This is a genomic window from Klebsiella sp. 141203, assembly GCF_032601985.1.
GTDB lineage: Bacteria > Pseudomonadota > Gammaproteobacteria > Enterobacterales > Enterobacteriaceae > Klebsiella > Klebsiella aerogenes.
The window spans coordinates 1-56,200 of sequence record NZ_JAQIRL010000002.1; the positions used below are offsets into that span (position 1 = coordinate 1).

53 protein-coding genes, 1 other RNA gene and 1 other annotated feature (1 of these 55 cut by a window edge) are annotated in these 56,200 nt (G+C 56.0%); of the genes, 29 read left to right on the forward strand and 25 right to left on the reverse strand.

All coding sequences use genetic code 11. From position 1 onward, the window contains the following. Positions 1-268 precede the first annotated feature (268 nt). Positions 269-979, reverse strand: a complete 711-nt coding sequence (gene queC, locus PGR29_RS07665) for a 7-cyano-7-deazaguanine synthase QueC (RefSeq protein WP_316424349.1) — start codon at positions 977-979, stop codon at positions 269-271. Between the two features lie 66 nt (positions 980-1,045). Next, the gene (locus PGR29_RS07670; protein ID WP_308959033.1) at positions 1,046-2,746 is read right to left on the reverse strand and encodes an SgrR family transcriptional regulator; all 1,701 of its coding nucleotides are present in this window, start codon (positions 2,744-2,746) and stop codon (positions 1,046-1,048) included. Between the two features lie 107 nt (positions 2,747-2,853). Here PGR29_RS07670 and cof point away from each other — a divergent pair, with 107 nt between their 5' ends. Further along, entirely contained in the window at positions 2,854-3,672 is an 819-nt protein-coding gene (cof, locus tag PGR29_RS07675; protein WP_213317109.1) for an HMP-PP phosphatase, read from the forward strand. Positions 3,673-3,716: 44 nt separating this feature from the next. Here the strand turns inward: cof and PGR29_RS07680 are convergent, their stop codons facing one another. Next, complete coding sequence (locus tag PGR29_RS07680; RefSeq protein ID WP_316424351.1) at positions 3,717-4,769, reverse strand: PLP-dependent cysteine synthase family protein; 1,053 nt, start codon at positions 4,767-4,769, stop codon at positions 3,717-3,719. A gap of 115 nt (positions 4,770-4,884) precedes the next feature. Between PGR29_RS07680 and PGR29_RS07685 the strand changes: the two genes are divergently transcribed. From PGR29_RS07685 to amtB, 5 genes are all read left to right on the forward strand, one after another. Further along, a complete protein-coding gene (locus PGR29_RS07685; protein WP_015367940.1) occupies positions 4,885-5,343 on the forward strand; it encodes an Lrp/AsnC family transcriptional regulator in 459 nt (152 codons plus the stop codon). Positions 5,344-5,386: 43 nt separating this feature from the next. After that, positions 5,387-7,156, forward strand: coding sequence for a SmdA family multidrug ABC transporter permease/ATP-binding protein (locus tag PGR29_RS07690; protein ID WP_213317111.1), 1,770 nt, complete (start codon positions 5,387-5,389; stop codon positions 7,154-7,156). Further along, a complete protein-coding gene (locus PGR29_RS07695; protein WP_047076842.1) occupies positions 7,149-8,927 on the forward strand; it encodes a SmdB family multidrug efflux ABC transporter permease/ATP-binding protein in 1,779 nt (592 codons plus the stop codon). The genes PGR29_RS07690 and PGR29_RS07695 overlap by 8 nt, the downstream gene beginning before the upstream one ends. 241 nt (positions 8,928-9,168) lie before the next feature. Next, positions 9,169-9,507, forward strand: a complete 339-nt coding sequence (gene glnK, locus PGR29_RS07700; protein ID WP_015367937.1) for a P-II family nitrogen regulator — start codon at positions 9,169-9,171, stop codon at positions 9,505-9,507. A 32-nt stretch (positions 9,508-9,539) separates the two neighbouring features. Next, on the forward strand, positions 9,540-10,829 hold the full coding sequence (gene amtB, locus PGR29_RS07705; RefSeq protein ID WP_020079462.1) for an ammonium transporter AmtB: 1,290 nt from the start codon (positions 9,540-9,542) through the stop codon (positions 10,827-10,829). Between the two features lie 65 nt (positions 10,830-10,894). On the opposite strand, the gene PGR29_RS07710 is transcribed toward amtB, so the two are convergent. After that, on the reverse strand, positions 10,895-12,379 hold the full coding sequence (locus PGR29_RS07710; RefSeq protein WP_087860368.1) for a UbiD family decarboxylase: 1,485 nt from the start codon (positions 12,377-12,379) through the stop codon (positions 10,895-10,897). Positions 12,380-12,498: 119 nt separating this feature from the next. On the opposite strand from PGR29_RS07710, the gene PGR29_RS07715 reads away from it, so the two are divergent. Then, complete coding sequence (locus PGR29_RS07715) at positions 12,499-13,389, forward strand: LysR substrate-binding domain-containing protein (protein WP_087860367.1); 891 nt, start codon at positions 12,499-12,501, stop codon at positions 13,387-13,389. A 34-nt stretch (positions 13,390-13,423) separates the two neighbouring features. Here PGR29_RS07715 and tesB read toward each other — a convergent pair whose 3' ends face one another. Beyond that, positions 13,424-14,287 carry an acyl-CoA thioesterase II gene (gene tesB / locus PGR29_RS07720; RefSeq protein ID WP_045366568.1) on the reverse strand — a complete coding sequence of 288 codons (864 nt, stop codon included), beginning with the start codon at positions 14,285-14,287 and terminating at the stop codon, positions 13,424-13,426. Positions 14,288-14,507: 220 nt separating this feature from the next. On the opposite strand from tesB, the gene PGR29_RS07725 reads away from it, so the two are divergent. Next, positions 14,508-15,020, forward strand: a complete 513-nt coding sequence (locus tag PGR29_RS07725; protein ID WP_015367932.1) for a YbaY family lipoprotein — start codon at positions 14,508-14,510, stop codon at positions 15,018-15,020. Between the two features lie 38 nt (positions 15,021-15,058). Here PGR29_RS07725 and PGR29_RS07730 read toward each other — a convergent pair whose 3' ends face one another. Together PGR29_RS07730 and PGR29_RS07735 are read right to left on the reverse strand one after the other, a co-directional pair. Beyond that, on the reverse strand, positions 15,059-15,373 hold the full coding sequence (locus PGR29_RS07730) for an MGMT family protein (RefSeq protein ID WP_087860365.1): 315 nt from the start codon (positions 15,371-15,373) through the stop codon (positions 15,059-15,061). A gap of 60 nt (positions 15,374-15,433) precedes the next feature. Then, positions 15,434-15,832 carry a hypothetical protein gene (locus tag PGR29_RS07735; RefSeq protein WP_032705506.1) on the reverse strand — a complete coding sequence of 133 codons (399 nt, stop codon included), beginning with the start codon at positions 15,830-15,832 and terminating at the stop codon, positions 15,434-15,436. Positions 15,833-16,086: 254 nt separating this feature from the next. On the opposite strand from PGR29_RS07735, the gene ffs reads away from it, so the two are divergent. The 3 genes from ffs (at position 16,087) to PGR29_RS07750 (ending at position 16,966) form a co-directional block, all read left to right on the forward strand. Next, positions 16,087-16,183: signal recognition particle sRNA small type (gene ffs / locus PGR29_RS07740), an RNA gene on the forward strand. 313 nt (positions 16,184-16,496) lie between these two features. Further along, positions 16,497-16,754, forward strand: a complete 258-nt coding sequence (locus PGR29_RS07745) for a hypothetical protein (RefSeq protein ID WP_015367929.1) — start codon at positions 16,497-16,499, stop codon at positions 16,752-16,754. Continuing rightward, complete coding sequence (locus tag PGR29_RS07750) at positions 16,751-16,966, forward strand: hypothetical protein (RefSeq protein WP_015367928.1); 216 nt, start codon at positions 16,751-16,753, stop codon at positions 16,964-16,966. Before PGR29_RS07745 ends, PGR29_RS07750 begins: the two co-directional genes overlap by 4 nt. A 132-nt stretch (positions 16,967-17,098) precedes the next feature. On the opposite strand, the gene PGR29_RS07755 is transcribed toward PGR29_RS07750, so the two are convergent. After that, a complete protein-coding gene (locus tag PGR29_RS07755; RefSeq protein ID WP_316424352.1) occupies positions 17,099-18,526 on the reverse strand; it encodes a PLP-dependent aminotransferase family protein in 1,428 nt (475 codons plus the stop codon). An 87-nt stretch (positions 18,527-18,613) separates the two neighbouring features. Between PGR29_RS07755 and PGR29_RS07760 the strand changes: the two genes are divergently transcribed. Further along, positions 18,614-19,228: a YczE/YyaS/YitT family protein gene (locus PGR29_RS07760; RefSeq protein WP_087860363.1), complete on the forward strand. Its 615-nt coding sequence runs from the start codon at positions 18,614-18,616 to the stop codon at positions 19,226-19,228. A gap of 88 nt (positions 19,229-19,316) precedes the next feature. Then, a complete protein-coding gene (locus PGR29_RS07765) occupies positions 19,317-19,670 on the forward strand; it encodes a DUF1428 domain-containing protein (RefSeq protein ID WP_316424353.1) in 354 nt (117 codons plus the stop codon). 40 nt (positions 19,671-19,710) lie between these two features. Here the strand turns inward: PGR29_RS07765 and PGR29_RS07770 are convergent, their stop codons facing one another. Next, a complete protein-coding gene (locus PGR29_RS07770) occupies positions 19,711-21,270 on the reverse strand; it encodes an EAL domain-containing protein (RefSeq protein ID WP_316424354.1) in 1,560 nt (519 codons plus the stop codon). 222 nt (positions 21,271-21,492) lie between these two features. Between PGR29_RS07770 and PGR29_RS07775 the strand changes: the two genes are divergently transcribed. Together PGR29_RS07775 and ykgO are read left to right on the forward strand one after the other, a co-directional pair. Then, entirely contained in the window at positions 21,493-21,753 is a 261-nt protein-coding gene (locus PGR29_RS07775; RefSeq protein WP_015367923.1) for a type B 50S ribosomal protein L31, read from the forward strand. Positions 21,754-21,755: 2 nt separating this feature from the next. After that, positions 21,756-21,896, forward strand: coding sequence for a type B 50S ribosomal protein L36 (ykgO, locus tag PGR29_RS07780; RefSeq protein ID WP_003859006.1), 141 nt, complete (start codon positions 21,756-21,758; stop codon positions 21,894-21,896). On the opposite strand, the gene PGR29_RS07785 is transcribed toward ykgO, so the two are convergent. After that, the gene (locus tag PGR29_RS07785) at positions 21,893-22,603 is read right to left on the reverse strand and encodes a GNAT family N-acetyltransferase (protein WP_316424355.1); all 711 of its coding nucleotides are present in this window, start codon (positions 22,601-22,603) and stop codon (positions 21,893-21,895) included. The genes ykgO and PGR29_RS07785 overlap by 4 nt on opposite strands. A gap of 102 nt (positions 22,604-22,705) precedes the next feature. Here PGR29_RS07785 and PGR29_RS07790 point away from each other — a divergent pair, with 102 nt between their 5' ends. After that, complete coding sequence (locus tag PGR29_RS07790; protein ID WP_113373760.1) at positions 22,706-24,160, forward strand: PLP-dependent aminotransferase family protein; 1,455 nt, start codon at positions 22,706-22,708, stop codon at positions 24,158-24,160. On the opposite strand, the gene PGR29_RS07795 is transcribed toward PGR29_RS07790, so the two are convergent. The 6 genes from PGR29_RS07795 to acrA form a co-directional block, all read right to left on the reverse strand. Continuing rightward, positions 24,135-24,599: a YlaC family protein gene (locus PGR29_RS07795; protein ID WP_316424356.1), complete on the reverse strand. Its 465-nt coding sequence runs from the start codon at positions 24,597-24,599 to the stop codon at positions 24,135-24,137. The genes PGR29_RS07790 and PGR29_RS07795 overlap by 26 nt on opposite strands. A 128-nt stretch (positions 24,600-24,727) precedes the next feature. After that, positions 24,728-25,288: a maltose O-acetyltransferase gene (gene maa / locus PGR29_RS07800; protein ID WP_087860357.1), complete on the reverse strand. Its 561-nt coding sequence runs from the start codon at positions 25,286-25,288 to the stop codon at positions 24,728-24,730. Between the two features lie 131 nt (positions 25,289-25,419). After that, positions 25,420-25,638 carry an HHA domain-containing protein gene (locus tag PGR29_RS07805; RefSeq protein ID WP_015367918.1) on the reverse strand — a complete coding sequence of 73 codons (219 nt, stop codon included), beginning with the start codon at positions 25,636-25,638 and terminating at the stop codon, positions 25,420-25,422. A 26-nt stretch (positions 25,639-25,664) separates the two neighbouring features. Continuing rightward, the gene (gene tomB / locus PGR29_RS07810) at positions 25,665-26,039 is read right to left on the reverse strand and encodes an Hha toxicity modulator TomB (protein WP_015367917.1); all 375 of its coding nucleotides are present in this window, start codon (positions 26,037-26,039) and stop codon (positions 25,665-25,667) included. 472 nt (positions 26,040-26,511) lie between these two features. Beyond that, positions 26,512-29,658, reverse strand: a complete 3,147-nt coding sequence (acrB, locus tag PGR29_RS07815; protein ID WP_015704610.1) for a multidrug efflux RND transporter permease subunit AcrB — start codon at positions 29,656-29,658, stop codon at positions 26,512-26,514. 22 nt (positions 29,659-29,680) lie between these two features. Beyond that, positions 29,681-30,880, reverse strand: a complete 1,200-nt coding sequence (gene acrA / locus PGR29_RS07820) for a multidrug efflux RND transporter periplasmic adaptor subunit AcrA (RefSeq protein ID WP_087860356.1) — start codon at positions 30,878-30,880, stop codon at positions 29,681-29,683. A 141-nt stretch (positions 30,881-31,021) separates the two neighbouring features. Between acrA and acrR the strand changes: the two genes are divergently transcribed. Both acrR and mscK read left to right on the forward strand, forming a co-directional pair. Beyond that, a complete protein-coding gene (acrR, locus tag PGR29_RS07825) occupies positions 31,022-31,672 on the forward strand; it encodes a multidrug efflux transporter transcriptional repressor AcrR (protein WP_045393528.1) in 651 nt (216 codons plus the stop codon). 129 nt (positions 31,673-31,801) lie between these two features. Then, the gene (gene mscK, locus PGR29_RS07830; protein WP_316424357.1) at positions 31,802-35,146 is read left to right on the forward strand and encodes a mechanosensitive channel MscK; all 3,345 of its coding nucleotides are present in this window, start codon (positions 31,802-31,804) and stop codon (positions 35,144-35,146) included. 37 nt (positions 35,147-35,183) lie between these two features. Here the strand turns inward: mscK and rsmS are convergent, their stop codons facing one another. After that, the gene (gene rsmS / locus PGR29_RS07835; RefSeq protein WP_316424358.1) at positions 35,184-35,357 is read right to left on the reverse strand and encodes a pleiotropic regulatory protein RsmS; all 174 of its coding nucleotides are present in this window, start codon (positions 35,355-35,357) and stop codon (positions 35,184-35,186) included. 12 nt (positions 35,358-35,369) lie between these two features. After that, positions 35,370-35,897 (reverse strand): primosomal replication protein N'', encoded by a 528-nt coding sequence (gene priC, locus PGR29_RS07840; RefSeq protein ID WP_316424359.1) that lies wholly within the window; start codon positions 35,895-35,897, stop codon positions 35,370-35,372. Positions 35,898-35,966: 69 nt separating this feature from the next. On the opposite strand from priC, the gene PGR29_RS07845 reads away from it, so the two are divergent. From PGR29_RS07845 to PGR29_RS07885, 9 genes are all read left to right on the forward strand, one after another. Then, the gene (locus PGR29_RS07845) at positions 35,967-36,344 is read left to right on the forward strand and encodes a DUF454 family protein (RefSeq protein WP_015704615.1); all 378 of its coding nucleotides are present in this window, start codon (positions 35,967-35,969) and stop codon (positions 36,342-36,344) included. Positions 36,345-36,494: 150 nt separating this feature from the next. Beyond that, positions 36,495-37,046, forward strand: a complete 552-nt coding sequence (gene apt, locus PGR29_RS07850) for an adenine phosphoribosyltransferase (protein WP_047076200.1) — start codon at positions 36,495-36,497, stop codon at positions 37,044-37,046. 92 nt (positions 37,047-37,138) lie between these two features. Continuing rightward, on the forward strand, positions 37,139-39,049 hold the full coding sequence (gene dnaX / locus PGR29_RS07855; protein ID WP_213317120.1) for a DNA polymerase III subunit gamma/tau: 1,911 nt from the start codon (positions 37,139-37,141) through the stop codon (positions 39,047-39,049). Beyond that, positions 38,382-38,446 (forward strand) — a sequence feature (DnaX frameshifting element). Its footprint overlaps the gene before it by 65 nt. Positions 39,050-39,106: 57 nt before the next feature. Continuing rightward, entirely contained in the window at positions 39,107-39,439 is a 333-nt protein-coding gene (locus tag PGR29_RS07860; RefSeq protein ID WP_008805448.1) for a YbaB/EbfC family nucleoid-associated protein, read from the forward strand. After that, positions 39,439-40,044 carry a recombination mediator RecR gene (recR, locus tag PGR29_RS07865; protein ID WP_113373763.1) on the forward strand — a complete coding sequence of 202 codons (606 nt, stop codon included), beginning with the start codon at positions 39,439-39,441 and terminating at the stop codon, positions 40,042-40,044. Before PGR29_RS07860 ends, recR begins: the two co-directional genes overlap by 1 nt. A 114-nt stretch (positions 40,045-40,158) precedes the next feature. Continuing rightward, positions 40,159-42,033: a molecular chaperone HtpG gene (gene htpG / locus PGR29_RS07870; RefSeq protein ID WP_316424360.1), complete on the forward strand. Its 1,875-nt coding sequence runs from the start codon at positions 40,159-40,161 to the stop codon at positions 42,031-42,033. A 237-nt stretch (positions 42,034-42,270) separates the two neighbouring features. Continuing rightward, positions 42,271-42,915, forward strand: a complete 645-nt coding sequence (gene adk / locus PGR29_RS07875) for an adenylate kinase (protein ID WP_015367904.1) — start codon at positions 42,271-42,273, stop codon at positions 42,913-42,915. A gap of 128 nt (positions 42,916-43,043) precedes the next feature. Then, the gene (gene hemH / locus PGR29_RS07880; protein ID WP_087860353.1) at positions 43,044-44,006 is read left to right on the forward strand and encodes a ferrochelatase; all 963 of its coding nucleotides are present in this window, start codon (positions 43,044-43,046) and stop codon (positions 44,004-44,006) included. Between the two features lie 63 nt (positions 44,007-44,069). Further along, positions 44,070-45,374, forward strand: a complete 1,305-nt coding sequence (locus tag PGR29_RS07885) for an inosine/guanosine kinase (RefSeq protein WP_015367902.1) — start codon at positions 44,070-44,072, stop codon at positions 45,372-45,374. 40 nt (positions 45,375-45,414) lie between these two features. Here PGR29_RS07885 and ybaL read toward each other — a convergent pair whose 3' ends face one another. Both ybaL and PGR29_RS07895 read right to left on the reverse strand, forming a co-directional pair. Continuing rightward, a complete protein-coding gene (gene ybaL / locus PGR29_RS07890; protein WP_015367901.1) occupies positions 45,415-47,091 on the reverse strand; it encodes a YbaL family putative K(+) efflux transporter in 1,677 nt (558 codons plus the stop codon). A gap of 235 nt (positions 47,092-47,326) precedes the next feature. Next, positions 47,327-48,547, reverse strand: coding sequence for an MFS transporter (locus PGR29_RS07895; protein WP_045393513.1), 1,221 nt, complete (start codon positions 48,545-48,547; stop codon positions 47,327-47,329). Positions 48,548-48,842: 295 nt separating this feature from the next. On the opposite strand from PGR29_RS07895, the gene ushA reads away from it, so the two are divergent. After that, positions 48,843-50,495, forward strand: a complete 1,653-nt coding sequence (gene ushA, locus PGR29_RS07900) for a bifunctional UDP-sugar hydrolase/5'-nucleotidase UshA (protein WP_213794240.1) — start codon at positions 48,843-48,845, stop codon at positions 50,493-50,495. Positions 50,496-50,552: 57 nt separating this feature from the next. Here ushA and ybaK read toward each other — a convergent pair whose 3' ends face one another. From ybaK to copA, 3 genes are all read right to left on the reverse strand, one after another. Continuing rightward, a complete protein-coding gene (gene ybaK, locus PGR29_RS07905; protein WP_015367897.1) occupies positions 50,553-51,032 on the reverse strand; it encodes a Cys-tRNA(Pro)/Cys-tRNA(Cys) deacylase YbaK in 480 nt (159 codons plus the stop codon). 201 nt (positions 51,033-51,233) lie between these two features. Continuing rightward, positions 51,234-52,028 carry a TraB/GumN family protein gene (locus PGR29_RS07910; protein WP_087860350.1) on the reverse strand — a complete coding sequence of 265 codons (795 nt, stop codon included), beginning with the start codon at positions 52,026-52,028 and terminating at the stop codon, positions 51,234-51,236. Positions 52,029-52,161: 133 nt separating this feature from the next. Then, positions 52,162-54,663: a copper-exporting P-type ATPase CopA gene (gene copA, locus PGR29_RS07915; RefSeq protein ID WP_316424361.1), complete on the reverse strand. Its 2,502-nt coding sequence runs from the start codon at positions 54,661-54,663 to the stop codon at positions 52,162-52,164. A gap of 105 nt (positions 54,664-54,768) precedes the next feature. Here copA and cueR point away from each other — a divergent pair, with 105 nt between their 5' ends. After that, entirely contained in the window at positions 54,769-55,179 is a 411-nt protein-coding gene (gene cueR / locus PGR29_RS07920; protein WP_087860348.1) for a Cu(I)-responsive transcriptional regulator, read from the forward strand. Here cueR and PGR29_RS07925 read toward each other — a convergent pair. Beyond that, the gene (locus tag PGR29_RS07925) at positions 55,176-55,634 is read right to left on the reverse strand and encodes an NfeD family protein (protein WP_316424362.1); all 459 of its coding nucleotides are present in this window, start codon (positions 55,632-55,634) and stop codon (positions 55,176-55,178) included. The two genes, cueR and PGR29_RS07925, sit on opposite strands and share 4 nt — an antisense overlap. Continuing rightward, on the reverse strand, positions 55,631-56,200 hold the 3' portion of the coding sequence (locus PGR29_RS07930; protein WP_020079443.1) for an SPFH domain-containing protein. Its footprint extends 348 nt past the window's final position; 570 of the gene's 918 nt are visible here — the last part of the coding sequence; the start codon falls outside the window, past its right edge; it ends in the stop codon at positions 55,631-55,633. Before PGR29_RS07930 ends, PGR29_RS07925 begins: the two co-directional genes overlap by 4 nt.

Here is a 56,200-nt window from a genome sequence, read left to right on the forward strand (position 1 = left end):
GAAGCGCCACCGGGGACGTTGAACTGAAGCTTCGTGCTAATCGATTCCCGGAGGCGGCGCCTGACGCGCCTTTTCCGGGCTACCGGCTGGTGGGACGCTGTGAACCCGTAGCCCCGGTAAGCGAAGCGCCACCGGGGACGTTGAACTGAAGCTTCGTGCTAATCGATTCCCGGAGGCGGCGCCTGACGCGCCTTTTCCGGGCTACCGGCTGGTGGGATGCGGTGCACCCGTAGCCCCGGTAAGCGAAGTGCCACCGGGGACGTTGAACTCAGGCTTCGTTCCCCTGGCCCAGACCGGTTTTTTGCTTCATGACCGCCATCACGCCGGCCTTATCGCCCAGATACTGATTCAGGCCGTTGGCGCGCAGGTTGCAGGCCGCGCAATGGCCACAGCCGTCGCCCTTGATGCCGTTATAGCAGGTGAGCGTTTCGCGGCGAACCAGATCCAACTGGCCCCAATAATCGGCCAGCGCCCAGGTCTCGGCTTTGTTGAGCCACATCAGCGGCGTTTCAAAGCGAATGTCTTTCGCCATGCCAAGGCTAACCGCATGGTGCAGCGCTTTAACAAATTCGTCGCGGCAGTCCGGGTAACCAGAGAAGTCGGTCTCGCAAACGCCGGTAATAATTGCTTCGGCCTTAACCTGATAGGCGTAGATCGCCGTCAGGGTTAAAAACAGAATATTGCGACCTGGAACGAAGGTATTCGGAATACCATCGGCATCCGGCTCGTAATCCGGTACCGGGATGCTATCGCGCGTCAGGCTGCTCACCGCCAGTTCGTTAAGCAGGGTAACGTCCAGCACTTTATGCGCCACCGCGCCCAGTTTTAGCGCCAGCTCGCGAGCCACGTCAATCTCGGCGCGGTGGCGTTGGCCATAATCAAAAGTGACGCAATGCACTTCATCATACTGTTCCAGTGCCTGCACCAGGCAGGTTGTTGAGTCTTGTCCTCCGCTGAAGACAATTACGGCGCGTTTCATGGCAATTCCTGACTAAATAAGTGAGAGCCATATGGTACCGTCAGACGCTCGCGGCGACCAGCTCTCTCACGTCGACGATGCCGGTAGCCAGGCGCTGGTAAAGTCGAACCAACCTCTGGCATTAAGGCGCAGGCCGTTAACCCCCGGCGGCGCGCTGATGCGGTAATTGTATTTGAATAACGGCGTCATGATGGCGTCATCCATCAGCGTATTGAAGACGTTGCGCAGGGCATCGTTGCGGCTACGCGCTTCGGGCTGCGCCTGCACGGCATCTAACGTAGCCTGCAGGTGCGCATATTGCGCCCCGCTCAGCAAATGGGGCCACAGCGTGTCGCAGCGCAGCCACTGTTCAAGGGTATATTCCGGCGCTTCGCCAATCAGCCGGTCGCCCATCATCATATCGGCCTGCGCCAGGTATCGGCAGCCGTCCCAATTTTTGGCGTCGTGAAAAATGAGCGTCAGTTCGCAGCCGAGAGTGGCGAGGCGCTGTTTGAGCTGCTCAGCCATAGTGTGTAATTCGACCGGCAAATGATAGAGCAGGGTGAGCTGGGGCGGCAGCGGCACCTCATGGTTTTCCGGGCCCTGAGGAATGGACCAGCCGGGCAGCACCTCATGGCTCGGCGTGATCAGATCTTCATCCAGCGGTAGCGTTTCCAGCAACGACGAGCGGTGGATAATCGAAATCAGCCGCTGGGCCTGCGCTTTACTGAGACGTGGACTCTGACGCAGGGTCAAATAGCAGAAGCCGAGGCTGATGCTATTGCTCACCTGGCGCAAATTATTGAGCTCTTCTGGATCGCCGATGGTGATCTGTACTGGATGGCGACAGCTGGTGCCGAGATCGCTTTCGAATAGCTGCGGCGTGATCCAATATTCTACCGCCTGGATCAGCGGATGCTGTAAATGGTAGCGGGGATGGTTCTCCAGCCGGACCAGATCCGGGCCAAAAAGCTTTATTCGGAACGGACCGCTACCGAGCGCCGGATCGTCAGGATGCGCCAGCACGCTGCAGTAGCTGGCTAAACGGAACGGTAGCCAGTAGTCCGGGCGATGCAGCGTAATCGTCAAACATTGGGCGTGGGTGACATCGATGCGGCTAATGCTGGCAAAAAGGGTGCGGAGAGCCGGCAGTTCCAGTAGCAACAGTAGTCTTTGCCGCAGCTGTGAGGTTTCCACGGTATCGCCGTTATGCCAGCACAGGGTAGAGCGGATATAAAAGTGCCAGCGCAGTCCATCGGGTGATACCTGCCAGTGGTGCGCCAGATCGCCCACCGGCGTACTGTCGCTATCGTCAAAACGCGTCAGGCCGGAATAGATCTGCCCGGCCAAATGTTGTTCCGCACGCCCGGGGAGAAAACCGGGGCGCAGCGGTTCCAGTGGACGATAGTAGGGAATACGCAGTGTCGGGGTATTGTTTTGCCACTGTCCGCCGAGGAAGGGGTGCAACAACGCTTTCAGCTCAACCGGCGCCAGTTGCGCCAGCTCCAGCGCGTTTTGCTGCTGACCCTTATTCAGCGCCTGTTCCATCATTTCGTTACGCAGGCTTTCCGGGGTCTTGTGGAAACTGAGTTGCCCGCGCTTACCGCGCCCGGAGCTGGCCTGCCAGCTTAACCAACCGGCCTCCTGAGCCTGACGCAGCAGCGTACGGATATGACGCTCGCTGCAAAAGCAGCGTTCAGCCAACTCGCCCACGGTCACCTGCTGCGGTGCGCCGGACGACGGCAGCCATAGCCGCTGGTATTGATTTAATCGGTTTAATAATCTCATTTGCCGAAAACCCGGAACAATAAAAAATATCTATTCACTATTACTTCCGTATATCTCAGGCGATACTGCAACACAAGCGAAACCCATCACACATCGGGGAAAATACCATGGCAAAATTAGCGGCATTTGATATGGACGGCACCCTGCTGATGCCGGACCATCGTCTCGGAGAACAGACTCTGACGGCGCTGAGACGGCTGCGTGAACGCGATATCGCCCTGACCTTTGCCACCGGTCGCCATGCTCTGGAAATGCACCATGTGATCGGCGAGTTTTCCCTTGATGCTTTTCTGATTACCGGTAACGGCACGCGCATCCATTCACTGGAAGGTGAAGAGCTGTATCGCCAGGATCTAAATCCGGAAGTGGCGGAAGAGGTGCTGCACAGCGTGTGGGATACTCAGGCGAGTATGCACGTTTTCAATGATGGCGGCTGGTTTACCGGCCAGGCAAGGCCGGAACTGCTCCGGGCTCACGCCTTCAGCGGCTTTCATTATCAACTGCGCGATCCGAAACGGATGCCGGCGCATCACGTCACCAAGATCTGTTTCTGCGGCGATCATGACGATCTGCGCCGTCTGCGGATCCAGCTAAATGAAGCGCTAGGCGATCGCGCGTTTCTTTGTTTCTCGGCGATGGATTGTCTGGAGGTGCTGCCGGTCGGCTGTAATAAAGGGGCCGCGCTGGCGGTGCTGAGCCAGCACTTAGGTTTTACGTTGCAGGATTGCATGGCATTTGGTGATGCAATGAACGATCGCGAGATGCTCGGTAGCGTAGGGCGAGGGTTCATTATGGGCAACGCGATGCCGCAGCTCAAAGCTGAACTGCCGCATCTACCGATCATCGGCGACTGCCGTCATCAGGCTGTTTCTCATTTTTTAACACATTGGCTGGATAATCCTGATCTTCCTTATTCCCCCGAATAGAGAGACCCTACCAGCAAGCCGGATAGCGTTCTATCCGGCTTTTTTTATTGTGCGCCGCTCAGTTGCATAATCTGCGTCTGCCATGGGGTAATATCGCCGATATTCGCCGCGACCCACTGCGGGCTGTAATAGCTTTCGAGGTAACGTTCGCCGCTGTCGCACAACAGGGTAACGATGGAACCCTTGCGTCCTTCATCGCGCATCCGTGCGGCCAGCTGCAGTACGCCCCACATATTGGTACCGGTGGAGGCGCCGACTTTTCTTCCAAGCTGCGTTTCCAGCCACAAGGCGGTAGCGACGCTGGCGGCATCCGGAACGCGCAGCATCTCATCGACGACGTCGGGAATAAACGATGGCTCGACGCGCGGACGGCCAATCCCTTCGATCTTGCTGCCGACCGGGCTGCGCAGGCTGGCGTCGCGGCTTTGCCAGTAATCGAGGAACACCGAATTCTGCGGGTCGACGACCATCAGTTGCGTTTCGTAGCCCTGGCAGCGAATATAGCGGCCGATGGTCGCAGAAGTACCGCCGGTACCGGCGCTCATGACGATCCACGACGGCTGCGGGTAAGGCTCGTGGGTCATCTGGCGGAAAATGCTGTCGGCGATATTGTTATTGCCGCGCCAGTCGGTGGCGCGCTCGGCGAAGGTGAACTGATCCATATAGTGGCCATTCAACTCGCGCGCCAGCATTTCAGAAGCGGCGTAGATTTCGCAGGCGTTGTCGACGAAATGACAGCGTCCGCCATAAAATTCAATCTGTTCGATTTTACGTTTCGCCGTGCAGGAGGGCATCACGGCAATAAACGGCAGGCCCAGCAGGCGAGCAAAATAGGCTTCTGAGACCGCCGTCGAACCCGAAGACGATTCGATAATCGTGGTGCCTTCTTTGATCCATCCGTTGCACAGGCCATAGAGAAACAGCGAGCGCGCCAGACGGTGCTTAAGGCTACCGGTTGGATGCGTACTTTCATCCTTCAGATAAATAGGGATCCCCGGAAAACCAGGCAGCGCCAGGCGGATCAGGTGTGTATCGGCGGAACGCTGATAGTCGGCGTTAATTTCACTAATGGCATGTTTTACCCAGGCGCTGTTCATCTCGGATTCCTGTTTGTCATTTTGTGCCCAGCTTAGCGGATTGTGCGGGAAAAATTGTTGCTATTTGGCCTTTCAATTACAATTACGGGAGTAAATTATTCTCTCTGGTGGCCTTATGCTAGATAAAATTGACCGTAAGCTGCTCTCATTGCTGCAAACTGACTGCACCCTCTCTTTGCAGGCGCTGGCGGATGCCGTTAATCTGACCACCACGCCCTGCTGGAAACGGCTCAAGCGTCTTGAGGACGAAGGCATCCTGCGCGAGCGCGTGGCCATCCTGGATGCGGAAAAGCTGGGGCTCGGGTTAACCGCCTTTGTGTTGATAAAAACCCAGCACCACAGCAGTGACTGGTACTGCCGTTTTGTCAGCGAAGTGTCGCAAATGGCGGAAGTGCTGGGTTTCTGGCGTATGGCTGGAGAGTACGACTACCTGCTAAGGGTGCAGGTCGCGGATATGAAGCGCTATGACGACTTTTATAAACGTCTGGTGAACAGCGTGCCGGGGCTGTCGGATGTCACTTCGAGTTTTGCCATGGAACAGATAAAATACACCACGGCCTTGCCTATTGATTAACGGCTTTTTGCCGCCACGAATTATACATTCAGGATTTTACCGTTTGCGATTATTTGCTCAACTTAGCTGGTACTTTCGCCGGGAGTGGCGCCGCTATCTCGGCGCCGTCGCTCTGCTTGCCGTTATTGCCGTACTCCAGCTAATCCCGCCGAAAGTGGTGGGGATTGTGGTCGATGGCGTGACTAAAGAACATTACACCGCAGAGCAGGTGTGGATGTGGATCGGCGCGCTGGTGGTTATCGCGGTGATGATTTATCTACTGCGCTATGTCTGGCGCGTGCTGCTCTTCGGCGCCTCTTATCAATTGGCCGTTGAACTGCGTGAAGACTTCTACCGCCAGCTCAGCCGCCAGCATCCGGCCTTTTATCTGCGTCACCGTACCGGCGATCTCATTGCCCGCGCGACTAACGATGTTGACCGCGTCGTCTTCGCCGCCGGCGAGGGCGTCCTGACGCTGGTGGATTCATTGGTGATGGGCTGTGCGGTACTGATTGTGATGTCGACGCAAATCAGCTGGCAGTTAACGCTGCTGGCGCTGGTGCCGATGCCGTTTATGGCGCTGGCGATCAAGCGTAATGGCGATGCCCTGCATGAGCGTTTCCGCGTGGCGCAGGCGGCTTTTTCCAGCCTCAACGACCGCACGCAGGAAAGCCTGACCAGCATACGGATGATTAAAGCGTTCGGCCTTGAGGACCGCCAGTCGGCGCAGTTTGCCGCCGATGCGGCGGATACCGGAGCGAAGAACATGCGGGTCGCGCGTATTGATGCCCGTTTCGACCCGACAATTTATATTGCTATCGGTGCCGCTAACCTGCTGGCAATCGGCGGCGGTAGCTGGCTGGTGTTGCAGGGCGAGCTGACCCTTGGTCAGTTAACCAGTTTCGTCATGTACCTCGGGCTGATGATTTGGCCAATGCTGGCGCTGGCGTGGATGTTTAACATCGTTGAGCGCGGTAGCGCCGCCTATGGACGTATTCGTTCGATGCTGGAAGAAGCGCCGGTGGTCAACGATGGTAGCGAAACGGTGCCGGAGGGGCGCGGTTCGCTAAACGTGGCGGTGCGCGAATTCATCTATCCGCAGGCGACGAAAGCGTCGCTGGAGAAGGTTAACTTCACCCTGCAGCCGGGGCAAATGCTCGGTATCTGCGGCCCGACGGGAGCCGGGAAAAGTACCATTCTATCCCTTATTCAGCGCCATTTTGATGTTACCGAGGGTGAGATCCGTTTCCATGATATTCCGCTGTCCTGCCTGCAGCTTGATAGCTGGCGCGGGCGGCTGGCGGTGGTCAATCAAACCCCATTCCTGTTCTCCGATACCGTGGCCAATAACATTGCCTTGGGTAAACCGGACGCGACGCGGGAACAAATCGAGCACGTCGCGCGGCTGGCCAGCGTTCATGATGATATTCTGCGCCTGCCGCAGGGCTATGAAACGGAAGTCGGCGAGCGCGGCGTCATGCTCTCAGGCGGTCAGAAACAACGTATTTCTATTGCCCGAGCGCTGCTGCTGGAGGCGGAAATCCTGATCCTTGATGACGCGCTGTCGGCGGTTGATGGGCGGACGGAGCATGATATTTTGCATAACCTGCGGCAGTGGGGGGAAGGGCGGACGGTGATTATCAGCGCCCACCGCCTTTCAGCATTAACGGAAGCCAGTGAAATTTTGGTTCTGCAACACGGCCATATTGCCCAGCGCGGACGCCATGAGCAGCTTGCCGCCCAGTCGGGATGGTATCGCGACATGTACCGCTATCAGCAACTGGAAGCGGCGCTCGACGATGCGCCGCAGGATGAGGAGGCGACAGATGCGTAATTTCGCCGATCTCTGGCCGACCCTGAAACGTCTGCTGGCCTACGGTTCGCCGTGGCGTAAGCCGCTTATCATTGCGGTTATCATGATGTGGATAGCGGCGGCGGCGGAAGTCAGCGGCCCGCTGCTGATAAGCTATTTCATTGATAACATGGTGGCGAAACAGTCGCTACCGGTGAAGCTGGTCAGCGGCCTGGCGGCGGCCTATATCTGCCTGCAGATCCTTGCCGCTACGCTGCACTATAACCAGGCGCTGCTGTTTAACCGGGCGGCGGTCGGCGTGGTGCAGCAGTTGCGCAGCGATGTGATGGATGCCGCGCTGCGTCAGCCGTTAAGCGAGTTTGATACGCAACCCGTCGGCCAGTTGATATCACGCGTTACCAACGATACCGAAGTGATCCGCGACCTGTACGTGACGGTCGTGGCGACGGTGCTGCGCAGCGCGGCGCTGATTGGCGCGATGCTGGTGGCGATGTTTAGTCTCGACTGGCGAATGGCGCTGGTGGCGGTGGCTATCTTCCCGGCGGTGCTGATCGTGATGGCTATCTATCAGCGTTACAGCACGCCGATCGTGCGTCGCATGCGCGCATGGCTTGCCGATATCAATGATGGCTTCAACGAAGTGATCAACGGTATGGGCGTTATTCAGCAATTCCGCCAGCAGGCGCGATTCGGCGAGCGAATGCGTGAAGCCAGTTACGGCCACTATCTGGCGCGCATGCAGACGCTGCGTCTGGATGGTTTCCTGCTGCGCCCGCTGTTAAGTCTGTTTTCATCGCTGATCCTCTGCGGCCTGCTGATGCTGTTTGGTTTTAGCGCTTCCGGAAGTATCGAAGTCGGCGTGTTATATGCCTTTATTAGCTACCTCGGGCGGCTTAACGAACCGCTGATCGAACTCACCACTCAGCAGTCGATGCTGCAGCAAGCGGTGGTGGCGGGCGAACGCGTGTTTGAGCTGATGGACCGTCCACGCCAGAGCTGGGGTAACGATAGCGCGCCGTTACGCAGCGGCGCGGTGGCGATTGATAACGTCTCTTTTGCCTATCGCGACGATCGGCTGGTGCTGCAGGATATCAATCTGGATATTCCTTCGCGCGGTTTTGTGGCGCTGGTTGGCCATACCGGTAGCGGCAAGAGCACGCTGGCCAGCCTGATGATGGGCTACTACCCGTTGACTAAAGGCGAAATTCGCCTCGATGGTCGCCCGCTATCGTCGTTAAGCCACAGCGCTTTACGTCGGGGCGTCGCGATGGTGCAACAGGATCCGGTGGTATTAGCCGATACCTTCTATGCCAACGTGACGCTGGGCCGCGATATCAGCGAGCAGCAGGTCTGGGAAGCGCTGGAAGCGGTGCAGCTCGCTGACCTTGCCCGTGAAATGAGCGACGGAATTTATACCCAACTGGGCGAGCAGGGCAATAACCTATCGGTGGGACAGAAACAGCTGTTGGCGCTGGCCCGTGTGCTGGTCGAGACGCCGCAGGTGCTGATCCTCGATGAAGCGACAGCGAACATCGACTCCGGTACCGAGCAGGCTATCCAGCAGGCGCTGGCGAAAGTGCGCGAGCACACCACGCTGGTGGTCATCGCCCACCGTCTGTCGACTATCGTCGAGGCTGATACAATCCTGGTGTTGCATCGTGGCCAGGCCGTCGAACGCGGGAACCATCAGCAATTGCTGGCGGCGAAGGGCCGCTACTGGCAGATGTACCAGCTACAGCTGGCTGGCGAAGAGCTAGCCGCCAGCGTTGAGGAGGAGTCACTGAGCGCCTGATGCACCATCAGCAGGCATGGGGGCAGGGGTGACGTGAAGTGGTGCAACTTGCTCACTGAGTGTGCACCGTATTGGTGCATTTTTGCGCATTAGCGGCCATTTGCCGTCTTGCCAGTAACATCCTCGCGTTTTTTTCTCCATAAACGGGCCGATTCACGGCCCGTTTTCATTTTTGGCATATCCCTTGCTTTATCTCCTGTGTTAGCTGCGGCCACTATCAAATACTGACTGGAGGGGATTTATGAAGCTGGTTACCGTGGTAATCAAACCATTCAAACTGGAAGACGTTCGCGAAGCGTTGTCCTCCATCGGCATTCAGGGCCTGACGGTCACGGAAGTGAAAGGCTTCGGCCGCCAGAAAGGCCACGCCGAGCTCTATCGCGGCGCCGAATACAGCGTCAATTTCCTGCCAAAAGTAAAAATTGATATTGCGATTGCCGACGATCAGCTGGATGAGGTTGTCGAGGTGATAGGCAAGGCCGCCTGGACCGGAAAAATTGGCGACGGCAAAATTTTTGTCGCCGAACTGCAGCGCGTGATTCGTATTCGTACCGGCGAATCCGACGAAGCGGCACTGTAATTGCCTGACCACACAGCGATGGGGATGAAGAGATGATGAGAACGACGATGAAAACGGCTCTGGGAGCGCTGGCGCTGCTTCCGGGACTGGCGCTGGCGGCTGAACCGGCGGTGGCGGATAAAGCCGACAACGCTTTTATGATGATTTGCACCGCGCTGGTGCTGTTTATGACAATCCCCGGCATTGCGTTGTTCTACGGCGGCCTGATTCGCGGTAAAAACGTGCTCTCAATGCTCACTCAGGTCATTGTGACTTTTGGCCTGGTTTGCGTGCTGTGGGTTATCTATGGCTATACGCTTGCCTTCGGTAGCGGCGGTAGCTTCTTCGGCAGTTTCGACTGGGTGATGCTGAAGAATATTGAACTGAAAGCGCTGATGGGCTCGTTCTATCAATATATTCACGTCGCTTTCCAGGGCTCTTTCGCCTGTATCACCGTAGGCCTGATCGTCGGCGCGCTGGCGGAACGTATTCGTTTCTCCGCGGTACTGATTTTCGTGGTGGTATGGTTAACGCTTTCCTACGTACCGATTGCGCATATGGTGTGGGGCGGCGGTTTGCTGGCGACCCATGGCGCGCTGGACTTCGCCGGTGGTACCGTCGTACACATCAACGCCGCGGTGGCGGGGCTGGTGGGCGCGTATATGATGGGCAAACGCGTGGGCTTTGGCAAAGAAGCGTTTAAACCGCATAACCTGCCGATGGTCTTTACCGGTACGGCGATTCTGTATGTCGGCTGGTTCGGCTTTAACGCCGGTTCCGCAAGCGCGGCCAACGAAATTGCCGCCCTGGCCTTCGTTAATACCGTCGTGGCGACCGCTGGCGCGATTCTGGCCTGGACCTTCGGCGAATGGGCCACCCGCGGCAAACCCTCGCTGCTGGGCGCCTGCTCCGGCGCGATTGCCGGTCTGGTCGGCATTACTCCGGCGTGCGGTTATGTTGGCGTTGGCGGCTCGCTGATTATCGGTATCATCGCCGGACTGGCCGGGCTGTGGGGCGTCACGGTGCTGAAGCGCTGGCTGCGCGTCGATGACCCATGCGATGTGTTTGGCGTTCACGGCGTGTGCGGTATCATCGGTTGTATCCTGACCGGCATCTTCGCCTCTACCACCCTTGGCGGCGTCGGCTATGCGGAAGGCGTAACGATGGGGCATCAGTTGCTGGTACAGCTGGAAAGTATCGGTATTACCGTGGTGTGGTCCGCCGTCGTCGCCTGGATCGGCTTCAAAGTGGCGGCGATGACCGTCGGCCTGCGGGTACCGGAAGAGCAGGAGCGCGAAGGGCTGGACGTCAACAGCCACGGCGAAAACGCCTACAACGCCTGATGTATTGAGCAATCTCCATAAGCGTCAAAGCCTCCCGCATGGGAGGCTTTTTCTTTGCGTGGAATTTATTTCTTACTGAAGCCAGGGATAAAGCGGTCAACATCCACTTCCATAAACTGGCTGCGCTGGAAGTGGGCTTTCATATTCCACGGGACGGTGCAGTCGAAAATGGTTTTACAGGCAATACCGTTATCGCGAATCGATGGGCTGAAGGCCGGGTCGGATGACGGATCCAGCGGATGACAGCGCACGCCGGGGATAAACACGGTGCTGACATCGCCCTGATAGCGGGTGGTCATCGCCCACATCACGTCGTTGATGTCGAAAACGTCGACGTCTTCATCGACCAGCATCACGTGCTTCAGCTCCGAGAAAGCGGAAAACGCCAATAGCGCGGCCTGGCGCTGACGGCCCTCATCGCTGGGGGTGCGTTTCTTCACCTGCAGCACGGCGAGATATTTACCGGTGCCCGGAGAGGGGCAGTGGACGTTTTGCACAAAGCCTGGAAGTGCGCGCTCTACCATTTGCAGAATGCTGGCTTCGGTCGGGATCCCGGCAAGATTGGTATGCTCATCGCTCGGCCCGATACAGGTTTGCAGAATCGGGTGGCGGCGGTGGGTAATCGCTTTGACTTTAATCACCGGCACTTCCGCCTGAGCGCTACCGGTGTAGCCTGGGAACTCCGGCATCGCTTTCCCGCTGTTGGTATTCTGATCTTCGCGTACCCGCACGCCCGGCAGTAGTTCACCTTCAATAACGATTTCGGCATTGGCGATGGCGCGGGCGTTGACGCTCACGCATTCGCTGAGCTCGACGGCCTGATTACGCAGAGCGCCGGCGATGGAGAGCTCATCAAACCCGAGAGGAGTGGTCGGCGGCTCAAAGCAGGCGCCAATTTCAATCGCCGGATCCACGCCGATGCTAATCGAGATAGGCAACGCTTTCCCGGCCGCCTCGGCTTTTTGCCGGAAAGTATCGAGATGACGTCCTGGTACGAAATACATCGAGATTTCGTCTTTGCTCTGTACGCACAGGCGGTGGATGGTGACGTCATGATCGCCGGTTTCCGGATCCGCGGCGTAGCACATGCCGAGGGTAAAGTAGGGGCCGGCGTCTTCCGGGGTGTTGGTCGGCGCCGGCAAAATTTTGAGAATATCGAAATCAGGATCGCTTGCCAGATGTACCACCTCCTGGCAGGCCGCCTGGTCGCGAGGGATGGTGATTGGGGCGATAGGATTCGCCACGGAGTCTTTGAGCATAAACGCCAGATTTTCCGGCGTGGTGCCAAACAGACGAGCGACGCGCTGGCGTGAACACAGCAGGCCAATAAGCACTCTGACATCATCGTAGCCTTTGACCTTATTAAAGATCATCGCCGGGCCAACGCGGGTCGGGCGCTGTACGGTTCCGTGGGCGCCGACATAGCGGTACACCCCGGAGAGCTCGGCAATGGGGTCAACGGGTTCGTCGGTGTAGATAAGTTCATCATCGTACTGGCTTAGTAGCGCCAAAGCAGAACGCAGATCGGTTACTTTTTGTTGTTCAGACATCATACTTCCTTCAGGTTTCTGGCAATGGCTATTCATTCTCACCAGATACCGATAAGAGTCCAATCACATTTCCCCTTATTTTAATAAGAGATTATTATCAGTGTTTTCGGGAGGACGTGATGGATTATCGACAACTACAGGCATTTACGGTGCTGGCGGAAGAGTTGCACTTTGGCCGGGCGGCGCAGCGTCTGCATATCACGCAACCGGCGCTGACGCAGCAGATTAAAAGTTTTGAGAACGCGCTGGAATTGCGGCTATTTACCCGCGATCGACGCAACGTCGCGCTGACCGCCGAGGGGCAATTTTTGCTGGCCGAGGCGCGGATGATCCTCGGCCACTGCGATAAATTTCGCGAGAATGCGCGCAGTTTGCGGCAGGGGCGCAAAGGGCAGTTGAAAATTGGCTACGTTGGCTCTGCTATTTTCGACCCGGCGTTGAGCGTGTTAATTGGAAATTATCGTCAACGTAAACCCGAAGCCGATCTGCTGATTGAAGAGCATAACGTTAACGACCTGATAACCGGGCTCTTAAGCGAAACGGTCGACCTGGCGTTTATCCGCTCGCCAGGCGCGCAATATGATGAACTGGAGTCGCTGGATATTGCGACCCGGCCGCTGGTAGCGGTGGTGCCTCGCCATCATGCGCTCGCCAGCCGGCGCGCTATTCCACTTGCGGCGCTGGCGGAAGAGACGTTTTTCATTCAGCAGGATCCCAGCGGCGTCGGATTGGGGTGGTCAGCCATCAGCGCCTGTCGGCAGGCGGGTTTTACGCCCCGTAAGATTCAGTACACGCGCGATGTCTCCACGGCGATTGGCCAGGTATCGATGGGGATGGGGGTGACGTTGGTGCCCGAGACGCAAAGCGCCATGCTGGTGTCGGAAGTCAGTTATTGCCTGCTGGAAGAGACCTTTGCCGTAACGACGCTCACGTTGTGCTGGCGGCGGCAGAGTCGCAACGGACTTTTGGGGGATTTTATTGCCGATGTTCGCGAACTGCTTGGCCGTTAGGGGGCGAGCGGGCCCGCCGTGGGCCCGTCGCGAATTAGTTATTGCGGTTACGCATGACACCTTCCTGCACCGTCGAGGCGACCAGAATACCGTCCTGGGTATAGAATTCGCCGCGAACAAAGCCACGGGCGCTGGAGGCGGAAGTGCTTTCGACGCTGTACAGCAGCCATTCGTTGATGTTAAACGGGCGGTGGAACCACATTGAGTGGTCGATGGTGGCGACCTGCATACCAGGCTCAAGGAAGCCGACGCCGTGCGGCTGCAGCGCCACCGGCAGGAAATTAAAATCAGACGCGTAGCCCAGCAGCGACTGATGGACGCGAATATCATCCGGTACTACGCCGTTGGCGCGGATCCACACCTGGCGGGTGGGTTCGGCAACGTGGCCTTTTAGCGGGTTATGGAACTCAACCGGGCGAATTTCCAGCGGTTTGTCGCTGAGAAACTTCTCTTTCGCCTGTGGCGGCAGCAGATGCGCCAGCTTACGAGCGATATCGGTTTCAGAGGGCAGGCCTTCCGGTGAAGGCGCTGACGGCATTGCTTTTTGATGTTCGTAGCCCGGTTCCGGCGCCTGGAACGAGGCGGTCATGTAAAAGATGGGTTTACCGTGCTGGATAGCCGCCACCCGGCGAGCGCTGAAGCTGTTGCCGTCTCGTAGTACTTCAACATCATAAACGATAGGTTTCTGGCTATCGCCAGGACGCAGGAAGTAACTATGAAAGGAGTGAATCAGGCGTTCCTCAGGCACGGTTTCTTTGGCGGCATACAGCGCCTGACCGACCACCTGGCCGCCGAAGACCTGACGTAAGCCGAGGTCTTCGCTCTGCCCGCGAAACAGCCCTTCTTCAATTTTTTCCAGATTTAATAATGCCAGCAGATTGGTTAGAGCCTGACTCATAGTTACCCTCAATTAATGATAGCGGCGCTGACGCAGCGCGTATTGTGGGCAAGTATAACCTGGAATCTCAAGTGGTCCGATGGGTGTAATAATCTGAATAAATGCCCCTTTCCGGGAATTATTCTGAGATCTGTGCCACACTTATTCACGATACTAATGTCTTAGCCATCGTGATGGCAGGACGTACTCCTGTGACTAAAGGGATGAAAAGGAGAACATAATGAAATTTGCCTATATGTTAAGTGCTATCGCCGTTGCTGCGGCCTTATCCGCCTGTGCGAATAACCCGAACAGCAACGCCGCTCATCAGACGACGGCACCCGATCCTTACGGCATTGCCTCACTGAGCTCCTCGCAGCAACAGCCTAATGTTTCCGGGACTATCAATATTCGCCAACGCGTAGCGTTACCGCCGGATGCGGTACTGACCGTGACGCTGTCCGATGCGTCGCTTGCCGATGCGCCAGCGCGCGTATTGTCACAAAAAGCGGTCCGTACTGAAGGTAAGCAGGCGCCGTTCAACTTTGTGCTGCCTTACAACCAGGCGGATATCAAACCGAACGCGCGGATCCTGCTGAGTTCGGCGATTACCGTAAATGGCCAGTTGATGTTTATCACCGATACCGTGCAGACCGTGGTAACCCAGGGCGGTAATCGTGCCGATCTGGTGCTGGTGCCGGTGCAGCATGCGCCAGTGCCGGTGGCTAACGATATGGCGCCGATGGCGCAATAAACGTCTTCATGCCCCTGTTCAGGGGCATTTTTTTGCCCTTAATATACCCAGCGATAGCGTTGCAGGTCGATATGACCGCTGCCGGAGACCTGGACGCCTTCCGCCAGCAGCGCCTGGCGTTGGCGCTGAAGGTCGGGGCCGGTCAGCGAAATATCGCCGTGGCGATTCACCACCCGGTGCCATGGCAGGGTTGAGCCTTCCGGCAGGCGCTTTAACACGCCGCCCACCTGACGCGCCGCGCGCGGTGAACCCGCCAGCAGAGCGACATCGCCATAGGTGGTGACATACCCCTCTGGAATTGAGGCGACTATCTGCCAGACCCGCTGGGGAAAGCTGTCGTGGGCGTCCTCCATCATCACTCCTTCGCGCGAGAAAAGCCCAGAATAAGCGCTAGCCCGCGTGCTGTACAGCCGTCAAAGGACGGTGAATTCCAGCGCCAGCCCGAGGATCTGCATACCGTGAATATTGTCATGCGGGCTGGTAGCGATCAGGCTTTCAAGAAATTTCAGCCGCTGTGATTGCGCATTGATAATCAGTTTGCCGCGCAGCGTCGGGTATTTGAGTGATGAAATGGGATAAACCACCTTGCCTTTGACCTCAACGGGCAGCTTACGCAGCTCGACGTGTTGCAACACGCCCACCGTGGAAAAGAGCAGGGCGACGGGGGTCACTGATAACAACGGCGCGGGACTGACGCTGACGAAATCCAGCAGCAGCTCGGGGCGTAGAAAATTCATGCCGTGAAAGGGTACGGTTACGCCATCAATGGCGGGCATGGGCAAGGTGGTGGTGGGGCGTGGCGATTGAGTCATGCGATTACCGTAGCGGCTACACGTTGAAAAGATACAGGACGAATAAGTATGGCGGGTTGCGGTAAAGTGTGCCGCGATGGGGCTCGCAATCTTTTTCATTGCTGGGACGTATGGCCTTGTGAAGGCACTATTTGCTGTGAAATCCAACGTTTTGCGTAATAAACCAGCAGCTGGGCGCGAGTGGCTTGCAATTCAGGAGTGCTATAGGGATAATGCGCCAGCGCGTTGGTTATCAACGCTCTCAATGGGGGCTCTGTTGGTTCTCCCGCAACGCTACTCTGTTTACCAGGTCAGGTCCGGAAGGAAGCAGCCAGAGCAGACGACGTGTGTGCCGGGATGTAGCTGGCAGGGCCCCCACCCAATTCTGGCGGTCCTGATTTAATTTCCCTTCATTTGATGTGCTTTTATTCTCTGCTACCATTATAGGCAGCTTCACCTCATTTATTGTTTTACGTGATTAAAACGACTCTTTTTCATTCCTTAATTTTGCATTGTCATAAATGTGAAATAATAATGACATACTAATGTCATCTTCATGTCATATATAATGGGCAAATTATTTCCTGGAATTACCAGATATTATTAAGGATAAATAATATCTCTGGATCAAGATGTTAACTTCGTGTATTAATTATGATGATTTTATTGCACGGGAAGCGTGATCATGACCACAGTAGTTCTGAATGTGAAAATTGACGCAGAGTTAAAAGATAAACTGCGTCATTATGCGGAAGTGAATAACGAGAATTTAGGCACGGCTACGGAGAAGCTGCTGCAATTGGCGCTTGCGGCCATTGATTCAGCAGACGAGGCGGGGGTTTCGCATGAGGATATTGATAACCAGCATACCGAAGAGGAAGCGTCGCCGTTAACCCCTAAAGAAATCAAAGCATTACGAAAACTTCTGAAGAAGAAAAGATGAAACAACAATTCTCTACAGCCAGCAGTTACAGTGAAGCCTGTGATCTGCTGCGTTCCGGGTACGTTAAGCACGTGCGCCTGAACTGGAATATCGGTAGTGATGAGTTTTTTCGCATTGCTTCCGACTGGTGTGAAACCGGCGCAAAAATTAAAAAAGATGACGATGGCTTTATTATTTCGCTAAAAGGTTTTCCTATTCCGCGCCAGCATTAATGAAATCACTACACCGCTGTCATCGTAATGACATGCGGCGTGGGCAAGATGGAACTGCAATTTTATAAAACATCTCATATTCATCATGGATGGTGGTTTTTGACGGGCTGATCGCAGCCCGTCGATATTTTATTATATAATTTTACGTGTTCTCGCCATTTCTTTCTGTTGCGTAAGGGTCTGCCACAGCGGTTGTAAAATGCTGAAGGCGTTGCGCAATTCCGTATCTGGTAGCGTGAAAGGCAAACGTAAATAACGGTCGAAGGCACCTTCCAGACCGAATCGCGTACCGGTGCCGATATGAATGCCGGCATTCTCAGCGCGCACCGAGAACTGCGTTGCCAACATCTCCGGCAGCTCCACCCAAAACGATAGCCCGCCCTCGGGGACGGAAAAGCGCCAGTGGGGAAAATATTCCGCCATCAACACAGCGCACATATCACGACGCGCGGCCAGCATTGCCCGCCGTTGCGGCAACAGTGTTTGTTCGTTCTCAAGTAGCCAACAACAAGCCAGCTGTTCCAGCAGCGGCGAACCGAGATCGAGCGTATCCCGCGCCTGGATGAGCGAGGCAATAGTCCGCGCCGGGGCGCGGATCCAGCCAATTCGCAGTCCTCCCCAGAACGTTTTACCCGCTGAACCAATAGTGATTATTGGCGCTTCCGGATTGAAAGCCGCCAGCGGCGCCGGCGGTGGGGCGTTGTACCATAAATCGACCATCGTTTCGTCGGCGACCAGCGTCGTTCGCGTGCTGGCGGCCAAATCGGCGACGCGCTGCCGGGTTTCGCTATCCATGCAGCGACCGGTGGGATTATGAAAATCCGGCATCATAAAGGCCAGCCGCGGCGAAGTTTGCGCAATGGTCGCCGCCAGGCCGTCGCAGTCCCAGCCCTTTTCCGGTAACGCGACGCCTACCGGTCGGCAGGAGGCGCCGCGAATAGCGTTAATCGCCATCGGGTAAGAGGGCGCGTCAACCACCACCCGGTCGCCAGGCCCGGTTAACAGACGCAGTACCAGGGCAAATCCGCTCAGCGCGCCATTCACAATCATCACTTCATCCGCCTGCGTCGGCAGGCCGCGTTCGCTATAGCGGCGGGCAATGACTGCGCGCAAATCGACTAACCCCTGCTGATCGTACCCGGTATAGGACAAATACTGCGGCATCAGCGTCAGCGCGTGGCTGTAGGCTTGATGAATCTCCGGTCCGGCGCTGAGGGCGGCGGTGGCGAGATTGACCGATGGCGCCGAAAGCGTCTGCTCGCCGGGAAGTAGCGGACCGGCAGGTAGCGCAATGCGCGAACCACTCCCCTGGCGACTTTGCAGATAGCCTTCTTCTCGCAATAACCCCAGCGCGCTGGCGATAGTGGTGCGGCTAACATTTAGCGCCGTCGCCAGTTCTCGTTCGCCGGGCAGACGGGTCTCCAGCGCCAGCCGTCCATCGAGGATCAACAGACGCAGCGCTTCCGCCAACTGCCGCCACAGCGGCGCGCGCGAGGAAGGGGACTGCCAGTTGCCGAGCAGGCGTACCAGTGATTGTGTTCCAAAACGACGTACTGACATAGCGATCCACTTTTAAAAAACTGGCCATTAATTACCAATCCATTTTTGCTGATGATGGGGGTATTCGCAATACATACTGAGGTGTTTATGGTCCGTCGCTTGCTACAACTTTATATTGGTCTGGTTCTCTATGGCGTGTCGACGGCGTTATTCGTCCATGCCAACCTCGGGGCCGATCCGTGGGATGTGTTTCATCTGGGGGTGGCGAAACAGCTTAATATCAGTTTCGGCACGGTGATTATTGTGACCGGCGCCGCGGTGCTGCTGCTGTGGATCCCGCTGCGTCAGATGCCGGGTCTCGGCACCATTAGCAATGTCATCGTGCTTGGCCTTGCTGCCGATGCCACGCTCGCGGTACTTCCGCCGCTGGAATCGCTGCCCGCGCGTAGTCTGCTGCTAGCCGGCGCGGTAGTGATGAATGCGATAGCAACCGGGATGTATATCGGCGCCGGTTTTGGTCCCGGGCCGCGTGATGGCCTGATGACCGGATTGCATGCGCGAACCGGTTGGTCTTTGCGTGGTATCCGTACCGCCATCGAAGTCTCGGTACTGCTAATTGGCTGGCTGCTGGGCGGCAAAGTAGGGGTCGGTACTGTGGTTTACGCCTTTGCTATCGGCCCGCTGATCCAGCTGTTTTTACCCTGGTTCCGTCAACCGCGGCCAGTCAGCGCGGCGGTGAAAAGCCGGGAGCTGGCGTCCTGAAATCGCCGTTCGCGATAGCAGCGACTAAACTTATCACTCAGACGCCGACGGATATGCCGCCGGCGCTGTTCACTTCGGAGACTCACTCATGAAGTATGTTGATGGTTTTGTCGTTGCCGTCCCTGCGGAAAATAAGGAGGCATACCGCGAACTGGCAGCAAAATCGGCGCCGCTATTTAAAGAGTTTGGCGCCACGCGCGTGGTGGAGTGTTGGTCGGATGATGTCCCGGAAGGGAAGCTGACGGATTTCCGCATGTCGGTTAAAGCGCAGGCGGATGAGGAAGTGGTTTTCAGTTGGATCGAGTACCCGTCTAAGGAGATCAGGGATGCGGCCAATGCGAAAATGATGAGCGACCCGCGGATCAAAGCGCTTAGCGATAGCTTGCCTTTTGACGGCAAGCGTATGATCTTCGGTGGGTTTGCGCCGATTCTTGAGGAGTAAATCCGGCGGCGCGACTGGTTGCCAGCGCGCCGCACATGAATTAATGCGCTTTAATATTATGTTCCGCCCACTGAACAAATTCCTCTTTCGGTAGCGCCTTACAATACAGCCAGCCTTGCGCGTAATTGACGCCATGCGCGCGCAGCCAGTCGCGCTGAGCGGGCGTTTCCACCCCTTCGGCGACAATCGCCAGATTCAGCGCCTTCGCCATCTCAATGATATGCGGCGTCAGCGGCTTATATTCCAGCGTATCGACAAATGACTTGTCGATCTTCAGCGTATCCACATCCAGCGTCTGCAGGTAGCTGAGGCTGGAATAGCCGGTGCCGAAATCATCGATCGAGATCCGGTGTCCCGCCTGGCGATAGCCAATAATTACCGGCAGGGTGGTTTGCGGATCGACAAAACCGCGTTCGGTAAGCTCAAGAGGAATCTGTTCCGGATTGACTCCCCAGCGCGCCAGCTGCTCCTTGAGTAGCGTGGGTAACGTAGGCGAGCGCAGGTCATCAACCGACAGATTTATGGAGACATGCATCTGCGGATGTTGGCGCAGCCAGGGGCCAAGGTCGGCGAAGATTTTGCGCACAATATCTTCGGTCAACCGGGTGATAAGCCCGGTTTGCTCAGCCAGTGGGATAAAGATATCGGGTGATAAAAAAGTGCCATCCGGCTGCTGCCAGCGGGCCAGCGCTTCTGCGCCGGCGATTTTGCCATCTTCCAGCGAGACTATCGGCTGATAGTAAACCTGGATGGCATCGGATTGCAGCGCATCCAGCATGCCATAACGTGGCGAACGTAATCTGCGCAGCAGGCGTAGAAGTAAAAAAGAGGTCAACAGGCTGGTAAAGAGCCCTATCGGCAGCCATAACAGCAGCTGCTGGCGAAGGCGCGCATCCAGGGGCTGCGTGGACGACCAACTTGCGACGCCAAGACCCAGTTCCGGGATAATATGCACGCGATAGACGGTGTCATTCAGCGTTAGCGTCTCGCTATGGAGGTTTTTAATTCGCGCCCAAACCGCGGGATCGAGAGGTTGGCTGCTGATCACCACCTGATCGTGCTCAGTGCCGAATAATATCGTATGGATCTTTTCCTGGCCGCTGGCAATAACATCAATAAATGATATCGGGTCGATCATCACAATATGATTTTTGTTGCCGAAGGCGGTCATGCGATGTTGCAGGCCGAGGTCATTGATCGAGGTAAGCCAGGTACTGTAGCCGTCGGCGGTCACGTGATCGGGTTGTGGGAATGTCACTGAAACCCGATGATCTTCAAGTGATGAGCACATCGGTACCGAATTACGCAACCATAGTACCTCCTGCACGTAGCGATGGGTGTAGGCAATGCGGCGCATATTCAGCAAATGTTCTGGTGAACAGGCGGTGGCGCTGTGAGCATCGGCTTCTTGTAATGCTTCTTTGGCCTGAGTGGCGACCTGTTCCACGCGCATCACAATACGCTTTGAGTAGTGGTCGAGCTCGCTATAAAACTGCGCCTGCGCCTGACGCATTGCCAGCCAGATGCTTAGGGCGATGGGGAGTACGATAGCGAGAATAAGCACCCCTGTAACCAGACTCATTAAATGGCGAGTCGTCATGGGTATGTCCTTATTTTAACGGGGATTGCACAGAGTATACGCGAAAGCGGAAAAAAGACTCGGATCGCGAATACCGCGATTTGGAGGGGAGGGGGCCGCAAATCATCGTCCATTGAGGCTCCGCGTGGTGCTCGTTGAAGCCGCTAATTTCGTATGGTTGATCTTTAGCTATGAACGGTGTACCTTAATTGTTATGTTATAACATATTGATTGAGGTTCGCCATGAAAGCTAATATTCATCCGCACTACCGTACCGTCGTTTTCCACGATACGAGCGTGAACGAGTACTTCAAAGTGGGATCCACCATTAAAACCGAGCGTGAGATTGAACTGGATGGCGTGACCTATCCGTATGTCACCTTAGATGTTTCGTCTAAATCCCATCCGTATTACACCGGTAAGCAGAAAACGCATGCCACCGAAGGTAGCGCCGCCCGTTTCCGTCAGCGCTTCGGTGGTTTTATTGATGCCAAAAGGAGCTAAATATGCAGGTACTGAACTCATTGCGTAGCGCTAAACAGCGCCACCCGGATTGCCAGATAGTGAAACGCAAAGGGCGGCTGTACGTTATCTGCAAAAGTAACCCGCGCTTTAAAGCGGTGCAGGGGCGTAAAAAACGGCGTTAATTCGTAGGATTGCGAAAGCTCTCCAGCGTGCGATATTGCTGGCCGTTGGCATCAAAATTACCGGCGGCCAGCCACTGACGCATTGCGCTATCCACCTGCGGCCACTCGCTATCAATAATGGAAAACCAATCGGTATCGCGATTGTGGCCTTTTATCACCAGCGCTTGTCGAAAGCGCCCCTCGAACTGAAAGCCTAAGCGCAGCGCCGCGCGCCGCGATGGTTCATTCAGGCTATTGCATTTCCACTCATAGCGGCGGTAGCCGAGCGACTCAAAGACATAACGCATCAGCAGCCACTGTGCTTCGGTGGCCATTGCTTTGCGGCTTAGCAGCGGCGAAAAGTGAACATGGCCGACTTCAACGACGCCGTTTTTGGCGTCAATACGCATCAGCGCTAGCGATCCGACCGGTTGCCCACTGCGTTCATCAATCACCGCGAAGTGAAGCGGATCGTTTAGCTCGCTGATGCTGGCAATCCAGGCGCTGAACTCGGCAACGCTGTTTTCCGGTTCACGCAAAAGCCAGGTCCAGGCGCGGGTATCAGGCGCCTGTCGATAGGCGTTGAACAGCGCTTGCGCGTGTTTGACGGCAAGCGGTTCCAGGCGGCATGACTGTCCTTGCAAGGTCTGGCGCTGCGGCCAGGGACGCGGCTGCCAGTCAGGTAAAGCGTCGCCAACGAGTTGGTTAAATTGGTTGTATTGCGTCATCGGTCAAGTCCTGTTTGCGGGAAGAGTCCTGAGATTAAACGTCTGCTGGTTCCATAAAAAGGGCCATAAAGGTATCTTTTCATGGTGCCACGAGGAGCCATGATGAATATTCCGGACGATGCTTTTTTTACCCTGCTGACGCGCGGGATACAGCAGCGGGGAGACGCGACGCTACAGCGCGCGCTCTATCAGGCGCTGCGCGAGGCCATTTTACAGGGCGAGCTACTCAGTCATAGCCGGTTGCCGGGGGCGCGCGTTATTGCTCAGCGTGCTGGCATATCGCGCAATACCGTAAACAGCGCGCTGGAACAGCTGGCGATAGAGGGATATCTGATCCGCAGTCGTCAGGGGACGTATGTCGCGGCGCTCAATACGCTGGTGGAAAGCGAACCGACGCCGCCAAAGGTTGTGTTACCTGAGCGCTTGCGCGCATTACCGCTGCCGGGGCGACGGGATTCGCCGGCACTGTTGTTGACTACCGGCATGCCCGCGGTGAACTACTTCCCGCTGGCTATCTGGCGCCGTTTGCTCGATCGGGTGCTGCGCGAGGACGGCAGCACGATTCTTGGGTATGGGGAGGCGGCCGGTGAACCGGCGCTGCGCGAGGCGATTGCCCGTCATCTGACCTTATCCCGGGGCATTCGCTGCACAGCGCGGCAAATTGTGATCACTGAAGGCGCGCTGGAGGGGGTTAATCTTTGCACGCATCTGCTGAGCGAGGCGGGGGATACCGCCTGGGTCGAAGAGCCCGGTTATTTCGGCGCCAAAAGCGTGTTTATTAAAGCCGGTCTGCAAATAAAGGGAATTGCGGTTGATAGCGATGGCATGCGGCCAGATACCGCGGAAGAGCGGGCGCCGAGGCTTATTTTTACCTCACCTTCGCACCAGTATCCGAGCGGGGCGGTGATGAGCGCCGGGCGCCGTCTGGCGTTGCTGGAGTATGCCCGCCAGCATGATGCGTGGATTATTGAAGATGACTATGACAGCGAGTTTCGCTACAGCGGCGAACCCATTCAGGCGATGCTCGGCATGGTGGCGCAGGCGCCGGTGGTTTACCTTGGTACCTTCAGTAAAACGCTCTTCCCGTCACTTAGGATAGGATTTGCAGTAATGCCTCCGGCGCTGGCCGAGGCGGCGCAGGAGGCGATCGGCGCGCTGTTGCGCGGCGGCCATCGGCTGGAGCAGCGTGCGCTGGCGCTGTTCATCGAAGAGGGGCATTATGCTCGCCATCTGGCTTCAATGCGCCGGTTGTATCGTCGGCGTCAGCAGCTGTTACGCGAGGCGGTCGCAAGCGAATTCGCGCTGGCGAATGAGATTTGGGGCGGAGAGGGCGGGCTGCATTTAACCGTCGCCATTGATGGCATCGACGATGTGCAAATTGTCGAGCAGGCGCGACGTTATCAAATGGCGCCAGCGGCGCTAAGCCGCTTTTATCTTAACCAGCAGACCGCGCGTAGCGGCCTGGTGTTGGGATATGGTAATACGTCAGCGGCGCATTTCGTACCGGCGCTGCGGACGTTGAACCGGCTAATCAAGCAGCAACGCGGGTCAAGGTGAAAACATCGTAGAACGAGAGTTCACCTTTCGTGGCGATCATTTTCTGCAGTTGGGCTTTCTGCTCATAAGCGACCTGCGGCGATTGCAGAATACCGTCAATCAGCTGCTCAGGGACGAAACGGGTGTTATACCATTCGCCGTTATAACAGACGCGAAAATCGAGCACGTCGATATCTTCATAACGGTAACGCGGGTAGACGTCAAAGAAGAAAAAGCCGTTCAACAGAACAAACAGGACGACCAGCAGCCATACGGAATCAACCAGCGTCTCAGAGCGCAGCATGACGACGAGAGTGGCCAAAAAGGCGGCGTACATGGCGACAAATAGCCACGGGTGATTGCGAATAAAACTGATACTAAAACGCGGGCGATTATCGCGTTTTTCTTTTTCGTTCAGTTCCTCAATGGTGTTGGTTAGCAGGCGCTGTATTTCTGTCATTTTAATCCCCGAATTCTTCGTAGAGCCCGGCATTTCAGGCTCTACGGCTCAGTTTGGCAGTTATTTTATGTTGCCGGAGACTGGGGTTAAAGTAACAGATCAGTTACAGAAAAGCATAACAGTTACTATTATTCGGTTAATAGCTGCTTGATGATTTTTGCAGGATTACCGCCGACCACCGCATTGGCCGGCACATCTTTCACCACCACGGCGCCGGATGCGATAACCGCGTTGTCGCCGATTGTTACGCCGGGGTTGATAACCGCCCGGCCGCCAATCCACACGTTATGGCCGATAACCACCGGTTTTCCGTACTCAATACCGCTATTGCGTTCCGTCGGATCCAGTGGATGGGTGGCGGTATAGATATGGACGCCCGGCGCCAGCATACAGTTATCGCCAATCCGGATCGGGCAAACATCGAGCATCACGCAGTCAAAGTTAGCGTAAAAATTGGCGCCGAGGCTGATGTTATAGCCGTAATCGCAGCGGAAAGTGGGTTCAATATAGGCGTCGGTCGCCTTGCCAAAAAGTTCAGCCAGCAGCGTGGCGCGTATTTCGCGTTCATCCGGCGCAGAGTGATTGTAACGGTGCAGTACCTGCCTGGCGTGCAGGCGGTCTGCTTTTAACGTGGCGTCTCCAGCCAGATACGGCTCGCCGGCGATCATTTTCCTTTTCTCTTCGCTCATGGTCTTCTCCTGGTTAAAGAAAAAACAGTATAAAGCGAAACCGGTTTCATATGCAGCAATACGGGACTCAGACGTTTAATATTCTGATCAATCCCTGTTGAGGTGCCGTTGTATTAATGACAGAAAATGAACTAGCGGATAAATTTCCATACTGAAGTTGGGATTTTGTCGTATAGCTTATTCATGGTCAATTCAGCAAGACGATGATCGGCTGCTGAGTAAAATACCGCCAATTCATTGTCGGAAAGTTCATATTTATTCTTTTCAATTACGCGCTCCAGCGTATCAATTGTCTGACAGCGGCGTAAACGCATCAAATAGTCTGTTTTAGTTAATGGTTTACCAGACATCATTTCACCTTTTGAATGTAATAATTCTAACAAGAAAGACTTGCCGGGTTCTCCCGGCTGGCGTTGACAAAGCATCGGAATAGGCGATTGCCTGATTTGCGCCATTTTTGGAGATCGCTTGTGTTTATGCCATAACTACTGAACAGCATAAAAGTGTCATCCAGGTATTCGTCAAGCTGAGAAATCAGCTTATTATCCTCAGCATACTTAATTTTATAATTAAGCGCGTAAGTTGCTATGTGCTCGATCAATTCATTTAATTGAAGATTCACCGCCGAAGTGGGGTCGTTAACCCAGCCGCGGTTGCTCTCTTCCAGGTTTGCAAGGCAGTCATGATACAGGGTTTCGCAGAGAAATCTAAGCTGCGCGATATCATGTCTTTTTGGCGAGTACTCGTCCATAACACATCCCCTTGTAAGTGGTTTAAACGACGACTAACAAACACCGTTGTGGGATGAAGACCAGGCTCAAACATTGTAATCCTGTGATTTAACTATAATCCAGTCTCAAAAACATTTCACCGTGCTATTACGAAAAATTACAATAAATACGGTTAATTTATCTTAAAAAAACAGATCCTATTATACGGATTCCTTTTATGTTTGGCGAAACTGGAACGTCAGCCTTATATATCATCAGTTTATCTGATTGACGCCTGCCTGCAGCGAGAAGGTTGTCGGGAAGTTGTTGGTGATTAAGAATATTCTGAATAAAGCCTGATGGTGAAGCCGATAACGGAAATCTTAATAAAGATAGAACAACGTTCATCAATGTATATTATATGTCAGAACGTAAAATAAACAATAACAATGTGTGCGTTTAAATACCCCTAAAGAAAAAGGGCCGCAAACGCGGCCCTTAGCTTAAGCAAGATTAATGATGCTCAACCGGATGGTTATGCTCAATATCTTCAGTTTTCTTACTGAAGCGGCGACGAACCACCACGAAGAACACCGGCACGAAGAAGATCGCCAGAACCGTCGCGGTCACCATCCCGCCCATTACGCCGGTACCGACAGCGTTCTGCGCGCCGGAACCTGCGCCTGAGCTGATAACCAGCGGCATGACCCCGAGGATAAACGCCAGAGAAGTCATCAGGATTGGGCGCAGACGCATACGTACCGCTTCCAGCGTCGCTTCAATCAGGCCTTTGCCTTCTTTTTCCATCAGGTCTTTGGCGAATTCAACGATAAGTATCGCGTTCTTCGCCGACAGGCCGATGGTCGTCAGCAGGCCGACCTGGAAGTAAACGTCGTTAGTCAGCCCGCGGAAGGTTGCCGCTAACAGCGCGCCAACAACACCCAACGGTACCACCAGCATGACGGAGAACGGAATCGACCAGCTCTCGTACAACGCCGCCAGACACAGGAAGACGACGATAAGCGAGATAGCGTACAGCGCCGGGGCCTGGTTGCCTGACAGGCGTTCCTGATAGGACATACCGGTCCAGTCGTAGCCGACGCCAGAAGGCAGTTTGCTTGCCAGCTGTTCCATCATCGCCATCGCTTCACCCGTACTGCGGCCCGGCGCTGCCTGACCGAGGATTTCCATCGATGGCAGACCGTTGTAACGCTCCAGACGCGGTGAACCATATTCCCAGTGGGAAGTGGAGAAGGCGGAGAACGGCACCATTTGGCCATCGCTGCCGCGTACATACCAGTTGCCGATATCTTCTGGCAGCATACGGTATTTCGCTTCAGACATGACGTACACTTTCTTCACGCGACCGCGGTCGATGAAGTCGTTGACGTAGCTGCCGCCCCACGCTGCGCCGAGGGTGGTGTTAATGTCGCTAATTGAAACACCCAGCGCCTGCGCTTTTTCCTGATCGATATCGATCTTGAACTGCGGCGTATCTTCCAGGCCGTTAGGACGCACGCCGACCAGCAGATCGGGATGCTGCGCGACCATACCAAACAGCTGGTTACGCGCCTGAGTTAATTTCTCATGCCCTAAACCACCCTGATCGATAAGCTGGAAGTCAAAGCCGGTAGCGGTACCCAGTTCGACGATCGCCGGCAGGTTAAAGGCGAAGACCATCGCATCTTTAATCTGCGAGAAACGGGCCATCGCGCGGCCGGTAATCGCTTCAACTTTGTTTTCTGAACCCGGGCGTTCGCTCCAGTCTTTTAACGACACGAAGGCGATACCGGTGTTCTGACCGCGACCTGCAAAACCAAAACCGTTAACCGCGAACACCGATTCAACGTTGTTCTTCTCTTTGGTCAGGTAGTAGTCAGTCATCTCGTCGAGGACTTTCTGCGTACGTTCCTGACTCGCGCCCGCCGGAAGCTGCGCCATACTCAAGAACACGCCCTGGTCTTCGTCCGGCAAGAAGGAGCTTGGCAGACGAACGAACAGGTAGGCCATACCGACGACGATAATCAGATACAGCACCAGGTAACGACCGGTACTACGCAGAATGTTGCCTACGCTGTCGGTGTAGTGGTGCGTGCTCTTATCGAACATGCGGTTAAACCAGCCAAAGAAGCCTTTGTGCTCGCCATGGCCGCCTTTCTGAATCGGTTTCAGCATGGTGGCGCACAGCGCTGGCGTCAGAATCAGCGCTACCAGTACCGACAGCGCCATCGCGGAAACGATAGTGATCGAGAACTGGCGATAAATCGCGCCGGTTGAACCGCCGAAGAAGGCCATCGGGATAAATACCGCAGACAGCACCATCGCGATACCGACCAGCGCGCCCTGAATCTGACCCATCGACTTACGGGTCGCTTCTTTCGGCGGCAATCCTTCCTCCGCCATCACGCGCTCGACGTTTTCTACTACCACGATGGCGTCATCCACCAGCAAGCCGATGGCCAGCACCATCCCGAACATCGTCAGGGTGTTTATCGAGAAGCCAAACACCGCCAGGATGGCGAATGTCCCAAGCAATACCACCGGTACTGCAATGGTCGGGATCAGCGTGGCGCGGAAGTTCTGCAGGAACAGATACATGACCAGGAACACCAGGATGATCGCTTCCACCAGCGTTTTTACCACTTCATGAATAGAGATTTTCACGAACGGGGTAGTATCGTACGGGTAGACGATTTTCAGGCCTGACGGGAAGTACGGTTCCATCTTCGCCAGCTCGGCACGGATGGCGTTGGCGGTATCCAGGGCGTTAGCGCCGGTGGCCAGTTTAATCCCCAGACCGGAAGCCGGTTGGCCGTTAAACTTCGCGATGATGTCGTAGTTTTCGCCGCCGAGCTCAACTTTCGCCACGTCGCGCAGACGAACCTGTGAACCATCCTGATTGACTTTCAGCAGAATCTTACTGAATTCATCAGCGGAAGTCAGACGCGTCTGGGCGATGATCGAGGCGTTCAACTGCTGGCCTTTCACCGGCGGCGTACCGCCTAACTGACCTGCCGCGACTTGGGCGTTCTGCGCTTTAATGGCGTTGATGACATCTACCGGAGTCAACTGGAAGTTGTTTAGCTTCGTCGGGTCCATCCAGATACGCATCGCGTACTGGGAACCGAACAGCTGAACGTCGCCGACGCCGGAGGTACGGCTGATGGCATCCTTCATATTGGCGCCCACGTAGTCGGAAATATCCTCCTGCGTCATGGTGCCGTTAGTGTTGATAACCCCGACAACCATCAGGAAGCTACTGGAGGATTTCTCCACGCTCACGCCCTGTTGTTGTACTTCCTGCGGCAGCAGCGGCATCGCCAGCTGCAGCTTATTCTGCACCTGTACCTGGGCGATATCTGCGTCAGTACCGGACTGGAAGGTAAGGGTGATCTGCACCGTACCGGTGGAGTCACTGTTTGAGGACATGTACATCAGGTTATCGATACCGTTCATGTTCTGTTCGATAACCTGTGTCACGGTATCCTGCACCGTTTTCGCATCAGCCCCCGGGTAGGTGGCCGAGATCGTCACTGCTGGCGGCGCAATCGTTGGATATTGCGCCACGGGGAGTTTCATAATTGAAAGCCCCCCGGCCAACATGATGATTATGGCGATCACCCATGCAAATATGGGGCGATCGATAAAGAAATTAGGCATGTCTTAACGGCTCCTGTTTAAGTTAAGACTTGGTTTGTTCAGACTGAGCGTTCGCGTTGCCGGCGGTTTGCTGTTGGTTGTCTGAAGCTACTTCCTGCGCTTTTACCTGTACGCCTGGTTTGACTTTTTGCAGGCCAGCGACGATCACGCGATCGCCTGATTTCAGACCCTCGGTCACTAACCACTTATCGCCGATAGCCTGAGTTGCGGTGACCTGGCGAACTTCAACTTTGTCGCCTTCGCCGACCACCATTACGCTGGCATCGCCGCGCGGGGTACGGGTAACGCCCTGTTGTGGAACCAGCAGCGCATCCGGGTTAATACCTTCTTCCAGACGCGCGCGGACGAACATCCCTGGCAGCAGAGTGTGGTCCGGGTTCGGGAAGATAGCGCGCAGCGTGATAGAACCGGTGGTCTGGTCAACGGTAACATCGGAGAATTCCAGCGTACCCTCTTGCGGGTACTTCAGACCGTCATTGGTGACCAGTTCGACTTTGGCCTTACCGTTTTCCTGCTTCAGTTTACCGTTCGCCAGTTCCTGTTTCAGACGCAGGAAATCGTTGCTCGATTGGGTAACGTCAACATAGATAGGATCCAACTGCTGAACGGTAGCCAGCGCGGTAGTTTGCCCGTTTTGCACCAGCGCGCCTTCGGTGACCGTAGATTTACCGATGCGTCCGCTGATTGGCGAAGTCACTTTGGTATAAGCCAGATTGATACGCGCAGTTTCAACAGCAGCCTTGGCGGCAACGACGGCGGCGTTGCTTTGCTGAGCATCGGCAACGGCTGAATCATATTCTTGTTGGCTGATGTATTTGGTACCAACCAGTTTCTGGTAGCGTTTAACCGTCAACTGAGCGATGTTTGCGGCGGCCTGGGCTTTCGCTAAGTCGCCTTTGGCGCTTTCATAGCTTGCCTGATAGGTTGCCGGATCGATCTGATAAAGAGACACCCCCGCCTGAATATCGCTGCCTTCAGTGAAGTTACGTTTCAGAATAATGCCACTTACCTGAGGACGGACTTCTGCGACACGATAAGCATTGGTACGACCAGGAAGTTCAGTGGTGATTTGTAGAGGTGCGGATTTGAGCGTGACAATACCGACTTCCGGCATTTGCTGGGCCCCTTGTTGAGCCGGTTTATCGTCACATCCTGTTAGCGCTAAGCTGCCTGAGAGCATCAGAACGACCGCCAGAGGCGTTAACCCTCTGTTTTTGTTCATATGTAAACCTCGAGTGTCCAATTTCAAATTTTCAGTGGCTCAAACGTCCACAAACCCACTTCAGTCTTTCTATTATGGTCATGCTATGGTACATACATTCACAAATGTATGTAAACGCAACCTCTGTAAAGTCATCAACCTATGGCACGAAAAACCAAACAACAGGCACTTGAAACCCGGCAACTGATTCTTGACGTTGCCCTGCGTTTGTTTTCGCAGCAAGGCGTATCATCTACCTCGTTGGCCGCGATTGCAAAAGCTGCCGGAGTGACCAGGGGCGCGATTTACTGGCATTTCAAAAACAAATCCGATCTGTTTAATGAAATATGGAGTCTCTCTGACGCCAGCATTAGCGATCTCGAAGTTGAGTATCGGGCAAAATTCCCTAACGATCCACTGTCAGTTGTTCGCGAAATACTGGTCTATATCCTCGAAGCGACGGTAGTAGAGGAACGTAGACGCCTGATGATGGAAATCATCTTCCATAAATGCGAATTTGTCGGAGAAATGGCCGTTGTCCAACAAGCACAGCGCAGTTTATGGCTTGAAAGCTACGATCGTATTGAGCAAACATTAAAAGAGTGTATCACTGCTCAACAATTACCTGCGAATTTACTCACTCGCCGTGCGGCAATTCTGATGCGCAGTTATCTTTCCGGATTAATGGAAAATTGGCTCTTTGCGCCCGAGACCTTTAATCTCCATGCGGAAGCCCGCGCTTATGTAGACACGCTCATTGAGATGTACCAAACCTGTCCATCGTTGCGTAGCCCGTCTGCAATTGTGGCCTGACGACCAGCAGTAAATAAAGGTAAATTTTACTTATCTCTGCCGCTATTCGTGCGCAGGGAGAAGTGCTATTCTGCGCGCTGCGACGACCCCCGGTATTCTCCGGCATTTGCAACCATTCATGTTAATACTATGCAGCATACAAATCGTTGGCCTCATGCTATTTCCACCATTGTCTTTGCACTGGTCCTTATAGTTGGCACTCTGAGCTTCAGCCAGGTTCAGGCTGCAGATTTACCTGACCGTTCTGACATTCAAAGCCAGCTCACTACGCTAAATAAGCAAAAAGAACTCACGCCGCAGGAAAAATTAGTTCAGCAGGACCTGACTCAGACTTTAGAAACGCTCGATAAGATTGAACGTATAAAGTCTGAAACCGTTCAACTGCGTCAGCAGGTTGAACAGGCGCCGGCGAAAATGCGTCAGGCGGTAGACAGTCTGAATGCGCTGAGCGACGTTCCTGATGATGAAGTCACCCGTAAAACTCTGAGCACGTTGTCGCTGCGACAGCTTGAGTCGCGCGTGTCCCAGGCGCTCGACGATCTGCAAAGCGCGCAGAACGATCTGGCGACCTACAACAGCCAATTAGTTTCGCTGCAGACTCAGCCGGAGCGCGTGCAGAACGCGATGTATTCTGCCTCTCAGCAATTACAGCAAATTCGTAACCGCCTCAACGGCACCGCGCCGGGCGAAGAGACACTGCGCCCGACGCAGCAGGGGCTGTTGCTGGCGCAGCAGGCGTTGCTGAACGCGGAAATCGAACAGCAGCGTAAGAGCCTGGAAGGCAATACCGTTCTGCAGGATACGCTGCAGAAACAGCGCGACTACGTCACCGCCCATAGCAACCGGCTGGAACATCAGCTGCAACTGTTGCAGGAAGCGGTGAACAGCAAGCGACTGACGCTCACCGAGAAAACCGCTCAGGAAGCGGTCTCGCCGGAGGAGACCTCGCGGATCCAAAATAACCCGCTGGTCAAGCAGGAGCTTGAAGTTAACCACCAGCTCAGCGAAAAGCTGATTCAGGCGACGGAAAACGGCAACCAGCTGGTGCAGCGTAATATCAGAGTGAAAAACTGGCTCGACCGCGCGCTGCAGTCCGAACGCGATATCAAAGAGCAGATTTCCGTATTGAAAGGCAGCCTGCTGCTGTCGCGTATCCTCTATCAGCAGCAGCAAACGTTGCCATCAGCAGACGAGCTGCAGGATATGACCAACCGCATTGCCGATCTGCGCCTGGAGCAGTTTGAGGTTAACCAGCAGCGCGATGCGTTATTCCAGAGCGATGCCTTTGTGGCAAAGCTGGAAGAAGGCCATAGCAGCGAAGTCACGCCGGAAGTTCACGACGCCCTGTTGGAAGTGGTGGACATGCGCCGTGAATTGCTCGACCAGTTTAACAAACAGCTGGGGAACCAGCTGATGATGGCCATCAACCTGCAGATTAACCAGCAGCAGTTGATGAGCGTCTCCAGCAATCTGAAATCGATCCTGACCCAGCAGATTTTCTGGGTGAACAGCAATAAGCCGATGGATTGGGAGTGGATTAAATCCTTCCCGGAAGCGCTGAAAGGCCAGTTCAAATCGATGAAAATCACCGTCAACTGGGAAAAAGCCTGGCCGGCGGTGTTTATCGCATTCCTTGCCGGGCTGCCGCTGCTGCTGATTGCCGGTCTCATCCGCTGGCGCCTGCAGTGGCTGCGTGATTACCAGGCGAAGCTGGCCTCTCAGGTAGGTCAGTTACGCAACGATACCCAGCTCAACACGCCAAAAGCGATCCTGATTGATTTGATCAGAGCGCTGCCGGTGGTGCTGCTCATCCTCGCCGTCGGGCTTATCCTGCTGACCATGCAGCTGAATGTCAGCAACCTGCTGTGGGCTTACAGTAAGAAGCTGGCGATGTTCTGGCTGGTGTTCGGCCTGTGCTGGAAGGTACTGGAAAAAGACGGCGTGGCGGTGAAGCATTTCAATATGCCCGCGCAGCTAACCAGCCACTGGCGACGGCAGATCGTCCGCGTCAGCCTGGCGCTGCTGCCGCTGAATTTCTGGTCGGTTGTTTCTGAGCTCTCTCCGCTTAATTTGATGGACGATGTACTTGGGCAGTTTGTTATCTTCGTCAACCTGCTGCTGATTGCGGTGCTGGTGTGGCCGATGTGCCGCGAAAGCTGGCGTGACAAAGAGTCGCACAGCCTACGCCTGCTGACGGTGACCGTGCTGTCGATTGTACCCGTCGCGCTGATGGTCCTCACGGCGACCGGTTACTTCTATACCACGCTGCGTCTGGCTGGCCGCTGGATTGAGACCGTCTATCTGGTAATGATGTGGAACCTGCTGTACCAGACCGTGCTGCGCGGCCTGAGCGTAGCGGCGCGACGTATTGCCTGGCGCCGGGCGCTGGCGCGTCGCCAGCATCTGGTGAAAGAAGGGGCGGAAGGCGCTGAACCGCAGGAAGAGCCAACGATCGCGCTCGAACAGGTTAACCAGCAAACGCTGCGTATTACCATGCTGGTGATGGTGGCGCTGTTCGCGGTGCTGTTCTGGGCGATTTGGTCCGATCTGATTACCGTGTTCGCCTATCTCGACAGCATTACGCTCTGGCACTACAACGGCACCGAGGCCGGGGCCAGCGTGGTGAAAAGCGTGACCATGGGCAGCCTGCTGTTTGCGATTGTTGCCTCGATGGTCGCCTGGGCGCTGATCCGTAACTTACCGGGCCTGCTGGAAGTGCTGGTGCTGTCGCGTCTTAATATGCGCCAGGGCGCTTCCTATGCGATAACGACGATCCTCAACTACGCGATTATCGCCATCGGCGCGATGACGGTATTCGGCTCGTTAGGCGTGTCGTGGGATAAATTGCAGTGGCTGGCCGCGGCGCTGTCGGTTGGTTTAGGTTTTGGCTTACAGGAGATCTTCGGTAACTTCGTCTCCGGCCTGATCATTCTCTTCGAACGCCCGGTGCGTATCGGCGATACGGTCACTATCGGTACCTTCTCAGGCACCGTCAGTAAGATCCGTATCCGCGCGACGACCATCACCGATTTCGATCGCAAAGAGGTGATTATTCCGAACAAGGCCTTCGTGACGGAACGGCTGATCAACTGGTCGCTCTCCGATACCATCACCCGCGTGGTGATCCGCCTGGGCGTGGCTTATGGATCCGATCTCGATAAAGTTAAAGAAGTGCTGCTGCAGGCGGCGCATGAACATCCGAAAGTGATGCAGGAACCGGCGCCGTCGGTCTTCTTTACCACCTTCGGCGCCAGCACGCTGGATCATGAACTGCGCCTCTACGTACGTGAACTGCGCGATCGCAGCTACGCGGTGGACGAACTTAACCGCTCGATCGATCGCCTGTGCCGTGAAAACAATATCGATATTGCCTTCAACCAGCTGGAAGTTCATCTGCGTAACGAGAAGGGAGATGAAGTGACGGAAGTGAAGCGCGATAATAAAGGGGATGATACGGCGCCAGGCGTCGCATAATCGCTAATCGGGGTGGCATATGCCGCCCCGATTCGTTTTATTCTTCTGACACAGGCGCGTCAGGTTGGGCATTTTTCAGTTTGTTTTCATAGTCGCGCTTAATAATATCCAACGCTCCCAGCACCGTTTTTGCGCTGACCCGGTTTTCCTCCAGCAACATGATTAAATCGACGGCCAGTTTGACCTCGTCCGGTGCATTTTCCAGCGACATAATCCTCTCCTGTTAGCGCGTTAAACGCGCCAGTACGTTTTCAATTTTTTCCAGCGCATCGCGACAGCGGGCCAGGCGCCCGGCATAGGCCTCGACCTCTTTCGTTAGCCGTTGCTGTTCAGCAAGGGTTGTTGCCGACGCCAGCTGACGTTGACGATCGTTGCGCATCGCCAACAGGCGGCGCTCATACTCCTGGTGCTGCAGGCGGCGGCGTTGCCAGCGGTTTAGCGTCGGCGAGGCGCTATCCCAGTGGCGTAACGACCAGGTCGCCGTCTCGCGGCTAATGGCGGCAATCTGCGCTACCAGCCGTTCGGCAAGCCAGGCGACCTGGGGCAGATGCTGATGCTCGACGGCATGCTGGAGCTCGGTAAAATTATGCCGCGCTTCGTCAAGGTAAGCCTGCATCTGCGTGTCGCGGGTACGGAACAGCTGGCGGTCGAAACGCGGGCTCAGCGTGGCGTGATTGGCGAACGGCGCCACCTGAAGCGCCAGCTCGGCCAGCTGACTTTCCAGCGTTTGTAAAAGCCGGGTTGTTTTCAAATAACTCCTCCATTCCCTACTCAGCAACTGTGCTACAGTAGCGACATCTGCTTGATAACGATTCGCATTATGCCACGTATTATTTTAATCATCATTGGCTGGCTGGCGGTAGTGCTGGGGACGCTGGGCGTCTTCTTACCGCTGTTACCGACAACGCCATTTATCCTGCTCGCCGCGTGGTGTTTTGCCCGCTCGTCGCCGCGCTTTCACCACTGGCTTTTGTATCGCTCGTGGTTTGGCGGCTATCTTCGCCACTGGCAGCAATACCGGGCGATGCCGCCGGGGGCCAAGCCGCGAGCCATTATCATGATTTTACTGACCTTTGCCATTTCTCTGTGGCTGGTTAAGCTTATGTGGGTGCGCATCCTGTTGCTGGCAATCCTCGCCTGCCTGCTGATATTTATGTGGCGCATTCCGGTGGTTGACGCAAAGCAACAAAAGCACTGATGCGCAATAATGCCTGTTGCAATTGTTGGCGACAGCCAGTAAATTCTGGCGTTTTCGAGCGCGGGTAAGCCTGGTCAAAGGTTAAACAAATGTTTCTTTGGCCCATTTTGCACGCCCGTGGGTAACACCGTTTCAATCAGGCATACACTTATGACCGCAACTGCACAGCAGCTTGAATATCTGAAAAACAGCATCCAAAGCGTCCAGGATTATCCGAAACCGGGCATCCTTTTCCGCGATGTCACCAGCTTGCTGGAAGACCCTAAAGCCTATGCGCTTAGCATTGAACTGCTAACCGAGCGTTATAAAGACGCCGGCATCACCAAAGTGGTGGGGACCGAAGCGCGTGGTTTTCTGTTCGGCGCCCCGGTTGCGTTGGCGCTGGGCGTTGGCTTTGTTCCGGTTCGTAAGCCGCGCAAGTTGCCGCGCGAAACCATCGCCGAAAGCTATGAGCTTGAATATGGCACCGATCAGCTGGAAATCCACGTTGATGCCATCAAAAAAGGCGATAAAGTGCTGGTCGTTGATGACCTGCTGGCGACCGGCGGCACCATTGACGCCACCGTGAAGCTGATTCGTCGCCTGGGCGGCGAAGTTCACGATGCCGCTTTTATTATCAATCTTTTCGATCTGGGCGGCGAACAGCGCCTGGAAAAACTGGGCATCAATTGCTTTAGCCTGGTGCCTTTCCCGGGCCACTAAGCAAATCCCGACACATAGCCTCGCCGATCCGGCGGGGCTGTGATAGCATTACCCCCTTGTGAATTCACCTTCCAGCGTTTCAGAGCCAGCCCATGAGTTATCAGGTCTTAGCCCGTAAATGGCGCCCACAAACCTTTGCTGACGTCGTCGGCCAGGAACATGTGCTGACCGCACTGGCGAACGGCTTATCGTTAGGGCGCATCCATCACGCATATCTCTTTTCCGGTACCCGCGGAGTAGGGAAAACCTCCATCGCCCGGCTGTTGGCGAAGGGGTTAAACTGCGAAAGCGGTATTACCGCGACGCCGTGCGGCGTCTGCGATAACTGTCGCGAAATAGAACAAGGCCGCTTTGTCGATCTGATCGAGATCGATGCCGCCTCGCGCACCAAAGTGGAAGATACCCGCGATCTGCTTGACAACGTCCAGTACGCGCCGGCCCGCGGTCGCTTCAAGGTCTACCTGATCGATGAAGTGCACATGCTGTCGCGTCACAGCTTCAACGCGTTATTGAAAACGCTGGAGGAGCCGCCCGCGCACGTCAAATTCCTGCTGGCGACTACCGATCCGCAAAAACTGCCGGTGACGATTTTATCCCGCTGCCTGCAGTTCCACCTCAAGGCGCTGGATGTCGAACAGATCCGCCATCAGCTTGAACACATTCTTGGCGAAGAGCAGATCGCGTTTGAGCCGCGCGCGCTGCAACTGCTGTCGCGCGCCGCGGATGGCAGCCTGCGCGATGCGTTAAGCCTGACCGATCAGGCCATCGCCAGCGGCGATGGCCGCTTAAGCGCGCAGTCCGTCAGCGAAATGCTCGGCACCCTCGATGACGATCAGGCGCTATCCTTGATAGAAGCGCTGGTGGCCGCTGACGGCGAGCGCGTGATGGCCGGCGTCAGCGACGCCGCCGCGCGCGGCGTTGAGTGGGAAGCGCTGCTGGTGGAAATGCAAAGCCTGCTGCACCGTATCGCGATGGTCCAGCTCTCGCCATCGGCGCTGGGGGCGGATATGGCCGCCGTCGAGCTACGAATGCGCGAGCTGGCTCGTACCGTACCGCCGGCTGATGTGCAGCTTTACTATCAGACGCTGCTGATTGGCCGCAAAGAGCTGCCTTATGCGCCGGACCGGCGTATGGGAGTTGAAATGACGCTGCTGCGCGCGCTGGCTTTCCATCCGCGTCAGCCGCTGCCGGAGCCGGAAGTGAAGCCCGTTCAGGTTCCAACCTCTGCGCCGGTACAACAAGCGGCACCGCCCGTATCGTCGCCATCAGCGCCGCCGCAGAATCTACCGCAAAGCACCAGCCAGGTGCTGGCGGCGCGTAGTCGGCTGCAGCGAACCCCGGGAGCAACCACCCCAAAAAAGAGTGAACCGGCAGCCGCATCCCGCGCGCGGCCGGTGAATAACGCTGCGCTGGAACGACTGAGTTCGATTACCGAGCGCGTACAGGCTCGTCCGGCTGCGGCCGCGCTTGAGCAGGCCCCGGCGAAAAAAGAAGCCTATCGCTGGAAATCGACGGCTCCGATTGAAGAGACCAAAGTCGAAGTCGCCACGCCAAAAGCGTTGAAAAAAGCGCTGGAGCATGAAAAAACGCCGGAACTGGCGGCGAAACTGGCCGTGGAAGCGGTCGAGCGCGATAGCTGGGCGGCGGAAGTGAGCCAATTGGCGGTACCGAAACTGGTTGAGCAGGTCGCGCTGAACGCGTGGAAAGAGCAGGACGGCAACCGCATTTGCCTGCATCTGCGCCCGAGTCAGCGTCATCTCAACTCCGCCGGCGCGCAGCAAAAACTGGCCGAAGCGCTGGGCGTGTTGTACGGCGCGCCGGTTGAATTGACCATCGTTGAAGACGATAATTCGGCGATGCGCACGCCGCTGGAGTGGCGACAGGCAATTTATGAAGAGAAGCTCGCGCAGGCGCGCGAGGCAATTATTGCGGATAACAACGTTCAGACCCTGCGAAGATTCTTCGACGCCGATCTGGATGAAGAGAGTATCCGCCCCATTTGATCGCCAGTCTGACTGGCGTTCAGTACCCTTAACGATGACTTACTGAGAGAGAAGCCTATGTTTGGTGGAAAAGGCGGCCTGGGTAACCTGATGAAACAGGCCCAGCAGATGCAAGACAAAATGCAGAAAATGCAGGAAGAGATCGCGCAGCTGGAAGTGACCGGTGAGTCCGGCGCGGGTCTGGTAAAAGTGACCATCAACGGCGCGCATAACTGCCGTCGTGTGGAAATCGACCCAAGCCTGCTGGAAGACGACAAAGAGATGCTGGAAGATCTGGTGGCTGCCGCGTTCAACGACGCTGCGCGCCGCATTGAAGAGACCCAGAAAGAGAAAATGGCCTCCGTTTCTGCCGGCATGCAGCTGCCGCCAGGCTTCAAGATGCCGTTCTGATGCAAACCAGCCCGCTGTTAACTCAGCTTATGGAAGCGCTTCGCTGTCTGCCGGGCGTTGGCCCCAAGTCGGCGCAGCGCATGGCGTTTACGCTACTGCAGCGCGATCGCAGCGGCGGTATGCGTCTGGCGCAGGCGCTGACGCGCGCAATGTCGGAAATCGGCCACTGCGCCGATTGCCGCACCTTCACCGAGCAGGAGGTGTGCAATATTTGCAGCAATCCGCGTCGCAAGGAAAACGGTCAGATCTGCGTGGTGGAGAGTCCAGCGGACATCTACGCCATTGAGCAGACCGGGCAGTATTCCGGCCGCTACTTCGTGCTGATGGGCCACCTGTCGCCGCTTGACGGCATCGGGCCGGATGACATCGGGCTCGATCGTCTTGAACAACGTCTTGAAGCCGAGTCAATCAGCGAGCTGATCCTCGCAACCAACCCAACGGTTGAAGGCGAGGCGACGGCCAACTACATCGCTGAGCTCTGCGCGCAGTATGGCGTTGACGCCAGCCGCATCGCCCACGGCGTACCGGTTGGCGGCGAGCTGGAAATGGTCGACGGCACCACGCTGTCGCACTCACTGGCCGGGCGTCACAAGATTATTTTCTGAACAAATGGAGGCTGCGTTCGCCGCCTCCGCTTGAAAAATCTCGCACCTATCCCCATCTCCTCCCCAACACGTTATTTCCATTAATAATAAATGGCATTGTTGAGGTCGACTTACATGAAAGGACAAGAAACCCGTGGTTTCCAGTCAGAAGTGAAACAGCTTCTGCACCTGATGATCCATTCTCTTTATTCCAACAAAGAAATCTTCCTGCGCGAGCTCATCTCCAACGCCTCGGATGCGGCGGATAAGCTGCGTTTCCGCGCGCTTTCCCAGCCGGATCTGTATGAAGGCGACGGCGAACTGCGCGTACGCGTATCGTTTGATAAAGACAACCGTACGCTGACCATCGCCGATAACGGCATCGGGATGAACCGCGACGAGGTTATTGACCATCTCGGCACCATCGCCAAATCCGGCACCAAGGCGTTCCTCGAATCAATGGGCTCCGATCAGGCGAAAGACAGCCAGTTGATTGGCCAGTTCGGCGTCGGCTTCTATTCGGCCTTCATCGTTGCCGACAAAGTCACCGTGCGCACCCGCGCCGCGGGCGACAAACCGGAAAACGGCGTGTTCTGGGAATCGGCTGGTGAAGGCGAATATACCGTCGCCGATATCACCAAAGCCGATCGTGGGACCGAAATCACGCTGCATCTGCGTGAAGGCGAAGATGACTTCCTTAACGACTGGCGCGTGCGTTCTATCATCAGCAAATACTCTGACCATATCGCGCTGCCGGTTGAGATTGAAAAACGCGAAGAAGTGGACGGCGAAACCGTTATTTCGTGGGAAAAAATCAACAAGGCGCAGGCGCTGTGGACCCGCAGCAAATCTGAAGTCAGCGACGACGAATACAAAGAGTTTTATAAGCATATTGCCCATGATTTCAGCGATCCGCTGACCTGGAGCCACAACCGCGTCGAAGGTAAGCAGGAGTACACCAGCCTGCTGTATATTCCGTCGCAGGCGCCGTGGGATATGTGGAACCGCGATCATAAGCACGGCCTGAAGCTGTACGTACAGCGCGTCTTCATCATGGACGACGCCGAGCAGTTTATGCCGAACTACCTGCGTTTCGTTCGCGGCCTGATAGACTCCAACGATCTGCCGCTGAACGTGTCGCGTGAAATCCTGCAGGATAGCAACGTTACCCGCAACCTGCGTACCGCGCTGACCAAACGCGTGCTGCAAATGCTTGAAAAGCTGGCGAAAGACGACGCCGAAAAATATCAGACCTTCTGGAAACAGTTTGGCCTGGTGCTGAAAGAAGGCCCGGCGGAAGATGCCTCCAACCAGCAAGCCATTGCTAAACTGCTGCGCTTCGCCACGACGCATACCGATTCTTCCGCGCAGACCGTGTCGCTGGAAGAGTACGTTTCGCGCATGAAAGAAGGACAGGAGAAGATCTACTACATCACCGCCGACAGCTATGCGGCGGCGAAGAGCAGCCCGCATCTCGAGCTGCTGCGTAAGAAAGGTATCGAAGTTCTGCTGCTGTCCGATCGCATTGACGAGTGGATGATGAGCTACCTGACCGAGTTCGACGGCAAGGCGTTCCAGTCGGTCGCCAAAGCCGACGAGTCGCTGGAGAAACTGGCGGACGAAGTTGACGAATCCGCCAAAGAAGCTGAAAAAGCGCTGGAGCCGTTCGTTGAGCGCGTGAAAGGCCTGCTTGGCGAGCGCGTGAAAGAGGTGCGTCTGACGCATCGTCTGACCGACACTCCGGCGATTGTCACCACCGATGCCGACGAAATGAGCACCCAGATGGCGAAGCTGTTCGCCGCTGCCGGTCAGGCGGCGCCGGAAGTGAAGTACATCTTCGAGCTGAACCCGGCGCATCCGCTGGTAAAACGCGCCGCCGATACCCAGGACGACGCGCAGTTTGGCGAGTGGGTTGAGCTGCTGCTGGATCAGGCGCTGCTGGCGGAAAGCGGCACGCTGGAGGACCCTAACCAGTTCATCCGTCGTATGAACCAACTGTTGGCATCCTAAGCTTTACCCTCACCCTAACCCTCTCCCTAAAGGGAGAGGGGACTGCTCGCCGCAGAGGGGCTTTTCTCCCTCTCCCTGCGGGAGAGGGCCGGGGTGAGGGCCTTAATCTTCCTCAACCGTAAAATATCTCACCATTAACCGTTTCAGCCGCACCGCCTTCCTTGAGCCATGGCCGTTCTGGTGGTATGGTTTAGCGTTTTTTGAAAAATTGAAACGACATTTGAGGGGATTTTCGTAATGCGTATTATTCTGCTTGGCGCTCCGGGCGCGGGTAAAGGAACTCAGGCTCAGTTCATCATGGAGAAATACGGTATTCCGCAAATCTCCACCGGCGATATGCTGCGCGCCGCGGTAAAATCCGGCTCCGAGCTCGGTAAACAAGCGAAAGACATTATGGACGCCGGCAAACTGGTTACCGATGAGCTGGTCATCGCGCTGGTGAAAGAGCGTATCGCCCAGGAAGATTGCCGTAACGGTTTCCTGCTGGACGGCTTCCCGCGCACTATCCCGCAGGCTGACGCCATGAAAGAAGCCGGCATCGCCGTTGACTACGTGCTGGAGTTCGCGGTACCGGACGAACTGATCGTCGATCGTATCGTGGGCCGCCGCGTACACGCTGCTTCCGGCCGCGTCTATCACATTAAATTCAACCCGCCGAAGGTGGAAGGTAAAGACGACGTGACCGGCGAAGAGCTGACCACCCGTAAAGACGATCAGGAAGAGACCGTACGTAAGCGTCTGGTGGAATACCATCAGATGACTGCGCCGCTGATCGGCTACTATCAGAAAGAAGCGCAAGCGGGTAACACCCAGTACGCGAAAGTCGACGGCACCAAAGCGGTGGCAGACGTGCGCGCCGATCTGGAAAAAATCCTCGGCTAATTAAGCCCTTTCTCATCCTGCTGCGGCAGGATGAGAACACCTCTCATTTCTACCTTTTGCTATGATTGGTTCCGTTTAACGCCATTTACGCTACAATTGTCAGCGATTCAAATGGTTAAGAGGCGGTAATGCATCAGACGAAAACAGGTATTTTGCTAGCCAATTTAGGCACTCCCGATGCGCCCACGCCCGATGCGGTGAAGCGCTATCTGCGACAATTTCTTAGCGACAAACGGGTAGTGGATACGCCTCGTCTGCTGTGGTGGCCGCTACTGCGCGGCATCATACTGCCGATTCGCGCTCCCCGCGTGGCGAAGCTCTATCAGTCCGTATGGATGGCGGAAGGCTCGCCGTTGATGGTGTATAGCCGTCAGCAGCAGCAGGCGCTGGCGGCCAGATTACCGGATGTCCCGGTGGCCCTGGGGATGAGCTATGGCTCGCCGTCGCTGGCAAGCGCTGTCGATGAGCTATTGGCTCAGGACGTTGACCATATCGTGGTATTGCCGCTGTATCCGCAATATTCGTGTTCTACCGTGGCGGCGGTATGGGATGAACTGGCGCGGATCCTCGCGAAAAAGCGCGCCATCCCGGGCGTTTCGTTTATCCGCGACTATGCCGATGACGCTGACTATATCCACGCGCTGGCGGCCAGCGTGCGCGCTTCGTTTGCCGTTCACGGCGAACCGGATGTGCTGCTGCTCTCCTATCACGGTATACCGCAACGCTACGCCCATGAGGGCGATGATTACCCGCAGCGCTGCCGGGTAACGACCCGCGAGCTGGTCTCAGTGCTCGGGCTGCCGCCGGAGCGGGTGATGATGACCTTCCAGTCGCGCTTTGGCCGTGAACCCTGGTTGACGCCGTACACCGACGAAACGCTAAAAATGCTCGGCGAGAAGGGCACAAAGCACGTTCAGGTTATCTGTCCGGGCTTCTCCGCCGACTGTCTGGAAACGCTGGAAGAAATCGCGGTGCAGAACCGGGAAATTTTCCTTGAGGCCGGCGGTAAGCAATATGAGTATATTCCGGCGCTTAATGCCGATCCTGCGCATATTGAGATGATGGTGAACCTGACCGCGTCGTATCGCTGATCGCGCGCGTGGCGGGGAATATGCTACTATTCCCCGCTTGTTCCCTGTCATTAAATCGCCACTATGAAATTTCCCGGTAAACGCAAATCTAAACACTATTTCCCCGTTAGCGCTCGCGATCCGCTGCTGCAACAAATTCAGCCAGAAAATGAGTCCAACGTCTCCTGGGTGGTTGGCATCGACCAGACGCTGGTGGATATCGAAGCGAAAGTGGATGAGGCGTTTATCGTACGCTACGGCCTGAGCGCCGGTCATTCGCTGGTGATTGAAGATGATGTCGCCGAAGCGCTGTATCAGGAACTGGTACGCGACGGCCTGATCACCCATCAATTTGCCGGCGGCACCATTGGCAATACCATGCACAATTATTCGGTGCTGGCGGACGACCGCTCGGTGCTGCTCGGCGTGATGTGCAGCAACATTGAGATCGGCGGCTACGCTTATCGCTACCTGTGCAATACTTCCAGCCGTACCGATCTCAACTACCTGCAGGGCGTCGATGGCGCCATTGGCCGCTGTTTTACGCTGATTAGCGATAGCGGCGAACGTACCTTTGCCATCAGTCCAGGCCACATGAACAAGCTGCGTCCGGAAAGCATCCCGGAAGAGGTGATTGCCGGCGCTTCCGCGCTGGTGCTGACCTCCTACCTTGTGCGCTGTAAGCCGGGCGAGCCGATGCCGGACGCGACGATGAAAGCCATTGAGTATGCCAAAAAGCATGATGTGCCGGTGGTGCTGACGCTGGGAACGAAATACGTGATTGCCGACAACCCGCAATGGTGGCAGCAGTTTCTCAAGGAACACGTTTCGATTCTGGCGATGAATGAAGAAGAAGCGGAAGCGCTGACCGGTATCGCCGACCCGCTCACCGCGGCGGATAAAGCGCTGGACTGGGTCGACCTGGTGCTGTGTACCGCAGGACCGGCGGGCCTCTATATGGCGAGCTTCACCGAGGAGGAAGCGAAGCGTAAAACGCAGCATCCACTTCTGCCGGGGGCGATTGCCGAGTTCAACCAGTATGAATTCAGCCGCGCGATGCGCCATCAGGACTGTGTTAATCCGCTGCGTATCTATTCGCACATCGCGCCTTATATGGGCGGCCCGGAGAAGATCATGAACACCAATGGCGCAGGCGACGGCGCGCTGGCGGCGTTGTTGCATGATATCACCGCCAATAACTACCATCGTAATAACGTGCCGAACTCCAGCAAACATAAATGCAAATGGCTGACTTATTCATCTCTGGCGCAGGTGTGCAAATACGCCAACCGCGTCAGCTATCAGGTGCTGAATCAGCATTCGCCGCGTTTAACGCGCGGCCTGCCGGAGCGGGAAGATAGTCTGGAAGAGGCCTACTGGGACCGTTAATCCCGTGGATAAGAGTACGCCCCGCGAGCGGGGCGTCGGATCAACCGGTAACAATCTCGCCAGCCGGCGGCGTTTCCAGCAGACGTAACATCGCCCGTGCGATTTCGCGTTCCCCCATCACCACCTGATTGGCTCCGCGTTCGGTAATATAATCGACCTCATCGTCGTAATGGGCGCGGGCGATAATCTCAATGTTCGGGCATTTTTCCCGCGCTGAGGCGACAATTTCACCGGCTTCATAGCCGTTAGGAATGGTCAGCAGCAGCCAGCGGGCGCAGTCGAGATGCGCCAGATTCATGATCTCTTCGTTGGCGGCATTGCCCAACACGGCGCTGATGCCGCGCTCACGCAGCTCATCCACGCGGGTGCGGGAGGTTTCAATTACTACCAGCGGGATCCCCTGGGCCATCAGTTTCTCGCCAAGCAGGCTGCCGACGCGGCCAAAGCCGACCAGCAGCGCATGGTTGCAGATATCCACCGGCACCTGTTTTTCGTCTTCCAACACCTCTTCCAGCGTCTGTTCGTCGAGCGTTTCGGTTTTATCGAGATATTTTTCCAGCAGGGTAAACAGCACCGGGTTGAGCATAATCGAAATTATCGCCCCGGCCAGCACCAGGTTCTGCCCGGCCTGCGGCAGCAGATCCAGCGCCATGCCGAGACCCGCAAGAATAAAGGCGAATTCCCCGATTTGCGCCAGGCTGGCGGCGATGGTCAGGGCGGTACGCGGCGAGTGACCGAACATACGTACCAGGAAGAAAGCGGCGGCGGATTTACCAAAGATGATAATCGCCAGCGTCGCCAGCACCGCCAGCGGCTGTTCGACCAGGATCATCGGGTCAAATAGCATCCCGACGGAGACAAAGAACAGCACCGCGAAGGCGTCGCGCAGCGGCAGCGTATCGTGAGCGGCGCGGTGGCTGAGTTCGGATTCGTTAAGCACCATCCCGGCGAAGAATGCGCCCAGTGCGAAGGAGACGTCGAACAACTCAACGGCGCCGAAGGCGATGCCGAGCGCCAGCGCCAGTACCGACAAGGTAAACAGTTCGCGAGAGCCGGTTGCCGCGCTGCGCGACATGATCCACGGCACCAGACGGCGGCCCACCAGCATCATAATGGCAATAAAGGCGACGACTTTACCGATGGTAATACCCATATCGAGCGCCAGCGATGCCAGCCCAACATCGCCTTTTTCCACCATTCCGGCGATAGCGGGCAGCAGCACCAGCGTCAGTACCATCACTAAATCTTCAACGATCAGCCAGCCGATGGCGATTTGCCCACGCTGGCTATCAATAAGCTGCCGTTCCTCCAGCGCGCGCAGCAACACCACGGTGCTGGCGGTGGAAAGACACAGGCCAAAAACGATGCCGGTCATCAGCGACCAGCCGAGCAGGGAAGAGAGCGCCATCCCGAGCAGCGTCGCCACGGCTATCTGGGCGATGGCTCCGGGAATGGCTATCGACTTTACCGCCATGAGATCTTTCAGCGAAAAGTGCAGCCCGACGCCAAACATCAGCAAGATGACGCCAAGTTCGGCCAGTTCAGGCGCAAGCTTGGTATCCGCAACAAAACCAGGAGTAAATGGACCGGCCAGCACGCCCGCTAATAAATATCCTACCAGTGGAGAAATACGTAGCTTATTGGCAATCATGCCGAGAATAAAGGCGAGCACAAGGCCGCCGACAATGGTGGTGATTAGCGGTGTTGCGTGATGCATTCCGTCTCCTTGCGTGTGGTGAGCCGATCCATTTTCGCTACTTAAAGCAAAAAACCGATTAATAGTTTATGACACTTTTGCTCGTTTTGTTTATGAATAATTATTGAAATTTGCGAAAAATTGGAATTACGGCAGAAAAAAGCACAGACAGGAAAATGGCGGCAGGTCATGGCGGCGTAATGCTGATGGGATAAGGGATTGCGGCGGCCAAACTTTCACTTTGGCCGCCAGATACTCAGGCTTTTTGATGGTTATTAGGCAGGAATATCGTCAGAATGCCAAGAAGCGGCAGGAAAGCACAGATTTTATAGACCAGATCGATGCTGGTATGGTCGGCTAACAACCCCAACACCGCGGCGCCAAGGCCGCCCATGCCAAACGCGAATCCGAAGAACAGGCCGGAAACCATACCGATTCTCCCCGGCAACAGCTCCTGGGCATAGACCAGGATAGCGGAAAAGGCTGATGCGAGGATAAAACCAATTATCACCGTCAGGATCCCGGTCCATTCCAGCGATGCGTACGGTAAAATAAGGGTAAATGGCGCCACGCCGAGGATAGAGCCCCAAATTACATATTTACGACCTATCTTATCGCCAACAGGCCCGCCAATCACCGTACCTGCGGCTACTGCAAACAGGAAGGCGAACAAGTGAAGTTGGGCGTTTTGCACCGATAATCCGAACTTATGCATAAGATAAAAGGTGTAATAGCTACTGATACTCGCCATGTAGAAGTATTTGGAGAAAATCAGCATTAACAGGATGCAGACGGCAAGGATGACTTTGTTACGCGGCAGCGGATTAACGATAACCGGCTTCGGTTTGCCTTTATTCATCCGGTGTTGCGCGGCGTACCAGCGGCTGATTTGCGACAGCACGACGATCGCCAGCAGCGCGGCCAGCACGAACCAGGCGACGTTGCCTTTGCCGTAGGGAGCGATGATCACCGCCGCCAGCAGCGGCCCCAGCGAGCTGCCGAAGTTGCCGCCAACCTGGAATAGTGATTGCGCCAGACCGTGACGGCCGCCGGAAGCCATCCGCGCCACGCGTGAGGATTCCGGATGGAAGACCGAAGAGCCGGTGCCGACAAGCGCAGCGGCCAGCAGCACCATGCCGAAGCTGCCGGCCAGCGCTAACAGAATTAAGCCGCAGAGGGTGAAACACATCCCCACCGGTAATGACCACGGCATCGAGCGTTTATCGGTGATGTAGCCAATCACCGGCTGGAAAAGCGATGACGTCAGCTGGAAGGTGAGGGTGATCATGCCGATCTGCACGAAAGTTAACGAGAATTCCGCCTGCAGCAGCGGATAAATCGCCAGGATGAGCGACTGGATCATGTCGTTTAGCAGATGGGAGAGGCTGATTGCCCCCAGGATGCCAAATGAGGTGCGCGCTTTTTGCGGCGGCGCGCCGGTACCGGGTAAGGACTGAGCGGATTGGTTGGTTGTCATAGGTTCACTTCAGCGAGTTCTATTTGTTGTAGAGAATGCAGGTTGATACCCTAAATAATTCGAGTTGCAAGAAGGCGGCGACACAGAGAATCCCCAGGAGCTTACTCTAGTAAGTGACTGGGGTGAGCGAGGAAAGCCAACGCACATGCAACTTGAAGTATGACGGGTAGAATTATTATCAGACTAACATACCTGTCCCCAAGGTTTGAAGGAAGTCGCAATTCTGAAAACATATTTGTCAAAGCGACTGACTCGCTATACTTTCGGCACTTGTTATTAAGTCAGGGAGTGAAACATGCATTATTTAAAACGCGGCGTGGCGCTGGCGTTATTCGCCGCCTTATCGCTGGGAAGCCTGTCAGCGCAGGCCTATGAGCAGGACAAAACCTATAAAATCACCATCCTGCACACCAACGACCACCACGGTCATTTCTGGCGCAACGATTATGGCGAATATGGCCTTGCGGCGCAGAAGACGCTGGTGGACGGTATCCGCAAAGAGGTGGCGGCCGAAGGCGGTAGCGTCCTGCTGCTGTCCGGCGGCGATATCAATACCGGGGTGCCGGAATCCGATTTACAGGATGCAGAACCTGATTTTCGCGGCATGAACCTGATAGGTTACGATGCCATGGCGGTCGGCAACCATGAGTTTGATAACCCGCTCAGCGTGCTGCGCCAGCAGGAAAAGTGGTCGAAGTTCCCGTTCCTGTCGGCCAATATCTATCAGAAAAGCACCGGCGAACGCCTGTTTAAACCCTGGGCGCTGTTTAAGCGCGGCGGGCTGAAGATTGCGGTGATTGGCTTAACCACCGATGATACGGCGAAAATAGGCAACCCGGAATATTTCACCGATATCGAATTCCGTAATCCGGCGGCAGAAGCCAAGCTGGTTATCCAGGAATTACAGCAAAATGAAAAGCCGGACGTGATTCTGGCGACCACCCACATGGGCCACTATGACAACGGCAATCACGGCTCTAACGCGCCGGGCGACGTTGAAATGGCGCGGAGCCTACCTGCGGGATCGCTGGCGATGATCGTCGGCGGCCACTCGCAGGATCCGGTATGCATGGCGTCGGAGAATAAAAAGCAGGTCGATTATGTCCCCGGAACACCGTGCGCGCCGGATCGCCAGAATGGCATCTGGATCGTGCAGGCTCACGAGTGGGGTAAATATGTCGGCCGCGCCGATTTTGAATTCCGCAACGGTGAGATGAAGCTGGTGCACTATCAGCTAATCCCGGTCAACCTGAAGAAGAAAGTCACCTGGGATAACGGTCAGAGCGAGCGCGTATTGTATACGCCGCAAATTGCTGAAAACCCGCAGATGCTGTCGCTGTTAACGCCGTTCCAAAATAAAGGCAAGGCGCAGTTACAGGTGAAAATAGGCAGCGTCAACGGCCATCTTGAAGGCGATCGCAGCAAAGTTCGCTTCGTACAAACCAATATGGGGCGTCTGCTGCTGGCGGCGCAGATGGCGCGCAGCAATGCTGATTTCGCGGTGATGAGCGGCGGCGGTATTCGCGACTCTATCGAAGCGGGTGATATTACCTATAAAGACGTGATGAAAGTGCAGCCGTTCGGCAACGTGCTGACTTACGTCGATATGAGCGGTAAAGAGGTGACTGAGTACCTGACCGCCGTCGCGCAGATGAAGCCGGATTCCGGCGCTTATCCGCAGTTCGCCAACGTCAGTTTCGTTGCCAAAGACGGCAAGCTTAACGATCTGAAAATCAAAGGTGAACCGGTTGATCCGGCGAAAACTTACCGTATGGCGACGCTGAACTTTAACGCCACCGGCGGTGACGGCTACCCGCACATCGATAATAAACCGGGATACGTAAATACCGGCTTTATCGATGCCGAGGTGCTGAAAGAGTACATCGAGAAGAACTCGCCGCTGGATGCGGCGGCCTACGAGCCGAAGGGCGAGGTCAGCTGGCAGTAAGCCATCGCTTAGCGGGGCCCGGATAAGGCGCGTGCGCCGCTATCCGGGACGGTGTGCTTAATCGCGGCGGGCGATATCGGCGAACTTCGCGTCCAGAAGCTTCGCCAGATCGCTTGCCGCCAGTTCAATATCCAGCCCGCGTTTGCCGCCGGAAATATAGATGGTGGCAAATTCCTGCGCCGGGGCATCAATCACCGTCGGCAGACGCTTTTTCTGCCCAAGTGGGCTGATGCCGCCGACCAGATATCCGGTGATCCGCTGTGCGACCATTGGGTCGGCCATATCTACCTTCTTGGCGCCCAGCGCTTTGGCCACTTTCTTCAAATCCAACTGTCCGGCAACCGGGGTGACGGCGACCGCCAGATGTTTCATATCGCCGTTAACGGCCACTAATAGCGTCTTGTAAACCTGATCCGCATTGAGCCCCAGCTTGCGAACCACTTCATCGCCAAAATTGGTCTCTTGAGGATCGTGTTCGTAGCTGTGGATCTGAAAGGTAATTTTGTTTTTTTCGAGTAATTTAACGGCGGGAGTCATAGTAATCCTTCTTACCAACCGACCTAACGTATGACCAGCATACGCGTGAGGGTTGTATAAAAAATAGTACCATCTTGCGCAATAGTATTGGCAGTGATGGTCACTTTGAGCGACAATCAGACGATCCGGGATGTATATCCCGGGATAATAATAATGATGAAATTCCTCTTTGACGGGCCAATAGCAATATTGGCCATTTTTTTACGTCAACATATCCGGCAGGTTCCCTTCGCCATACAGATGCAGCGCGCCGACGGCGACCACATAGCGCCCCGGCGGCAGAGCAAGCAGCGTGTCGCGCCAGGCTATGTTGCGCTGATGCATCAGTACATCATATAAAGACTGGCTGAAGGTCGTCGGCAGCGTTTCCGCGCCGCGCGACGGCGGTTGCTCCAGCCACCAGCCAATCATGACCTGCAGTAAACGGGCGTTGGTGCGCCAGTGGGTCAGCGTATCTTCCAGCAGCGCCTTACCGCCGTCTGGCAGATTGCGCAGGAGCGCGATTTGGCTATCGGCGCCTTCCAGCTCCATTACCCTTATGTTGCTCTCGCGGGCAGCCATCAGCAACTGATAATCAATGCCGTAATCGGGTCGTAACCCCAGCTTTTGCGCCTGAGTGGCTTGTAGCACCATCGCCACCTGCCATAGCGGCTGGCTATCGAAAAGATCGACCGACAAACCCAGTTCGCCGGCGCGTGAGCGTAATTCTGCTAATTGTGTTTCGCTCAGACGTTCAGCCAGCGGGGGATAAGAGGGGAGATTACTGAAAGGCGTTTCATTACCGGTGATATCTGCTTCGACGATTAAGGCGTCGGCCTGACGTATCTTTTTCAGTAGCTTAGCCGGCGGCGGCGCCATGTCGCGGGTGCCCATATGGATGCTGCCGACGAGGTGTAAATAACGGTCGCCGGGCAGGACGATATCCATTGCAGGCCAGGAATAAGACGAGCCGACGGCGGCTCGCCACAGCATTTTTATTCGGTTTAACAGGCCCATACGCGCTCCGAAGTGTGAGGCATTCATGCTAGCGCATCTGGTGGTGGCCGTCATCTTTCCCGCGGGTTTTTATTGCCGCCAATAAATAAACGGGCGCTGAGTAACCTCAGCGCCCGTTTTCCTGTGGCTGTGCCTATTCTTTCGGTTTAAAGCGCAGCAGGCGGTTAGCGTTACTCACCACGGTGATTGACGACAGCGCCATTGCCGCGCCGGCGACTACCGGGTTCAGCAGGGTACCGGTCAGCGGCCAGAGGATCCCGGCGGCAATCGGGATGCCCAGTGAGTTGTAAACAAATGCGCCCAGCAGGTTCTGTTTCATGTTGCGTAACGTCGCTTTCGAAATCGCTAAAGCATCGGCCACGCCGTGAAGGCTATGGCGCATCAGGGTGATCGCCGCGGTCTCAATGGCGACATCGCTGCCGCCGCCCATGGCGATACCGACATCCGCCTGCGCCAGCGCCGGGGCGTCATTAATACCGTCGCCGACCATCGCCACTTTGTGTCCCTGACTCTGCAGGCGTTTAATGGCGTCGGCTTTACCGTCCGGCAGCACGCCGGCGATCACTTCATCAATGCCCGCTTCTTTGGCGATAGCATTGGCGGTGGTCGGGTTATCCCCGGTCAGCATGACCAACCGGTAGCCCTGCCGATGCAGGCGCGCCAGCGCGTCGACGCTATCTTCACGTAGCGGGTCGCGGATGGCGAACAGCGCCGCGGCCTGACCATCGATCGCCAGCAGTACCGGCGTGGCGCCGCGCGAGGCCTGTGTCGTCATCTCGCTTTCCAGTTCCGCGGTGGCGATATGCTGCTCGTTAAGCAGCGCCTGGTTGCCGAGCAGCAGTCGATGGCCTTCCGCTTCACCGCTGACGCCGAGCCCGCGCAGGGTACGGAAGCCGCTTACCTCCGGTAAAGTGCTGTCGGCGGCTTTATCAAGGATCGCCCGCGCCAGCGGATGGCTTGAACCCTGCTCGAGCGCGGCGGCAAGACGCACCGCGGTTGTTTCATCAACCCCTGCAAAGGTTTTCACGGCCACCACCTGCGGCTTGCCTTCGGTCAGGGTGCCGGTTTTATCAAACACCAGCGTATCGAGTTCGCTGGCGCGCTGCAGAGCATCGGCGTCACGCACCAGAACGCCATATTCTGCCGCCCGGCCGACGCCGGAAATAATCGACATCGGTGTTGCCAGGCCTAACGCGCATGGACAGGCGATAATCAGTACCGTGGTGGCAATGACCAGGGTATAGACGATTTGCGGCGCCGGGCCGAAGAAGTACCAGATAGCGGCGCTAATCAGCGCAATGGCTACCACTGCCGGAACAAATACCGCCGAGATTTTATCCGCCAGTTGGCCGATTTCCGGTTTGCTACTTTGCGCCTGGCGCACCATGCGAATAATCCGCGCCAGCGTGGTCTGGCTGCCGACGGCGCTGGCGGTAAACAGCACGCTGCCGTCCTGCACCACGGTACCGGCATGAATGGCGTCGCCATCGCCTTTTTGCTGCGGTACCGGTTCGCCGGTGAGCATGGCTTCATCAAACCAGGCTTCGCCCTGGCTTATCACGCCGTCAACCGGAACGCGATCGCCAGTGGTCAGGCGCAGCGTCATACCCGCCTCAACTTCCGCGAGCGGCAGATCTTTCTCGCCTTCAGGCGTCACGACGCGTGCCGAAGGCGGCGTCAGGTCGAGCAGTTTTTCCAGCGCTTTCGAGGAGCGCTGGCGCGCGCGGGCTTCCAGCATATGGCCGAGGTTGATAAGACCAATGATCATTGCGCTGGCTTCGTAATACAGGTGGCGCGCTTCCATCGGAAACCACTGCGGCCACAGGTTGACGCTCATTGAATATAGCCAGGCGACACCAGTCCCCAGGGCGACCAGCGTATCCATGGTGGCGGTGCCGTTTTTCAGGCTTTTCCAGGCGCTGCGGTAGAAGTGACCGCCTGCGAAGACCATCACCGCGAGGGTGATAAGGCCGATGACCAGCCACAGCGATCGATTGTCGTCGCTGACCATCATGTTATCGCCGATCATGCCCCAGACCATAACCGGTACGCCGACCAGCAGGGCGACAATCGCCTGCCAGCGAAAACGTTTCATGGTGGCGATGGCGGTTTCCTGCTGTCGTTCGCGGCGTTCGAGATCGTCTTCGATAGCCTCCGCGCCGTAGCCGGCTTTTTCCACCGCCTGCACTAATTCTGCGGCGGACGCACTGCCCATCACCAGCGCCGTGCGTTCCGCCAGGTTTACCCGCGCCTGTGAGACTCCCGGCACCGCGGCAAGCGCGTTTTGTACCCGGGAAACGCAACTGGCGCAGCTCATGCCGTTGATCAGCAGCTGTTGACTGTCATCCTCGTCATGGGCTGCCGGAAGCTCGGGAGTGGCCGCTGTCAGTGCTTCCGACGGGATTGATGATTCTGCCAGCGGTTTAGCCTTTGGGTGGCTGAGCTCCGCGCCGTATCCGGCTTGTTTGATGGTCTCAATCAGGGCTTCAGCGCTGGCGCTGCCCGTGACGTGGGCTTCGGTAACAGTGACATCAGCCTGTTCAACGTCGGGACGTTGTTCGAGGCTCTCTTTCACGCGTTTAACGCAGTGGCCGCAGGAGAGGCCATCAAGCGTCAGGTCGATAGTGTTAGACATAAATAACTCCTGAATAATTTCCGGTTAATGATTGACCGAACACACTCTTTCATCGAGTATTAAGAAGGTTAAACCTTCCAGCAAGGGGAAGGTCAAGGGGGAAAAATGAATATTAGCGATGTGGCGAAAAAAACCGGCTTAACCAGCAAAGCGATTCGTTTTTACGAAGAGAAAGGGCTGGTGACGGCGCCGCTGCGTAGCGATAACGGCTACCGTACCTATAGTCAGAAGCATCTGGATGAACTGACGCTGCTGCGCCAGGCGCGGCAGGTGGGATTTAATCTGGAGGAGTGCCGCGAGCTGGTGGCGTTATTCAACGATCCGTCGCGGCACAGCGCCGATGTGAAAAAAAGAACGCTGGAGAAAGTCGCGGATATTGAGAACCATATTCGCGAGTTGCAAAACATGCGCGCGCATCTGCTGGCGCTGGCGGACGCCTGCCCAGGCGATGACAGCGCGGATTGCCCAATAATGGATAACCTCTCCGGCTGCTGTCACCGCAAAGCGCAGGCTTAACGGACGGCGGCTCTTACCCGCAAGGTAATTCCTTCGATGGCGACCACTTCAACCTTGCTGCCCGCCGCGAGGTCCTCATCGGCAAGCACCGGCCAGGAGCTATCGCCGACGCGGACGTGGCCACGACCGTTTTCCAGCGCGTTGTCGAGAGTGAAACGACGGCCAACCAGCTGCTGGCCGCGCTGGTTAAGCTGCGCGTCGGCGGGGCGCTGCTGCCTCATACGTTTACGCAGCCATTTTGACCACAGCCAGGCCGCCAGCAGGGTAAGAACGGCAAACAGCGTCCCTTGCCATTCCCAACTGAACGGAATAGCCCAGGTCAGCAGGCCGGTGACGACGCCAGCTACGCCGCTCCACAGCAGGTAGCCATTGCTTCCGAGCATCTCTGCCGCCAGCAATAGCCCGCCGAGAGTCAGCCAGAAAATATGCGGATGGGCGAGGATCAGGGCGATCATGACTTTTTCCGTTCGGCGCTGCTCTCTTTCAACAGTTCGCCGATCCCGGCTATCGAGCCCATCAGGCTGCTGGCATCCAGCGGCATCAGTACCACTTTGCTGTTGTTGGCGGCGCCAATCTGCTGCAGCGCGTCGGTATATTTCTGCGCCACGAAGTAGTTAATTGCCTGAATGTCCCCTGAGGCAATCGCCGATGACACCATCTGGGTGGCGCGGGCTTCCGCTTCGGCGGAACGTTCGCGGGCTTCCGCCTGCAGGAAGGCTGACTGACGTTCACCTTCGGCTTTGAGGATTTGCGACTGCTTTTCGCCTTCGGCTTTGAGAATTTCCGCCTGGCGCACCCCTTCAGCTTCCAGGATGTAGGCGCGTTTGGTTCGCTCGGCTTTCATCTGGGCGTTCATTGAGGAGATAAGTTCCGCAGGCGGACGAACGTCGCGGATTTCGACGCGGGTGATTTTTACCCCCCACGGATTGGTGGCGTCGTCGACGATATGCAGCAGGCGGGTGTTAATACTATCGCGCTGGGAGAGCATTTCATCCAGTTCCATCGAGCCGAGCACGGTACG

What these genes read in the sequence shown, in the direction of transcription:
- PGR29_RS07765 (WP_316424353.1), top strand. Translation starts at nt 19,317, where the DNA reads ATGAAGTATGTTGATGGTTTTGTCGTTGCCGTCCCTGCGGAAAATAAG.
- mscK (WP_316424357.1), top strand. Translation starts at nt 31,802, where the DNA reads ATGCAGCATACAAATCGTTGGCCTCATGCTATTTCCACCATTGTCTTT.
- amtB (WP_020079462.1), top strand. Translation starts at nt 9,540, where the DNA reads ATGATGAGAACGACGATGAAAACGGCTCTGGGAGCGCTGGCGCTGCTT.
- PGR29_RS07715 (WP_087860367.1), top strand. Translation starts at nt 12,499, where the DNA reads ATGGATTATCGACAACTACAGGCATTTACGGTGCTGGCGGAAGAGTTG.
- queC (WP_316424349.1), bottom strand. Translation starts at nt 979, where the DNA reads ATGAAACGCGCCGTAATTGTCTTCAGCGGAGGACAAGACTCAACAACC.
- glnK (WP_015367937.1), top strand. Translation starts at nt 9,169, where the DNA reads ATGAAGCTGGTTACCGTGGTAATCAAACCATTCAAACTGGAAGACGTT.
- PGR29_RS07680 (WP_316424351.1), bottom strand. Translation starts at nt 4,769, where the DNA reads ATGAACAGCGCCTGGGTAAAACATGCCATTAGTGAAATTAACGCCGAC.
- PGR29_RS07745 (WP_015367929.1), top strand. Translation starts at nt 16,497, where the DNA reads ATGACCACAGTAGTTCTGAATGTGAAAATTGACGCAGAGTTAAAAGAT.
- PGR29_RS07790 (WP_113373760.1), top strand. Translation starts at nt 22,706, where the DNA reads ATGAATATTCCGGACGATGCTTTTTTTACCCTGCTGACGCGCGGGATA.
- htpG (WP_316424360.1), top strand. Translation starts at nt 40,159, where the DNA reads ATGAAAGGACAAGAAACCCGTGGTTTCCAGTCAGAAGTGAAACAGCTT.
- rsmS (WP_316424358.1), bottom strand. Translation starts at nt 35,357, where the DNA reads ATGTCGCTGGAAAATGCACCGGACGAGGTCAAACTGGCCGTCGATTTA.
- ushA (WP_213794240.1), top strand. Translation starts at nt 48,843, where the DNA reads ATGCATTATTTAAAACGCGGCGTGGCGCTGGCGTTATTCGCCGCCTTA.
- hemH (WP_087860353.1), top strand. Translation starts at nt 43,044, where the DNA reads ATGCATCAGACGAAAACAGGTATTTTGCTAGCCAATTTAGGCACTCCC.
- PGR29_RS07785 (WP_316424355.1), bottom strand. Translation starts at nt 22,603, where the DNA reads ATGACGCAATACAACCAATTTAACCAACTCGTTGGCGACGCTTTACCT.
- cueR (WP_087860348.1), top strand. Translation starts at nt 54,769, where the DNA reads ATGAATATTAGCGATGTGGCGAAAAAAACCGGCTTAACCAGCAAAGCG.
- copA (WP_316424361.1), bottom strand. Translation starts at nt 54,663, where the DNA reads ATGTCTAACACTATCGACCTGACGCTTGATGGCCTCTCCTGCGGCCAC.
- PGR29_RS07750 (WP_015367928.1), top strand. Translation starts at nt 16,751, where the DNA reads ATGAAACAACAATTCTCTACAGCCAGCAGTTACAGTGAAGCCTGTGAT.
- PGR29_RS07805 (WP_015367918.1), bottom strand. Translation starts at nt 25,638, where the DNA reads ATGTCTGGTAAACCATTAACTAAAACAGACTATTTGATGCGTTTACGC.
- PGR29_RS07730 (WP_087860365.1), bottom strand. Translation starts at nt 15,373, where the DNA reads ATGGAGGACGCCCACGACAGCTTTCCCCAGCGGGTCTGGCAGATAGTC.
- PGR29_RS07845 (WP_015704615.1), top strand. Translation starts at nt 35,967, where the DNA reads ATGCCACGTATTATTTTAATCATCATTGGCTGGCTGGCGGTAGTGCTG.
- ybaL (WP_015367901.1), bottom strand. Translation starts at nt 47,091, where the DNA reads ATGCATCACGCAACACCGCTAATCACCACCATTGTCGGCGGCCTTGTG.
- PGR29_RS07860 (WP_008805448.1), top strand. Translation starts at nt 39,107, where the DNA reads ATGTTTGGTGGAAAAGGCGGCCTGGGTAACCTGATGAAACAGGCCCAG.
- PGR29_RS07670 (WP_308959033.1), bottom strand. Translation starts at nt 2,746, where the DNA reads ATGAGATTATTAAACCGATTAAATCAATACCAGCGGCTATGGCTGCCG.
- ybaK (WP_015367897.1), bottom strand. Translation starts at nt 51,032, where the DNA reads ATGACTCCCGCCGTTAAATTACTCGAAAAAAACAAAATTACCTTTCAG.
- PGR29_RS07695 (WP_047076842.1), top strand. Translation starts at nt 7,149, where the DNA reads ATGCGTAATTTCGCCGATCTCTGGCCGACCCTGAAACGTCTGCTGGCC.
- PGR29_RS07795 (WP_316424356.1), bottom strand. Translation starts at nt 24,599, where the DNA reads ATGACAGAAATACAGCGCCTGCTAACCAACACCATTGAGGAACTGAAC.
- apt (WP_047076200.1), top strand. Translation starts at nt 36,495, where the DNA reads ATGACCGCAACTGCACAGCAGCTTGAATATCTGAAAAACAGCATCCAA.
- PGR29_RS07735 (WP_032705506.1), bottom strand. Translation starts at nt 15,832, where the DNA reads ATGACTCAATCGCCACGCCCCACCACCACCTTGCCCATGCCCGCCATT.
- PGR29_RS07910 (WP_087860350.1), bottom strand. Translation starts at nt 52,028, where the DNA reads ATGGGCCTGTTAAACCGAATAAAAATGCTGTGGCGAGCCGCCGTCGGC.
- acrR (WP_045393528.1), top strand. Translation starts at nt 31,022, where the DNA reads ATGGCACGAAAAACCAAACAACAGGCACTTGAAACCCGGCAACTGATT.
- PGR29_RS07885 (WP_015367902.1), top strand. Translation starts at nt 44,070, where the DNA reads ATGAAATTTCCCGGTAAACGCAAATCTAAACACTATTTCCCCGTTAGC.
- dnaX (WP_213317120.1), top strand. Translation starts at nt 37,139, where the DNA reads ATGAGTTATCAGGTCTTAGCCCGTAAATGGCGCCCACAAACCTTTGCT.
- acrA (WP_087860356.1), bottom strand. Translation starts at nt 30,880, where the DNA reads ATGAACAAAAACAGAGGGTTAACGCCTCTGGCGGTCGTTCTGATGCTC.
- maa (WP_087860357.1), bottom strand. Translation starts at nt 25,288, where the DNA reads ATGAGCGAAGAGAAAAGGAAAATGATCGCCGGCGAGCCGTATCTGGCT.
- tomB (WP_015367917.1), bottom strand. Translation starts at nt 26,039, where the DNA reads ATGGACGAGTACTCGCCAAAAAGACATGATATCGCGCAGCTTAGATTT.
- PGR29_RS07895 (WP_045393513.1), bottom strand. Translation starts at nt 48,547, where the DNA reads ATGACAACCAACCAATCCGCTCAGTCCTTACCCGGTACCGGCGCGCCG.
- recR (WP_113373763.1), top strand. Translation starts at nt 39,439, where the DNA reads ATGCAAACCAGCCCGCTGTTAACTCAGCTTATGGAAGCGCTTCGCTGT.
- adk (WP_015367904.1), top strand. Translation starts at nt 42,271, where the DNA reads ATGCGTATTATTCTGCTTGGCGCTCCGGGCGCGGGTAAAGGAACTCAG.
- tesB (WP_045366568.1), bottom strand. Translation starts at nt 14,287, where the DNA reads ATGAGTCAGGCTCTAACCAATCTGCTGGCATTATTAAATCTGGAAAAA.
- PGR29_RS07710 (WP_087860368.1), bottom strand. Translation starts at nt 12,379, where the DNA reads ATGTCTGAACAACAAAAAGTAACCGATCTGCGTTCTGCTTTGGCGCTA.
- acrB (WP_015704610.1), bottom strand. Translation starts at nt 29,658, where the DNA reads ATGCCTAATTTCTTTATCGATCGCCCCATATTTGCATGGGTGATCGCC.
- cof (WP_213317109.1), top strand. Translation starts at nt 2,854, where the DNA reads ATGGCAAAATTAGCGGCATTTGATATGGACGGCACCCTGCTGATGCCG.
- PGR29_RS07725 (WP_015367932.1), top strand. Translation starts at nt 14,508, where the DNA reads ATGAAATTTGCCTATATGTTAAGTGCTATCGCCGTTGCTGCGGCCTTA.
- PGR29_RS07685 (WP_015367940.1), top strand. Translation starts at nt 4,885, where the DNA reads ATGCTAGATAAAATTGACCGTAAGCTGCTCTCATTGCTGCAAACTGAC.
- PGR29_RS07755 (WP_316424352.1), bottom strand. Translation starts at nt 18,526, where the DNA reads ATGTCAGTACGTCGTTTTGGAACACAATCACTGGTACGCCTGCTCGGC.
- ykgO (WP_003859006.1), top strand. Translation starts at nt 21,756, where the DNA reads ATGCAGGTACTGAACTCATTGCGTAGCGCTAAACAGCGCCACCCGGAT.
- PGR29_RS07760 (WP_087860363.1), top strand. Translation starts at nt 18,614, where the DNA reads ATGGTCCGTCGCTTGCTACAACTTTATATTGGTCTGGTTCTCTATGGC.
- PGR29_RS07775 (WP_015367923.1), top strand. Translation starts at nt 21,493, where the DNA reads ATGAAAGCTAATATTCATCCGCACTACCGTACCGTCGTTTTCCACGAT.
- PGR29_RS07770 (WP_316424354.1), bottom strand. Translation starts at nt 21,270, where the DNA reads ATGACGACTCGCCATTTAATGAGTCTGGTTACAGGGGTGCTTATTCTC.
- PGR29_RS07925 (WP_316424362.1), bottom strand. Translation starts at nt 55,634, where the DNA reads ATGATCGCCCTGATCCTCGCCCATCCGCATATTTTCTGGCTGACTCTC.